General features: G+C 57.1%; 41 protein-coding genes and 1 pseudogene (2 of these 42 running past the window's edge). 31 read left to right on the top strand and 11 right to left on the bottom strand.

The window, feature by feature from the left end; genetic code table 11:
* The 3 genes from Q0D41_RS04035 to Q0D41_RS04025 form a co-directional block, all read left to right on the top strand.
* Positions 1-2184 carry the 3' portion of a molybdopterin-dependent oxidoreductase gene (locus Q0D41_RS04035; RefSeq protein ID WP_294375568.1) on the top strand. The gene continues 573 nt to the left of window position 1, outside the view, so only the last 2184 of its 2757 coding nucleotides appear in the window; its start codon lies beyond the left edge, outside the window; its stop codon occupies positions 2182-2184.
* Between the two features lie 13 nt (positions 2185-2197).
* The gene (locus Q0D41_RS04030; protein WP_294375565.1) at positions 2198-2809 is read left to right on the top strand and encodes a 4Fe-4S dicluster domain-containing protein; all 612 of its coding nucleotides are present in this window, start codon (positions 2198-2200) and stop codon (positions 2807-2809) included.
* A gap of 64 nt (positions 2810-2873) precedes the next feature.
* Complete coding sequence (locus Q0D41_RS04025; RefSeq protein ID WP_294375562.1) at positions 2874-3650, top strand: formate dehydrogenase accessory sulfurtransferase FdhD; 777 nt, start codon at positions 2874-2876, stop codon at positions 3648-3650.
* Positions 3651-4171: 521 nt separating this feature from the next.
* Here Q0D41_RS04025 and Q0D41_RS04020 read toward each other — a convergent pair.
* A pseudogene (locus Q0D41_RS04020) lies at positions 4172-4279 on the bottom strand (LuxR C-terminal-related transcriptional regulator); the annotation flags it as partial.
* 279 nt (positions 4280-4558) lie between these two features.
* Positions 4559-5224 (bottom strand): molecular chaperone, encoded by a 666-nt coding sequence (locus Q0D41_RS04015; protein WP_294375560.1) that lies wholly within the window; start codon positions 5222-5224, stop codon positions 4559-4561.
* 404 nt (positions 5225-5628) lie between these two features.
* On the opposite strand from Q0D41_RS04015, the gene Q0D41_RS04010 reads away from it, so the two are divergent.
* From Q0D41_RS04010 to Q0D41_RS03995, 4 genes are all read left to right on the top strand, one after another.
* On the top strand, positions 5629-7989 hold the full coding sequence (locus tag Q0D41_RS04010; protein WP_294375554.1) for a molybdopterin-dependent oxidoreductase: 2361 nt from the start codon (positions 5629-5631) through the stop codon (positions 7987-7989).
* Between the two features lie 14 nt (positions 7990-8003).
* The gene (locus tag Q0D41_RS04005) at positions 8004-8579 is read left to right on the top strand and encodes a 4Fe-4S dicluster domain-containing protein (RefSeq protein WP_294375551.1); all 576 of its coding nucleotides are present in this window, start codon (positions 8004-8006) and stop codon (positions 8577-8579) included.
* A 128-nt stretch (positions 8580-8707) separates the two neighbouring features.
* Positions 8708-10462, top strand: a complete 1755-nt coding sequence (locus Q0D41_RS04000) for an ATP-binding protein (RefSeq protein ID WP_294375548.1) — start codon at positions 8708-8710, stop codon at positions 10460-10462.
* Positions 10459-11172 carry a response regulator transcription factor gene (locus Q0D41_RS03995; protein WP_294375546.1) on the top strand — a complete coding sequence of 238 codons (714 nt, stop codon included), beginning with the start codon at positions 10459-10461 and terminating at the stop codon, positions 11170-11172. Before Q0D41_RS04000 ends, Q0D41_RS03995 begins: the two co-directional genes overlap by 4 nt.
* 255 nt (positions 11173-11427) lie before the next feature.
* Here Q0D41_RS03995 and Q0D41_RS03990 read toward each other — a convergent pair whose 3' ends face one another.
* The gene (locus Q0D41_RS03990) at positions 11428-13155 is read right to left on the bottom strand and encodes an FAD-binding protein (protein WP_294375543.1); all 1728 of its coding nucleotides are present in this window, start codon (positions 13153-13155) and stop codon (positions 11428-11430) included.
* Positions 13156-13851: 696 nt separating this feature from the next.
* Between Q0D41_RS03990 and Q0D41_RS03985 the strand changes: the two genes are divergently transcribed.
* Positions 13852-14883: a response regulator transcription factor gene (locus tag Q0D41_RS03985; protein ID WP_294375849.1), complete on the top strand. Its 1032-nt coding sequence runs from the start codon at positions 13852-13854 to the stop codon at positions 14881-14883.
* Positions 14884-14927: 44 nt separating this feature from the next.
* Entirely contained in the window at positions 14928-15143 is a 216-nt protein-coding gene (locus Q0D41_RS03980; protein ID WP_294375540.1) for a hypothetical protein, read from the top strand.
* A gap of 527 nt (positions 15144-15670) precedes the next feature.
* Here Q0D41_RS03980 and Q0D41_RS03975 read toward each other — a convergent pair.
* Positions 15671-17326, bottom strand: a complete 1656-nt coding sequence (locus Q0D41_RS03975; RefSeq protein ID WP_294375538.1) for an FAD-binding protein — start codon at positions 17324-17326, stop codon at positions 15671-15673.
* Positions 17327-17648: 322 nt separating this feature from the next.
* Here Q0D41_RS03975 and Q0D41_RS03970 point away from each other — a divergent pair, with 322 nt between their 5' ends.
* Complete coding sequence (locus tag Q0D41_RS03970; protein WP_294375535.1) at positions 17649-19070, top strand: helix-turn-helix transcriptional regulator; 1422 nt, start codon at positions 17649-17651, stop codon at positions 19068-19070.
* Positions 19071-19480: 410 nt separating this feature from the next.
* Here Q0D41_RS03970 and Q0D41_RS03965 read toward each other — a convergent pair whose 3' ends face one another.
* Positions 19481-21154, bottom strand: coding sequence for an FAD-dependent oxidoreductase (locus Q0D41_RS03965; protein WP_294375534.1), 1674 nt, complete (start codon positions 21152-21154; stop codon positions 19481-19483).
* A 202-nt stretch (positions 21155-21356) separates the two neighbouring features.
* Between Q0D41_RS03965 and Q0D41_RS03960 the strand changes: the two genes are divergently transcribed.
* Complete coding sequence (locus Q0D41_RS03960; protein ID WP_294375531.1) at positions 21357-22832, top strand: helix-turn-helix transcriptional regulator; 1476 nt, start codon at positions 21357-21359, stop codon at positions 22830-22832.
* A gap of 33 nt (positions 22833-22865) precedes the next feature.
* Here Q0D41_RS03960 and Q0D41_RS03955 read toward each other — a convergent pair whose 3' ends face one another.
* Positions 22866-24452 (bottom strand): helix-turn-helix transcriptional regulator, encoded by a 1587-nt coding sequence (locus Q0D41_RS03955; RefSeq protein ID WP_294375528.1) that lies wholly within the window; start codon positions 24450-24452, stop codon positions 22866-22868.
* A gap of 286 nt (positions 24453-24738) precedes the next feature.
* On the opposite strand from Q0D41_RS03955, the gene Q0D41_RS03950 reads away from it, so the two are divergent.
* Together Q0D41_RS03950 and Q0D41_RS03945 are read left to right on the top strand one after the other, a co-directional pair.
* Positions 24739-25368 carry a cytochrome c3 family protein gene (locus Q0D41_RS03950; protein ID WP_294375526.1) on the top strand — a complete coding sequence of 210 codons (630 nt, stop codon included), beginning with the start codon at positions 24739-24741 and terminating at the stop codon, positions 25366-25368.
* 85 nt (positions 25369-25453) lie between these two features.
* A complete protein-coding gene (locus tag Q0D41_RS03945) occupies positions 25454-27139 on the top strand; it encodes an FAD-binding protein (protein WP_294375523.1) in 1686 nt (561 codons plus the stop codon).
* Between the two features lie 396 nt (positions 27140-27535).
* Here the strand turns inward: Q0D41_RS03945 and Q0D41_RS03940 are convergent, their stop codons facing one another.
* From Q0D41_RS03940 to Q0D41_RS03930, 3 genes are all read right to left on the bottom strand, one after another.
* Positions 27536-28786, bottom strand: coding sequence for an ATP-binding protein (locus tag Q0D41_RS03940; RefSeq protein WP_294375520.1), 1251 nt, complete (start codon positions 28784-28786; stop codon positions 27536-27538).
* Between the two features lie 173 nt (positions 28787-28959).
* Positions 28960-30786: a hypothetical protein gene (locus Q0D41_RS03935; RefSeq protein WP_294375518.1), complete on the bottom strand. Its 1827-nt coding sequence runs from the start codon at positions 30784-30786 to the stop codon at positions 28960-28962.
* 514 nt (positions 30787-31300) lie between these two features.
* A complete protein-coding gene (locus Q0D41_RS03930) occupies positions 31301-32029 on the bottom strand; it encodes an HAD family hydrolase (protein WP_294375515.1) in 729 nt (242 codons plus the stop codon).
* Positions 32030-32177: 148 nt separating this feature from the next.
* On the opposite strand from Q0D41_RS03930, the gene Q0D41_RS03925 reads away from it, so the two are divergent.
* The 5 genes from Q0D41_RS03925 (at position 32178) to Q0D41_RS03905 (ending at position 39039) form a co-directional block, all read left to right on the top strand.
* Complete coding sequence (locus Q0D41_RS03925) at positions 32178-32936, top strand: epoxyqueuosine reductase QueH (RefSeq protein ID WP_294375512.1); 759 nt, start codon at positions 32178-32180, stop codon at positions 32934-32936.
* Between the two features lie 259 nt (positions 32937-33195).
* Positions 33196-34320, top strand: a complete 1125-nt coding sequence (gene queA, locus Q0D41_RS03920) for a tRNA preQ1(34) S-adenosylmethionine ribosyltransferase-isomerase QueA (RefSeq protein ID WP_294375507.1) — start codon at positions 33196-33198, stop codon at positions 34318-34320.
* A gap of 192 nt (positions 34321-34512) precedes the next feature.
* A complete protein-coding gene (tgt, locus tag Q0D41_RS03915; RefSeq protein ID WP_294375504.1) occupies positions 34513-35661 on the top strand; it encodes a tRNA guanosine(34) transglycosylase Tgt in 1149 nt (382 codons plus the stop codon).
* 778 nt (positions 35662-36439) lie between these two features.
* On the top strand, positions 36440-37297 hold the full coding sequence (gene modD, locus Q0D41_RS03910; protein WP_294375501.1) for a ModD protein: 858 nt from the start codon (positions 36440-36442) through the stop codon (positions 37295-37297).
* A gap of 335 nt (positions 37298-37632) precedes the next feature.
* Complete coding sequence (locus Q0D41_RS03905) at positions 37633-39039, top strand: ammonia-forming cytochrome c nitrite reductase subunit c552 (RefSeq protein WP_294375498.1); 1407 nt, start codon at positions 37633-37635, stop codon at positions 39037-39039.
* 570 nt (positions 39040-39609) lie between these two features.
* Here Q0D41_RS03905 and Q0D41_RS03900 read toward each other — a convergent pair.
* Positions 39610-41181: a PLP-dependent aminotransferase family protein gene (locus Q0D41_RS03900; RefSeq protein ID WP_294375496.1), complete on the bottom strand. Its 1572-nt coding sequence runs from the start codon at positions 41179-41181 to the stop codon at positions 39610-39612.
* A gap of 162 nt (positions 41182-41343) precedes the next feature.
* On the opposite strand from Q0D41_RS03900, the gene Q0D41_RS03895 reads away from it, so the two are divergent.
* The 5 genes from Q0D41_RS03895 to Q0D41_RS03875 all read left to right on the top strand — a co-directional run bounded on the left by Q0D41_RS03895 (position 41344) and on the right by Q0D41_RS03875 (position 46452).
* Positions 41344-41991: a 4Fe-4S dicluster domain-containing protein gene (locus Q0D41_RS03895; RefSeq protein ID WP_294375494.1), complete on the top strand. Its 648-nt coding sequence runs from the start codon at positions 41344-41346 to the stop codon at positions 41989-41991.
* A gap of 235 nt (positions 41992-42226) precedes the next feature.
* Positions 42227-44761 carry a molybdopterin-dependent oxidoreductase gene (locus Q0D41_RS03890; RefSeq protein WP_294375491.1) on the top strand — a complete coding sequence of 845 codons (2535 nt, stop codon included), beginning with the start codon at positions 42227-42229 and terminating at the stop codon, positions 44759-44761.
* 13 nt (positions 44762-44774) lie between these two features.
* Positions 44775-45188, top strand: a complete 414-nt coding sequence (locus tag Q0D41_RS03885; protein WP_294375478.1) for a nitrate reductase cytochrome c-type subunit — start codon at positions 44775-44777, stop codon at positions 45186-45188.
* A 135-nt stretch (positions 45189-45323) separates the two neighbouring features.
* On the top strand, positions 45324-45572 hold the full coding sequence (locus Q0D41_RS03880; RefSeq protein ID WP_294375475.1) for a chaperone NapD: 249 nt from the start codon (positions 45324-45326) through the stop codon (positions 45570-45572).
* A gap of 7 nt (positions 45573-45579) precedes the next feature.
* Complete coding sequence (locus Q0D41_RS03875) at positions 45580-46452, top strand: 4Fe-4S binding protein (protein ID WP_294375472.1); 873 nt, start codon at positions 45580-45582, stop codon at positions 46450-46452.
* A 457-nt stretch (positions 46453-46909) separates the two neighbouring features.
* On the opposite strand, the gene Q0D41_RS03870 is transcribed toward Q0D41_RS03875, so the two are convergent.
* On the bottom strand, positions 46910-48433 hold the full coding sequence (locus tag Q0D41_RS03870) for a helix-turn-helix transcriptional regulator (RefSeq protein ID WP_294375470.1): 1524 nt from the start codon (positions 48431-48433) through the stop codon (positions 46910-46912).
* A 201-nt stretch (positions 48434-48634) separates the two neighbouring features.
* On the opposite strand from Q0D41_RS03870, the gene Q0D41_RS03865 reads away from it, so the two are divergent.
* From Q0D41_RS03865 to ccsA, 8 genes are all read left to right on the top strand, one after another.
* Complete coding sequence (locus tag Q0D41_RS03865; protein ID WP_294375467.1) at positions 48635-50269, top strand: FAD-dependent oxidoreductase; 1635 nt, start codon at positions 48635-48637, stop codon at positions 50267-50269.
* A 540-nt stretch (positions 50270-50809) separates the two neighbouring features.
* On the top strand, positions 50810-51310 hold the full coding sequence (locus tag Q0D41_RS03860) for a hypothetical protein (protein WP_294375465.1): 501 nt from the start codon (positions 50810-50812) through the stop codon (positions 51308-51310).
* A 312-nt stretch (positions 51311-51622) separates the two neighbouring features.
* Positions 51623-52342, top strand: a complete 720-nt coding sequence (locus tag Q0D41_RS03855) for a cytochrome c3 family protein (protein ID WP_294375462.1) — start codon at positions 51623-51625, stop codon at positions 52340-52342.
* A 250-nt stretch (positions 52343-52592) separates the two neighbouring features.
* The gene (locus Q0D41_RS03850; RefSeq protein WP_294375461.1) at positions 52593-53279 is read left to right on the top strand and encodes a cytochrome c maturation protein CcmE; all 687 of its coding nucleotides are present in this window, start codon (positions 52593-52595) and stop codon (positions 53277-53279) included.
* Positions 53280-53282: 3 nt separating this feature from the next.
* The gene (locus Q0D41_RS03845) at positions 53283-55601 is read left to right on the top strand and encodes a heme lyase CcmF/NrfE family subunit (protein ID WP_294375459.1); all 2319 of its coding nucleotides are present in this window, start codon (positions 53283-53285) and stop codon (positions 55599-55601) included.
* Positions 55602-55611: 10 nt separating this feature from the next.
* Positions 55612-56325, top strand: a complete 714-nt coding sequence (locus tag Q0D41_RS03840) for an ABC transporter ATP-binding protein (protein WP_294375454.1) — start codon at positions 55612-55614, stop codon at positions 56323-56325.
* Positions 56326-57042: a heme exporter protein CcmB gene (locus Q0D41_RS03835; protein WP_294375451.1), complete on the top strand. Its 717-nt coding sequence runs from the start codon at positions 56326-56328 to the stop codon at positions 57040-57042.
* Between the two features lie 403 nt (positions 57043-57445).
* Positions 57446-57671, top strand: partial view of a cytochrome c biogenesis protein gene (gene ccsA, locus Q0D41_RS03830; protein WP_294375446.1) — the beginning only. It continues 539 nt past the right edge of the window; only the first 226 of its 765 coding nucleotides appear in the window; it begins with the start codon at positions 57446-57448; its stop codon lies beyond the right edge, outside the window.

Here is a 57671-nt window from a genome sequence, read left to right as displayed (position 1 = left end):
ATCCCGTTACCGCTGAAGGCGGACATCTGCGGTGCGCCCACGCATCCGATTACTTCGATCATGACGGGCTGTGGCAACGCACTTCCTGACTACGCGCACATCAAATATCTTATGCAGTTCGGTACGCAGGCCGGCGTGGCAACGCGTCACGGCACGAGCATCGACGCAAAGTTCTTCGCGGAATCGCGCGTGAACGGCTGCAAGCTCGTCGACTTCGATCCGCATATGTCCGCCTCGGCCGAACAGGCAGATGAATGGGTGCCCATTCGCCCTGGCACCGACGCCGCCGTGGCGTTGGCCATGGCGAACCTGCTCGTGAACGAATACGGAATCTACGACGAGGAGTTCCTGACCAATCGCACGAACGGCCCCGCTCTCGTGAACCCTGAGACCAAGCGCATCGTTCGCGATGCGTCGAGCAACAAGTCACTGTATTGGGACACTGTCGACAATACGGCAAAGCCTTACGACAAATGCGACAAGCCCGCGCTCGAAGGCGACTTTGAGGTGGACGGGGTCAAAGTACGCACGGCGTTCACCCTGTTCAAGGAGCACGTTGCGAAATATACGCCCGAATACGCCGAGGAAATCACCACGGTGCCGGCCGACACAACTCGTCGCATCGCGAAAGAATTCGGTGAGGCGGCATGCATCGGCCAGACCGAGGTCGTTGACGGCATCGAGGTGCCTTATCGTCCTGTCGCGGTCGACACATTCTCGGGCATCGCGCGCCATAAACATGGTTTCATCACGCATTGGGCCATTCTGCAACTGAACAACATTGTTGGTTCGACGTTCGCGCGTGGCGGCTACCTGGGCTACTACACCGCTAACAACTACGGCTTCTACGAGGACGATCCTGGCCACAAGTGGGAATGGAGCATTTGGGACGAGGACGGTCTGATTGAGTATCAGGCCATGGCCCACGGCTGGCCCGAGCAGGAATCGTACTATGACCGTATCCGCAACGGCAGCTACGAGCCCACGAGCGAAGCCATGGAGGAGTTGCAGCCCTTCACGATGGACCAACACTTCGCTTATATCTCGCAGCTCTATCCGGACTTGTACAACACTGAGCCGTCCGAGATGGCGTTCTGCATGGCGTCGAACCCCATTAAGAACTGGTGTGACAACGACTATCAGGCGCGTCTGCTCGAATCATTCAATTATATCTTCGGCATGGACATTTACCTGAACGAATCGTCGTACTACTACGACCTCATCATCCCCGAGCCGTGCTATCTCGAGCGCTACGACCCCCTGCCGCTGTCGTTTAACAACCATCGCGTGCCGGGCATCCCTGAGGTACCGTTTATCGTGGGCTCGCGTATCCCCATTGTGCCTGCGAAAGACGATTGCCCGTCGGCATTGGATACCTTCGGTGCGCTGGCCGAAAAGGCCGGCAAAACTGCCGAATATGCCGAGGCGTTGAACGGCTACTACCACATCGACAAGGAGCATGCGCTGCCGACCGATCAGCAAATCACCGCGAAGGCCGTTGTCGATGCCGCGATGAAGTCGCTCGCGGGCCACGAGCGCGGCATCGATTGGTTCAAGGAGAACGGCGTATGGACTCGCGAGCGCAAGGCGGACGAGGTCTACGCGTTCGCCGCGGGCAAAGAGGGCCGCATTCCCATCTACTTCGACTTCATGCTTGAGGCGAAGGAGAAGATTGAAGCCGAAGTCGCAAAGCTTGGCATCGAGTGGGAAACTGGCGACTATATCCCCCTGCCCGATTGGATGCCTTGCTGCGACTATGAAGTCGAGGAAGAGGGCTACGACCTATATCCGGTGTATTGGACCAACGCCATCAATACCGATACGTGGCAAGTTGAAAACGCGTGGATCAATGAAATCAACGAGGCCGACGATATCTCGTACTTCTTGGAAATCAACGAGGAGACTGGCGCTGCTCGCGGCATCAAGACGGGCGATAAAGTACGTCTGAGCAATCGTGACGGAAACGTGGTCGAGGGCATCGCCGTGCTGTCGAGTGGAGTGCATCCTGAGGTCGTGGCGTCCATGGGTGGACATTTGGGCTCACGTAGCGCGTTCCAGCCCGTCAGCGAAAACAAGGGTTATGCCGTGAACCATCTCGTGCCCTGCGGAGACCCGAAGCGCATGGAGTATGTCGGATCGGGCGTCGACCAGTGCGTGCGCTGCAAACTCGAGAAGATCTCTTAAGGAAGGTGCGGCAATGGCTGAATATGGATTCATCATCGACTTGGAGAAATGCGTCGGCTGCCACGGCTGCTCCGTTGCCTGCAAGCAGGCAAACGGCACGCCTCCAGGTGATACGCGCTCGAAAGTGCTGCGCTCCTACGAGGGGCAATACCCGAATTCAACTCGTACGATTCGCCCTATGCTGTGCATGATGTGCGAAAACCCCAAGTGCGTGGCGGCATGCCCGACAGGGGCTTCGTCGGTCAACGACGATGGCATTGTGGTCATCGATAAAGAGACGTGCATCGGATGCGAGAAGTGCATGGACGCCTGTCCCTACGGAGCGCGTTACCACATCCCCAACGAAGACGGTTATTTCGGGAGCGACCTCAACGAATACGAGCAAGTCACCTATGCGAGCAAGGGCATGCTTCCCGATACGGTGGACAAGTGCGACTTCTGCATGGGGCATAGCGAGGACGGCAATCCCGATCCGGTATGCGTGCGCGCGTGCATGACCGAGGCTCGCTACTTCGGGCCGCTCGACGAAGTGAAGAAGCGCGTCAAGGAGCGCGGCGGCGAGGTATATTTGCCCGAAGAGGGCACGTCTCCGCGCGTGTACTACCTGCCAGTAATCAATTCCTAGCAGCTCAGCGCGGGGCGAAATTCATCGTCGCCCCGCGCATTCCGTCGCTCAAAGGAAGCTTGCCATGCTTGCCGACAACGAACTCACGCCAATCCCCCTCATCCTTCGCAGAGGCGTCCTAGTTCACCGAGATGGCTCGATCGAGAGCAAGCACCAGCTGCTCCAATCGGAGTTCGCGTTTACCGCGGTGCTGAACGAAAAGGAAACCAGGACTTTCGTTTGCTCCCCATGCAACATCAAAGAGCTCGTTGTCGGCTGGCTCAAAACGCAGGGGTTCATTGACTCGTTCGATGACATTCGCTCCGTCGAGGTCGACTCCTCGATACCGACGGTCGAGGTCGACTTTTCGCCCTCGGCGCAAATCGGCTCTATGCAGGCGGTAAACCCCATCGAATGGAGCCCACGGGCCATTTTCGGAATGTGCGACGATTTTTCCCTTGACTCACCTGCGCATCGCGCCACGTATGGCGTACACAGCTGCTATCTCTACGGCCCCGACGGGAAACTCGCATGCCGGTATGAAGATCTTGGTAGGCATAACGCCTTCGACAAAGTGATTGGCGACGGGCTTATCAATGGAATTGATTTATTGCAATCGACGATTTTCTCATCGGGCCGTATGCCAACAGACATGGCGCTTAAAGCGATTCGCGCTGGTGTTCCCATTCTTGTCACGAAAGCCGTTCCCACAAACGAAACCATCGAACTTGCTCAGAGATACAATCTGACGCTTATCTGTTCTGCGCACAAAGATTCGATGGTCGTGTACAACGACCCGCTGGGAATGGGGTGGGGGTTCAGGTGCTTTAAGGGCAAAAGCGGGTGTGGCTCCCTGGGATGATTGGTGCGCTTCGGCTTGAGGGTTTCCAGTTCACGAAGAGGCGTATTTCAAGATGCTCGATTCGATTAAGCACGCGATTCTCAATTCGCGTGCGCGTGCCGCGCTCGCCGCAAACAGCGAGCTTGCTTGCATGTGCTGACGCATAGCCACAGCATCTATTTTTGTAGTGAACGGGGATTCAAATACATGCTCAAACTTTCTCGGGAATATGAATGCGAAAAAGTGCAACAGTTTGTTGCACAAATTCCTTGGGGTCGCGCACAGGCTTCGCCTTCATGGGAAGGTGGCATCATCTCGTAGTCGGCGATACGGGCTTCTATGCCGATTTACTCTTTATGTCTTCGTTGAGCTGAAGAAGGAAGAATTTAAGCCCAATTCGCTTAGGATTCTGCGAATAGCTCTCCTCGATTCGGCCAGCTGCAAGCTTGCAAGATTCGTTGGAATCGTACGAAATAGCGTTTCCGAGTGGTTGCGCTGCGTTGCGATGGGCCCGGGATGACCGCTGATTCAGGCAACCGGGTCTAAATTCGTATCTTTGGGAGCTCTTGCTTGCTGTGCACGCCGAGCTTCCGATAGATATTGCGCCGGTGGGTGATGGCCGTTCCTTCCGATATCACCAATTCTTCCTGAACGCGCGCATTCGGCGGCGCGCTGTTGACGAGATCGAATGGTTACGCAGGACCTTGCCGTGAAGTTTCTCGAAGCTGCCGAAGTACGCTCCCATTCCCCAAAACTGTAAAAATGCTCGTTTTGGGGAATTATGCTTCTGCTTTTGCTGTTTGGCATGCAAGTTATCGGTTGCGTGAGTATTGCACTTGAGAACGGGCGCCATCTGGGGAAAGAGACATTAGCCTGCGGGAGCTTGTTTTGCTCTATAAGTTGCAAGCGCGATGGCTAACAAGCTAGTACTAGGCGATTTCTTCGAGCAATTGCGAATCGAAGTCAATCGTGGCTGCGGCAAATGCGCATAGCTGGGGGTAGAAAAAATGCGTTGAATGGTCAGAGGCTCGTTGAGCCATTTTTGGAAGCCAATTAAGCATGTGGTCCGATTCGAAATCGAACGAAACTCTTGCAAGGCGCGATAGTTCGTCGAGTGCTTCAGCGTCCAATGCTTCGCTCATTTTCCAGGCCAGAGAAGCAAGGAAGTCAAACTGATAGTGAACGGCGTCTTCCGCCTGTTTTTCTTTTCCTGCAATCATGAACCCTTCTGCTGCATATCGCATGCGTACGTCGGAAGTGCTGGGGAGAAATAGAAGCTCACGCTCGTCGAGGTAAACCGATTCCCAGAATGGGGCGGCGGGTTTTCCTGGGCCGACAAACAGCATGTTGTACTCGCGACGAGCCTCATCGCAGAATGTATCGGAATCGGACGCGGCCACTTCGTCTAGCCTGTCGAGAAATATGCCCATATTGGGGTTTTCGGTACTGAACAACTCAACGCATGCTCTGGTTTCCGGCGCTTTTAGAAGCGCAATGATTTCATGTGACATGGGTTGCTGAAACAATATCTGAATAATCCTCAACAGAGAATAACGTTCGTTCAGCAGTAGCGTTAGACCTTCGTTTTTCTGCATGTTAACCTCCGATTATGACTAGATGGTAAGATTTCTTTCTTAAAAAAAATCGTTCTGAACAGGGTTTATGGTTGTCTTATGGATTGGTTGTCGGTAAATTATAACAAGTCGATTCCGACATTCAAGGCCTTTCTTGCTAATCCGAAGAAGCAGGAAAGAGAAAAGGGGGAATAATGGGAAGGATAATCGACTCGGTTGCGGGCAATGCGTTCACTCGTAGGAATTTCTTAGCGGGAAGCGCTGCGTTTGCGGCGGCTCTCGGCGGTGCGTCGATGCTGAGCGCATGTTCGACTGGAGAGAAAGAAGAAACGGTTGGCCCCGATTCTGGTTCTGCCGATGAGGGGACCTGGATTTCTGCCGCATGTTGGGACAATTGCGGTGGCCGCTGCGTCAATAGGGTGCTCATGAAAGATGGCGCCGTTGTTCGTCAGGGAGGGGAAACTTCCCATGAGGATAGCTATGATTGGATTCAGCAGCGCGGATGTCCTCGTGGTCGAGCGCGCCAGCAGTTTTGTTTTGGTGCGGACCGTCTTAAATACCCAATGAAACGCAAGAGCTGGCAGCCTGGTGGCGGAGAGAACTCCCATGGAGAACTTCGTGGTAAAGACGAATGGGAGCGCATTTCGTGGGATGAAGCGATTGGCTATCTTGCTGACGAAATCAATCGAATCTACGATAGCTATGGTCCTCGTGCTGTTATCGGAGCAGGCGGTCCGGCCATCGATAAACTTCTTCTCAAGAAGGGTGGTTACATCGGAATTACCGACACGAGCTCCTGCGGCGTATACTCCTTCAACGTGGCAGCGCTTGGCCTGCCGGGTACGGATCTTGGCGAGACGAACGATCGATATGATCTGAAGAATGCAGAGACGATTGTTCTTCTGGGCGGCAATTCCGTATGGTCGTCAGGTGGTTCGACCATGTACAACTTCAAGGAGGCAATTGAAGCGGGCGTTCAATTCGTTATGGTCGGTCCGTCCTATAACGCCACCGCAGCTTTGTTCGATGCTCGCTGGATTCCCGTGTACCCTGGAACTGATACGGCGTTTCTTATCGGTGTTGCCTACGAGATGATTCAGCAGGATATTGTCGATTACGAATTCCTGAATAAGTACTGTGTCGGTTTCGATGCGGAGCATATGCCTTCGGATGCTACTACGACCGAGAATTTTAAAGGGTATCTTCTGGGCGAGTATGATGGTATTGAAAAGACTGCAGATTGGGCAAGCGCAATATGCGGAACGCCCGTAGAGGACATCAAGTGGCTCGCTGGGCAGATCGGCAAAGACAAGAAGGCAATGTTGCTGCATAACTATGCACTCGCTCGCTGCGCCAGTGCCGATAATGTGCCTCAGATAATTATGACGGTGGGCGCAATGGGTGGACATATGGGCAAGTCGGGCCATGCTGTTGGTGGTGCATACAAGACCTTTGCGGGAAATTGTGGCGCCACACTTGCTTTCCCAGGCGAAGATGGATTGCCTAAAATTAAAAATCCCATCTCGGAATACATTTCCGCTCCGCTTTTGTGGCAGAGCATCCTTGACGGCGAATTCAATACCACAGGTGCTGCGTACTCGAATAAGTTCAACGCTAAAGATATCAAACAGGCAGATATCAAGATGATTACGTTCGAGGCGAATTCTAAATTCCAAACGACCCCCAATATGCTTACGGGGATCGATGCGCTTCGCAAACTCGACTTGGTAGTACGCTCCTCCCATTTCTTTGATGCGAATGCCCAATATGCTGACATTGTTTTGCCGGTGACGAGTGAATGGGAGCGTGTGGGAGGCTTCCCGGGGCATCAACGTTCTCGTGAGACCGTAATCGTATACACGCAGGTTACGGAGCCCCTATATGAGGCAAAAACCGACCAGGAGATAGGCTGTCTTCTTGCTGATAAGCTCGGGATTGATGCTGGTGAAATCTGGCCCGTTTCTGAGAAGCAGCAATTCATGAACCAAATTCTTGGTGCACGAGTGCTGGACGAAAAGGGCGAAGAGCAAATCTTGGTGACCGTGACAGACGATGACCTTAAGCAGTGGGAATGTGACGGGCAGGCGCAAGAAGGCAAGGTAGACCTTGGAAAATTCCTGAGTGACGGTTGCTATACGGTGCAGCGTTCCGACGGAGACGGATACGGGCACATTGGCTATTCGGACTACATTAGTGATCCCGAGAACAATCCTCGGCCAAGCGCATCCGGCAAATTCGAGATTTATTGCCAATACAAATCCGATATGCTGAACAGCATGGGCTACAGTCCGGAAGGAACGTTCAAGCCGTATCCGACGCATATCGCGGCCCCCGAAGGACGCGAGGGCATGGGAGGCGAATACCCGTTCATCGTGTACAACCCTCACTATCTGCGTCGTGCTCATCAAATTGGCGACAATATGCCTTGGCTTCGCGAGACATGGCCTAATCCCGTGTTCTTGAACACGAGCGACGCTGCCGCGAAAGGTGTCAAGACGGGTGATACCGTTAAGGTGTTTAACGCGCATGGCGCAGTTTTGCGCACTGCGTCTGTTTCGGACATCCTCATGCCCGGTTGTGTCGGACTTCCCCACGGCGCATGGTTGGATTATGACGAAGACAATAAAATCGACCGCGCCGGCGCAGACAACGTGTTGTGCGGTGGAGTAACTAGCGGCATGGGAACCTCTGGATACAACAACTATAACTGCGATTTTGTGCTTTACGATGGCGCTTCGCTTGAGCCCGACTGTGAGCTCCCCCAGCGTATCGTTGATTTGGCTTAGAAGGGGGGACGGCGATGTCTCAGATAGGTTTCTACTACAATCAAAAAATGTGTGCAGGCTGCAAGACTTGCCAGGTTGCATGCAAGGATAAAAATCGACTTGAAGTTGGCCCTATTTTGCGAGAAGTCCATACTTATCAGATTGGAACCTTCCCTTCAGTCAAGATGTACCATTATTCCGCAACTTGCAACCATTGCGATGTCCCGGCTTGTAAAGATGTGTGTCCAGTAGGGGCAATCGAAAAAATGGATGATGGCACGGTGAGGATTGACATGGACAAATGCATAGGGTGCAGTTCTTGCGTCAATGCCTGCCCATATGGTGTTCCTCGTATGGATGAAGAAAAGGGGCATGCGTGCAAATGCGATGCATGTTACGACTTGAGGCAGGCGGGACATGTGCCCTCATGCGTCGAATCGTGCCCCTATCGTGCGCTTGACTTCGGCGATATCGAGGAGCTGGAGAAGAAATACGGTTCTGATCTCGTGCGCGCCATTCCGGCGATGGGTGAAGATAAAACCGGATCGAACACCCTTTTTGACGCCCGAGACATTGCGCTTGAGCAAAAGGGGGACGAGGTGCTTCTTTAGGCAATAGTAGATACCGCCCTCCTAAACGCCACGCCGTGCGGCTTTGCTGCACGGCGTGGTCTTTTGTCGAGGGTAATCTTTGCTGCTCGCCATTCGATGGATACAATTTAATGCGAAGGGCTTGTTGCTTGTTCTGGGGGTGGAATGCAATGGGGCGTTCGTGGCGCGAAAGTATTTTGCAGAAGTCGACGCTTGTGTCGCGTTATGCGGTCGTTGTTGCGTGCATTGGCTTTGTTGCCTTTGCCATTTTTATCGCTTGGTCGTTTTACGAACAAGGAAAGTACGCTGAAGAGCAGATGCTTGCCGAGGCGCGCGTTCTTGATACATCCGTAAATGCAACCTGGCAGTTCATTGACTACGAGCAAAACAACATCAATCGTGATAGAGATGGTGTTTATAACTTCAAGGGAATTTATTGTTCATTAGTCGGGAAATCGGTCGGTGAAATCTTTTCGAGGGATACCGGATACGAATATCAGCTGCGATATGTAAGAGAAAACCCGCGTAGCGCACATGACAATCCCGATGAATTTGAACTTGCTTCTCTCCGCTCGTTTGGTCCTGAAGGGTCGGATTCGAATGAGACCTATTGCATTACGAAAGACGATTCGGGCGAAGAAGTGTTTCGCTATGTTGGTGCAATATATCTAACGGAAAACTGCATGGATTGCCATGGGGGTCCAATTGGTGAGGTGGATGTAACGGGATTTGTGAAAGAGGGCATGAATCAGGGCGATTTGGCTGGCGCCGTGAGCATTACTATGCCTACGGGCGGTTATCGCGCGGCGGCGAATGCGAACATCATTCGAACGGGCATGCTCCTGGCGCTATTCCTTTGCCTCGCTCTTGCGACGAGTGCTGTGTTTTTCCGTCGTAACGTCATACTTCCTATCGAGAGCTTGGCGGATTCTCTTGATGAAATCGGCAAAGGGAATTTATCGGCCCAGCCTGTCTATATTGGTAAAACAAGGGAGCTCGCTGAATTTGCTCAGGGCGTTAGCAATATGTCAGCGGAACTTGATGCCCTTTATAACACCCTCGAGGAAAAGGTAGCTCAGCGGACGGAGCAATACAAAGAAGCAAATAGACAGATTGAACATCAGCGCAAGCAGCTTGCGCGCGCAAATGCGATGCTCGTCGAGACTAACGCGAAACTCAAGGATGAAAATGAGTATCGCACTAGCATTGTCTCGATATTGAGTCACGAACTCCGGACGCCCCTTACTGCGATAATCGCGTATGTGGATGTTTATGAAAGAACGAGGAGTGGCAAAGTTGATGAAGAGGCTGATGAATGTATAGGAAAAATAAAATCTCATAGCCAATTGCTTCTCGAAATGATTAACAACGTGCTCGATTTAGCTCGAATTGAAGCTGGCGATGTTCAGGTTTCTCGCGAACCGATCGACGTCGTTGATCTGATGGATGAGATTGAATCGTTTACCAAATCTCTTGCAATAAAGAAAAAGCTTCGATTTGATTTTGAGATTCAAGGTGAGATTCCAATTTTCGCCGGGGATTGGTATCAACTTGAAAGAATTCTCTTAAATCTAACAAGTAACGCCGTTAAATTCACGGATGAGGGCGGCATGGTGCGTGTTTTGGCGCATTACGAATTTGGCAGTGAGAAAATTATGTTTGAGGTTTCCGATACTGGTATTGGCATCTCTTCGGAAGATATTGCTTCTATTTTTGATAGGTTTACCCAGGTTGATGCCTCGATAACGAGAAAATATGGCGGTAGTGGACTAGGCTTGTCCTTGGTGAAAAAAACGCTCGACCTTCTTGGAGGGTCGGTTGAGGTTGAAAGCGAATTGGGGAAGGGCAGCGTTTTTACGGTGAGCGTTCCGGCTCCAGGTTTTGGAGAGGGTGAAGAAGAATGAAAGTTATGGTCGTCGATGACGAACGGGATATATGTGCCGCTGTTGAAAGATTGGTAAGCGGTGCTGGGTATGAGTGTTGCTCTGCGCTTGATGGCGCGGAGGCTATAGCCCTCTATGAAGAAGAGAAACCAGACGTTGTGATTCTCGACGTAATGATGCCTGGCATGAATGGCTTTGAGGTATGTAAAGAGCTGCGGATGCGAGATGATCGCGTCGGTATCATCATGCTGTCTGCCAAAAGCGATATTGTCGACAAGAGCATGGGATTTTCGGCTGGATGCGACGACTATATATCGAAACCCTTCAATGCCGATGAACTGCTTATGCGCATAGGCGCTGCGCTAAGAAGGGCGAGCGCTTCAAAGGTGGAGGGCGAGAGGCTTTCTGGGGTTCTTCGGGCATGCGGCGGGGATGTTGAAGTATTGCTTGATAAAGGGGAAGCGTTGGTCAAGGGAAAGAATGCCAATCTTACCCCGAAGGAATTTCGCATACTCGCCTTGCTTGCGAGTCGTCCGGGGGAGGTGTTCACCTCGCAAAGCGTGATTGAGCATGTTTGGGGGGATGACTACGCTCCAAGCTCGACGAGCATTGCTGTTTTCGTCCGAAAAATACGGAGCAAGATAGAGGATAATCCATCAAAACCTAGATACCTGCAAACGGTATGGCATGGTGGTTATCGTCTTGGCGATCCCGAACCATTGGATTCATAGGGCAAAACGCAGTCACGAAGGCGGCGGTGCTGTTTCGAAAGCGTAATTGCGCGAATCGTTCGGTATTGCGATTTTCGTATAGCCAGGGAAAGATGCGCAGTATGGTTATACGCCGGTACTGATGCGCTCATTGCGAATTGCGGCATTCTTATTGTGTAATGAATCGTGATGAGACGAGTGGAGGGATTCCCTCCAATCAGAAAAGGCATCCGCGCAATAGCTGCGAATGCCTTTTGATTTCGTATCCTGGTTTTCCTACAGATTAGCGACATGCTTGCCGCACAACATGCCGAACGTTACGCAACGACCGGCGTTGAGGCCTGCGGCGAGGTTTGGGTAAGTGCCGTTGTAATAGTTGCCCGAATCGTTTCCGATGACATAAAGGCCCTCGATTGGATTGGCGTCTGCATCGAGTGCCTGGAAATTAGTGTTAATCCTGATACCATCGAGCGTGCATAGCAACATGCCCGCGAGTTTGCATGCGTAAAACGGCGGCTTGCGTAGCGACGACAGGCGGAACGCTTCCTTTCCGTATTGTGTGTCTTTCTGAGCGTCGTAGAAGCCGTTATATTGTTCAACGGTCGCCTCAAATGTCTCCTTGTCCAGACCGAATGCTTCTGCGATTTCTCCCAGTGTGTCCGCTTTGACAATCTGGCCCGATTCAACAAGTGAGTCGATGATTGCTGCGGTGCCTTCGACGCCCTCAGGGTCCATCTGGTTGGTTCCTTCACGCTTAATCAGCGTTGAGCAACCAATGGTGTGAAAACGGTCGATATCCTCTGGCCAGTTCGAATCCCAGACGTCAATCCATGAGCGTTCTGTGCGGTTCGATAATGCATGGATAAGAAAATCGTATGGCGACGACTCGTTTGTGATGCGTTTGCCGGCCATGTCAACTTTCAGGAACGGTTGGGTGGCCATATGGAAGTACCCGAAATCCATCGCAAAAGGATCGCCAGGACGCTGATCGGGGCGCATGATGCCGCGATCAAAAATCATGGCTGTAGGTTGGGCGTCTTTTGCGGCTCCTGCCCACAGGCACGCTTTGATGCCTTGGCCTTGGGCATTGAAGTTGGGGAAGGGAACGACGCCAATCAGGCTTTTCATCAATTCGGGTTGTAGGGCAGCTAACATTTCGGGGTTGTTTGCGTAGCCGCCGGTTGCGACAATAACACCCTTCGAGGTATTGATGCGAATGTATTTGCCGTCGGTATTGGTGGCGTACGCGCCGACGACTTTTCCGTCTTCTTTGATAAGGCATTCGAGAGCCGTGTTGTAGCGCAGCTCCGCGTTGGGCATGGATTTAAAGTTCTCTTCGATTACCTTATAAGTTACGCCTTCGGCGCTGGCGTCATCTTTGCCGGCTTTGCCGTTGTCGAGCATCGCGCCATGGCCGGTTGGCCAGCACTTGTAGCGCGTTTCCTCGGCTGGCATATTCCATTCCAGGTCGATGCGGCACAAGTCAACGCCATCGACTAAATCGCAGTACCAATCGACGGCTTCTCCAGAGTGGTCGGCCCAAAGGCGATGCAGGTCCATGTTGGAGTTGTTCAGCGAGTAATGGACCAGATCGTTGCAAATCTCAAGTGGGTCAATATCGACGCCAGCCTCTTTCTGCTTGCGTGATCCCACCGCACCGATTGCCGAACCGCGCAGGCCTGTGCCCATGTCGTATTTTTCGATGAGCAGCGTTTTTGCGCCTTCGGCGGCGGAAAAGTTTGCGGCGACTAGGCCGGAGCAACCTGCGCCTACGACCAGTACTTCGGTGTCAATCGTTTCGACAATGTCGCTCTCGTTGATGGCTGGCGCTTCCCCAAGCCAGTCGGCGTTGTTGGATGGCGGCGTCTTCTCCTCGCCGGGGGCATCCTTTTTATCAGGCGAGGTCGATGCTGTGCATCCTGCTAGGCCGAATGCCGCTGCGGCGCCTGCGGCCAGCGATCCAGCGATGAATCCGCGGCGATCCATAGATGTGTCGATAGACATAGTGTCCCCTTTCCCTCTACAAGGGTTTTCTTGCGGCCGCGGTCATTTCGTTTGCGAATCGCGGCTGCTTCCTCCTTGTTCCTTGCAGCCCTTTGGCTTGACTTGATTGTTGCAACTATTAGCTCTTGTCGCCATCGTGCTAAGACGTGATTGTTGTTTTGCCAGCTCAGAGGCATCCCGTGTTTCAGGGGATTTGACACGATTGAGCGTCGCACGTAGCATTTCCGCTGGGAGGGAACTATGATTGGGAAATTAGTCGACAGACTTGACTCGTTTTTTGGACAGCTGCATTTGCGCTATCTTGGGTTGGGCGCGTTGCTTGCTTGGGTGTACTGTACATGGTTTGCGAACGGCATTTTCAACGTAGGCGAAACGAGGTCGGCGATTCTGAGCTTGTGGGCGTCGCTGCTCGCGTCGGCCATCGCGCTTTTCAGCATGGCGTTTCGTCCGAATAAGCGAACGCCACTTTCAGAGCGCACCGTTTCGACAGCAGGCTTCGTTATGGCCGCCTGCACATTTTCTTTGCGTCTTGCCGCGCAGGTGCCTTGCGTTCTTGTGGTGTTGGGCATAATCGGCGGCGTTGCGTCTTCGGCTCTTTGGGTGGCGTGGGGCGAGCTCTTCTGTCAAACGCATCCTGAAAATGCAGAGAGGTCGATACCTGCGTCGCTTGTTGTGTTTGTGGGATGCGCGTTGGCGGTGCACTTTCTGCCTGGTTTTCTCTCTGGCGTAATTACATCGTGTCTCCCCGTTGCCACGTCGCTCATGTTGCTTCTCTGCAAGAAATCAGAGGCGGGCAATTTTACGTTTGCTCAACCGATAAAGCCGTTTTCTCAGGTATTTTTGCTGCTTATAAGTCTGGCGGCTTGTTCGATGGTTTGCAGCATCGCAACGGGATTTGTGAGCGTGAGTATTTATCCAGGTGCGTCGTATTTTGCGCCTGACGAGATTATCCTCGCCTATATTGCAGGAGCTTCAATTGCGTGTATGCTTGTTGTTGTGGCAATTGCGCACACTAGCAAGATGGATTTCTCGTTTCTCTATCAATGGGCGATTCCTCTCATCGTGTTTGCTCTTGCGGCTCGAGTTCTCGGCGGGATGGTTTTTAATACGGCGGCGCTTGTGCTTGCTTGCTCGGCGGCATTCTATGTCGAAGTATTGTTCTATGCGATTTTCTCGCGCATTACCGCCCGAGGGCTGTGTCTCCCGAGTGAAACGTTTGGCATATTTCGTGCTGTTGTTCAGTTGGGCTTTCTCGTCGGCAGTTTCTTCGGCGCGCGTCTTGTCGATGCTGTGGTAGATGTAACGGGTCCGTGCTTGCTGCTGATATGCGCCTGCGTCGTGATGCTTCCACTTTTCATTAATTTGCAGAAGAGGCTTGGCGAGATCGATTCTGGTGTTGCGGTTGAGGGCAGTATTGGGGAAAACACGCGCGCAAAGGCGACTGCGTCTTCGATGGAAGGCGAGGAGGAGCGCGAGCTTGCGATGGGGCAGTTGTCGATGGACGACGTGACAGCAGACTTGGCGAGGGAATATAAGCTTTCTCCGCGCGAGGCTGAGGTGTTCGGATTCTTGGCGAAAGGCCGATCGGTGCCTTACATGAGAGATGTGCTGGTGATTTCGAAAAGCACGATTGAAACCCATATCAAGCATATTTACGCGAAATGCAACGTGCACTCCAAGCAGGAATTGCTTGATTTAGTTGAAGCACATCAGCAGATGCGCGAGTAACCTGAGGCTTGGTGACATCGCCGGCAATGTGGCAAATGTCGATCATGGAAGTTGGAGGGCCTTTTGCAGCTGTGATAGGCGAGCGTATTCGCGTGTTCGATTCGATTGGGCCCCAGGGCGCGCCCAAGGTGGCGCGTGAGTTTTGGATTGAGCAGCAGGAAGCCCCGTTTATGTACGAGGGGCGTTACTATACGGCCGAGCGAATAAAGTCTCTGCTCGTGGCGTCCGTCGAAACGGGAAATTCGATTTATTGGTGCTGAGTTCTGGTGCCTTTTGCCTAAACAATCGCACGAAAAAGCGTCCCCGATTGGCTGCCCGCTCAGAGGCGTTCTAGGTTTGCTCGATGAATTGTGCCATCTTGCTCTGCGTGAGCGGACGACCATTCAAATGGTCTATGCCGGTGTTGTTGTTGAATAGGATTTACGCCCAGTTGTCGATGAGGCTTTATTCGGCGGAGTAGCGAAGACGCTTTCCGCGTCATTTCGTTCGCGCTGCTTCGATACGGTAACAACTGCCTCTTCGAAGGCGAGCACTTTATCGCGGGCCATTGTGAAATGACAATAATCTCAGTGTGTAGCTGTTCGCAATTATTAAAAGCCACGTCTGCGTTTGCTTGGGAATGGGGTAGGGGCTCAGGCGTGCCGCATTGATGGCTTGGCTGTCTTTGACGACGGAGATTCCCGTCAATCATATTCCGAAGCGGCAATTCGGTATGTGAATCCCATATTGAAAAAGGCGGCCCCAGCGATATGCCGAAGCCGCCTTCATCTGCGATTATCTTTGCGTGCTACAGTGACGCGACCAGTTTGCCGGTTACGTAGCCTTCGGTGTAGCAGCGGCCGATTGACAGGCCACCGACGGTCAGCGGGTAATCAACGCCGCCATAGAAGCCGCCCGAGCAGTTGCCTACTGCATACAGACCCTCGATGGGCTCGCCCGCTTCGTCGAGGCATTGGTGCTGCTTATTCACGTCAACGCCCGTGCAGATAGCCGAGACGCGAATCGTGCGGCTGATGCCGTAGTAGGGGGCGGAATCGACGGGGACGAGGTACTGCGCCTCCTTGCCGAAGTCGGTGTCGGCGCCCGCTTCGCAGATCTCGTTGTAATGCTTCACGGTCTCAACGAACGCGTCGATATCGCCCACGCCCATCTTCTTGCCCAGCTCCTCGAGCGTGTCGGCCTTCCAGGTGCTGATGAAGCTCGGCAGCACGCCCTTGCGTTCGACGTCTTCCTCCTGCATGTAAACTTTCAGTCCATCGGGGTCGACAAACTTGCCGCAGCCCTTCCAAGTCGATGCGGTGTCGGCGTACTTGCTGTCAAATACCTGGCAATATCGGCCCGCGTCCTCTTCCGATGTCAGGTAGTTGCATACCACAGCCATGTCGATCTTCTCGTTCATGAAGCGTTCGCCCGTCGCGGTTTTCACGGCAAGGAACGGCATGTTCCACATCGGGCCTGCATCGAAGTCGTGCATCATCTTGGTGTGTACGATGTTGGAGATCTTGCCGCCGGCCCACACGACCATCTTGTGGCCGTCGCCAGTCTTGTTCGATTGCTTTCGGCCGAAGTATTTCAAATCGGGCAGGTAGTAGTTCGACATCGCCTCGTCGTTTTGGTAGTCGCCCGTGGCCACGATGACGCCCTTCTTGGCATTGAACTGAACGTAGCCCTCCTCGCTCTTTGCAATCACGCCGGTGACTTTGTCGCCGTCTTTGACGAGCTGCTCGGCTGGGGTGTTGTAGAAGATTTCAACGCCAGCCTCGGCCGCCACGTCGGCGAGCACCTTCATGCCCTCGCCGTTATTGTAGGGCTTCGGGCCCATGTATGAAGTGACGTAGTTCAAGCTGGAATAGCCGTTGACCTCGTTGGAGGCCTTCGACTGCTGGTTGTTGCCCTGGTCGATAACCGATCCGCCGGCCTCTTTCACATGGTCGAGCACCCACTTCACTGCTTCGCCGCCGTTCTCGATCCACACGTCGATAAGGTCTGCGTCGGCGCGGTAGGCCGATTCCTTAACGAGCAGCTGGCGCAGTGCGGCCGCTGCGGCCGGGTTGGATTGGTCGGTGATGATGCCGCTGGCAGTGTTGCCCTGCGAGATGGCGGTAGCCTCTTTCTGGACGAGTGCCACATGTGCTCCCGCCTCGCAGGCGGCGAGCGCAGCAGGAACGCCCGCGGCGCCTGCGCCAATGACAACCACGTCGAAGTCAAGCGTCTTCTTGATATCGGTGATGGGATCGGGCGCTACGAAAAACGACGGCAGTCCTGCGCGCTCGTGGCCAGCGACCGTCGTGGTCTTTTCGGCTTCGGCCTTGGACGTGCTGTCCTTTGCGCCCTTTGTCGGCGAGCAGCCGGCAAGTGCGATTGCGCCCGCCGCTACGGTCGCCGCGGTGCTCGCGATGCCGAAAAAGCTTCGGCGCGATACATTTTGCGTGATGTTTTCCATGGTTAGACCTTCCTTGTGAACCTTCCCTTTTTCGCAAGCGCGATGAAGGCGCGCCGGCCGATGCAGGGGAGGGGAAGGGCGGCGCGCTGTGGCTAGAATCATGGCGCGGTCGATTTCGAAAAACTATCCGCCAGTTGCGTTTTTTGGAGTGGTATTTCTCTACCACCTTTCTCTACCACCTGTGTGACCTGGTGCTTTGCTTGATCGTTTGGTTCTGCTTCGGAAAAAAGGGGTAACATTCGTCGGGGTCGCTAGCGTCGGGGGAATATAATTGTGCTCGATGAGACGAACGGGCGCATATTGATGATGAGGTTGTTGGACTGTGACCGAGGAACACATTGACAATGGGGGAGAACGGGCCTCGAGGCTGCCGAAGCTCCCGCTCGCATTCATAGGTTTGGCGGCATACCGCGCGTGGATTGAGCTCGCGTTCGTGGGGTCGTATTTCGAGGGGCAGGGTCGGCTTCCCGCCACCCGCGATGTGTTCGACTTGTCGATGATGGTCGTTCTTCTGGTGGGCGTGGTGTTCGCCAAGCGTCTCTCTCCGCTCATCGAGAAACCCTGGGCTCGAATCATGTCGCTATGTTTGCTGCTTTTCTCTACGGCGTGTGTTTTGTTGGGTGCCGCGTTTCCCTCATGTCCGAGTGTCTTGTGCGCGGCTGGAGCAATCGCTGGTGGCGCGGGAATAGCCATTATTCTCATTCTGTGGTCGGAATTGTATGGCTGCCTGAACCCGTTGCGCGTGGCCCTCTACTATTCCGCATCTATCGTTGCTGCGGCGCTCATCGTGTACACGATGAAGGGGTTCATGTTCCCGTGGTTCGCCGTGTATTTGTTTGTGTTGCCCGTCGTGACAATCGTAAGCGTCGGGGCGGCTTTCCGCTCTATTCCGTTGGCCGAGCGAACGCGCATGCCAGTCGCGCGCATAGCTTTTCCCTGGAAGCTTGTGCTGTGGATGGCGATATTCTCATTCGCGTACGGGCTTGTGCAGCAGCAGCTCACCACGTCGGCGTTCGGGCCGCATTCCTCGCCCGGCACGTTGTTTGTGGGCCTGTTCGTGTTTCTCGGCGTAGCCATGCGTAAAGGGAAATTCGACTTTTCTGTTATTTACCGCGTCGCGCTTCCGCTGATGGTCGGTGCATTCCTGATTATCCCCGCTATTGGGAACTTTAACAACTTGGTTACTGCGTTCTTCGTCTCTGGGGCGTACACGGCATGCTCGATACTCGTCATGATCATCATGTCGAACATGTGCTACCGCTACGGCATCGCCGCGCTGTGGCTTTTCGGCATCGAGCGCGCCGTACGCATGGCGTTCAACGGGGCGGGCCGTACGGCCCACGATTTCTTGTTAGGCATGCCTTTCGGCGTGGATGCGTCCTTTGCGCTTCCCGCCGTGGTGATAATTCTTGTGGTCGTGGGAACTATGGTGTTGCTTTCGGAGCGCAGTCTTACGAACACGTGGGGTATGAGCGTTGAAGATGCGGAGCCGCATCGCCTTGAGCAGTTTGCTCGATCCGATATCATCGAGGGGCGCAGCCACGAGCTGGCGCGTGATTTTGGCCTCACGCTGCGCGAGGAGGAGATTCTTGCGCAGCTCGCCCAGCGCAAACGTAACCACGAAATAGCGAGCGAGCTGTTTATCTCGGAGCAAACCGTGAAAACCCACGTGAGAAATCTGTACCGCAAGCTGGGCATTCACTCGCGCGATGAGCTGTACGCGCTGTTCGATGGAATCTGCTAGGAACGCGCCATTGCTCTCTCGGCCTTATTGCGCCTTGCTCTCCCCAATCGGTCCGAGCGGTCCTTTGGACGAAAGAACGTTGGGTCTTGCATAGATACGTTCGGCGGCGATTTGCGCAATCGAAAAGGTTTATCCACGTCAATAACTGGACTAGGTCGATAGGATGGATTTGCTCAAGCCACACATAGCCAACGCAGATGATTTTTGATCTGGCCTACGCAGTGTAGCCTGGAGTGGAGCTGTTCAACCAGAGGCGCTCTAAGTTTGCCCGCATCGTGGGAGGTGCGATGCGGGCTTGTTGGCGAAAATCATCGAAAGCGCTCGCTCAAAACGCGGGCTTCCTTGATGGCGGCTATCATGGGTGGGAGGGGTTAATAACCGCCAATCATTCCCGCCGTTTCCGCTTTGCCTTATTTCGCGGCGAGGGCCTTTCCGATCATGCGGCCGAAGGTGACGGAGCGGCCGCAGCAGTTGCCGGTCGACATATTCGGATACGTGTGGGCATAGTACGAACCCGAGTCGACGCCCGTGACGTACAAGCCCTCAATCGCCTTGCCGTTGTCGTCGACGGCCTGGAAGTTTTCGTTGATCGCAATGCCGTCGAGCGTGCACAGCATGTAGCCCGAAGTGCGAACGCCATAGAACGGCGCCGTGCGAATCGCCGACAAGCGATGCGCGTCTTTTCCGAAATCGGGGTCGACGCCCGCGTCGTAATTCTCGTTCTGGCGCTCGACGGTCTTCTTCAGCGCCTCGGCGGGCAGGCCGAGGCCTTCCGCAAGCTCTTCAATGGTATCTGCCACCACGATATAGCCATTCTCGATCAGGCCTTCGTTGAGGCCCTTGGTGGCTTCGAGCGTCATATTGGTCGGCGCGCCGTTGTCGAAGGGGAAGACGCGCGCGCAGCCATGGATGTCGAATTGCTCGAGGTACTTCTCGTAGTCGGAGTCCCAAATATCCACCACGGTGTGGCCGGGCTGAGTCAGCGTCGAATTCAGAATGTAGTCGTACGGCGCCGCCTCGTTGGTGAAGCGCTCGCCATTCAGGTTGACCTTCAGCCAAGGGTTGGAGCCCATCCAGAACAGGGAACCGGTGGTTTCCGATCCGCCGAGCTCGTCGGGCTTAACCGCGACGCGGTCGAACACCATCGCCGTGTGGACCTCGTCCATGTGCGCGCCGGCCCAGAGGCATGCCTTAATGCCGTCGCCCGTGGTGCCGTCAATCGCGATGGAAAGCGAGTACTTGTTCAGGGTCTGCGGCTGCAGGGTCTCGAGCATCTCTTCGTTGCGCGCGTACCCGCCCGTGCAAACGACCGTGCCCTTGCTCGCGTTGATTTTGATGTAGCCGTCGGAAGATTTTGCAATGGCGCCCGTCACCTTTCCGCTCTCGTCTTGCACGAGGCGGATCATCGGGGTGCTGAAGCGGAAGTCGACGTCCTTCGATTTGGCGTAGTCGCCAAGAACGATTTTGCCGTTCACGACGTCGCTCAGGCCTGCGAATTCGGCATCGGCAGGCCAGCTGGGAATATGGCCCGTCGCCCAATGCTTGTACAGGGAAGGCTTGGCGTTTTTCGCGCCTTCGAAGTAAAGCTCGAAGCCGGCTTCCTCGAGGCGGTCCTGGTACCAGTCGATGGCCTCGCCGGAGTTCTGGGCCCAAATGTGGTACAGCTTGGGATTGCAGTAGTTGTCGGCGTAGCGAATCATGTCATTGACGATTTCGTTCTCGTCGATTTCTTCGCCCGCTTCCTTCTGCAGGCGGCTGTTGAGCGCGCCCAGATTGTCCCTGACGCCGCCGCCAATGGCGCCCTTCTCAAGGCACACGACCTTGGCGCCTTCTTCCGCCGCCGCGCAGGCGGTAAACAAGCCCGACGTGCCGGCGCCGCACACCAAGATTTCGGTCTCGACGGTTTCGATAATTTCGTCGTCGGCGATTTCGGGTGCCGCTCCCAGCCAGTCCGTTGCTGCGCTTGCCGACTCTTCGACGGTTTTGGGCTTGCCTGCGGAGCAGCCGGTGAGTCCCGTTCCGGCAATTGCCGCGGTAACCGCGCCGATTTCAAAGAACCTGCGACGACTCATTGATTGACTCATGATGTCCCTCCTCGTGTTTTCTGCCGTTCGCTTTTTGCTGTTGCGAACTGGCTTTTGACGGCGCTTAGCCTACATTTTGGGACGCGTTATGACCTCATACTGGTCGGGTGATATTTGCCTAGGAGGCCTTTTGAGGAGCGCCCTTCGGCTGCGAAATCGTTTCACCTTGGTAGAATGAGAGCGTCGTAAATGGGGCTGTGACGTGGGAGGGAACGCCGTGTGCGCTGTGGAGCACGAGGGAAATCTTGAAGGTGTTGGCGAGTGTGACGAGCGCGGCGAGCGCCGCTCGATGTCGATGGCGTGCATGGCGGCGCTGATGCTCGTGTTTTCGGAATATTGGCTTTTGAACTACAGCGCATTCCCGCTTTTTGACGCGGTTTTCATTTGGACGCGCGAGCTGAGCGCCTGCGTCGGCGGAGCTTTTCTTGCCGCGGTTGCCTTCGCGGCTTTCTGGCGCCCGCAGCCTTTGAGCGGGCGGCTGTTCGCGTGGGGCGTTTGCCTTGCCATGATTGCTGGCTCGGCTTTTTGCGCCGTGGGTTCCGTGACGCGCTTTGCCGCCTTTGCGGTTCTCGGCGCGTCTTTGGTCACGGTGGGCAGCGGCCTTGCCAATATATGCGTTGGCTTAAGCTGTGTCGGGCTTTCGGCAAGAACGTCGGGAATCATAGTCGCGTGTGCGTACGTCGTCTCTTTTGCGCTGCGCTGGGTGTTCGGGGCCTTGCCCGTTTGGACGAATCTGGCCTTGTTCGTGTGCATTCCCCTTGCGAGCGTGGCGCTTTGCAGGCAGCGGCTTTTCGCGATATGTGGAAAGCTGCAGCATGAATCGCCTGCCGAGATTTCGATCACTTCGCCTTCGTCTTTTGTTCCCTTCGGCCATCAGCTGTTCATCTCGCTCGTGGTTTTCCGCTTCGTCTATGGCTACTCCCTCACGTTTGGCGAGGCTGATCGCGTGCCGGTCGTGGCGTTTTCGGCGCTTGTGCCTTTGTGCCTTGTGGCGCTTGTTGCGGTCGCGCGCCGGCGTGCCCTTTCGCCCGATGGGCTTTTTCGCGTGTCTCTTCTTTTATCGGTGGCGGGTTTTCTGGCCCTTTCCGTGGGAAGCGCCTCGCGCGATGCTGTGGCGAGTGCGCTGCTCTCTGCGGGCACGGGCGCGTTCGAGATTCTTATGTACTACGTCTTGATTCAGCTTGGATCGCGCAACCCCGTTGGCGCGTTGTCTGCGTTTGCCTGGGGAAATGCCATGGCTTCGTGGGGAACGATATTCGGCGCCGTGTTCGGCCGCATGACGAATGCCGCTTGCCAAAACGACGCGGTCTTGCTTTCCGCCATTGCGTCGTGCATCGTGCTTGCTCTTGTGGCGTACATGCTGTTCGTTGTTGGGGAGTTCAGGTTCTCGAAAACGATCGAGGAGGTTTCCCCTGCGCCCGAGGTGCGCGTTGTCGAACGTGAAAGCAGCGAGCAGGCTTTTGAGGACCGGCTGCTTCAGCTTGCGGAAGACGCCCGTTTGACGGAACGCGAGCGCGAGGTTTTCGGCCTTTTGGCCCGCGGGCGCAATGCGAGATACATTCAGGAAACGCTCGTCGTTTCTTACAACACCGTGAAAACGCATGTTTCGCATGTGTACGCGAAGCTCGGCGTCCATTCGCAGCAGGAGCTTATTGATGTTGTCGAAAGCGGGGCATAGGTTGGCGGTGGCTTGCGCGCTAGCTCACTGTTGCTACGAGGCCGCAACGAAATCGATGAGCTCTTGCTTGCTGTGCACGTCGAGTTTCCGATAGATATTGCGCCGGTGGGTGATGGCCGTACCTTCCGATATCACCAGTTCTTCCTGAACGCGCGCGAGTGTGTTGCCCTGCGCAAGAATGATGAGAACCTCAAGTTCGCGTGGGGTCAAGCCGTATTCGAGGGCGATGTTCTTGCATTTCGATACGAAAGAATGGTCGCGCCGCCTTTCGTGCGCAGCGGTTTGCGAATCGGCGTTCTTGCCGGCAGGCATGGTGGCGCCCGCCACTGGCTCTAGCGACGGCTTCGCCTGCTTCTCTTCGCGAATCGCTTCCTCCGGCACATGAAATGCAAGCTTGCCTCGGCCGAAAAGCGCCACTTCATGAAGCATGTTCTTGGTGATAAGCGTGTTGGTTGCCAGGAAAAGCAGCATCACGCACGCCATGCTCATGCTGCAAATGAGCATGGTGCCATCGCTGTTTCGGCCAACAATTCCCGCAAATTGGGGAACGAAGCTTTTCACAAACATGATTACGGCGAGCCCAGCAAGCACCCCAATGCAGAGGAACGAGACGTTTCGCCCAAGGGCAGACTGACCGCATTCCGCATATTTCTGATCGATTTCGCACGATATGAGCAACGTAACTCCGGCGAGCGACACCACCCAAACCATGCTGAAAATCAGAACGAGCCACATGTTGAATTCGCTGCCAGGGGAAATGGGAAAGAAGCTGAGCAGCGCAATTGCGAAAAGCGCTCGGAGCGAGCCGAACGGATTAGGCTCGCGGTTTGGCAGCCAGCCTATTGCGACGATGCCCGCGAAAAATACGAACGCGAGGGGCGCCCATGCGTTAATCATGGCCGCAACCTGGATGGAATCGCCGATGAATGATGCATCGCTCGAGACGAACAGCGAAATGGGCACGGTCGAAGCTGCTCCAAGAAGGAGCATCGCCGCTGCCGTTCGCTTGTTGAACGAACCAATTTTTGCGCGAAGCAGCTTTGAATCGATGGTCGAAGGGTCGACTTGGGGGCGTTCCAAGCGAGGCCTCGCAAGGCAAGACGCCGCAACGAAGACGAGGGATGCAACAAGGCTGATTGGCACCGAAAAAATCGGTAGAACGAAAATGACGGCGCAGGCGACGAAAACTGCTGCGAGCGTTGCGAAGGTCGTCTGCTTTACCTCAAGGCACATAAGGCATCGCTCAAGCTGAAGAACGCCTATTCCGCTCGAGCAACCGATAAGGGCGAACGCGATGCAAGTGATGGGTGCGTTGCCTTCCGTTTGTCCAGTCGCCAAAAGCAAGGCAACGCCGAATGCGTACGTGGCGATCGCTCCTATGTCGAGCACGTGGCCCGAGTCGCTTTTGAGCGTTTCCTGCATGAAATGCATGACGCATGCCACTGCGAAGAGAGCTGCGGCAAAGTAGCACGCAAGCGGAAGCGCGCGTTCGATAGGCAGTCCAGACCATTCGACGCGCTGCGCGTAGCAGACAACCGGAACCCAAGAGACCTGTAGAGCGCAGCTGATGGCGCTTTTGATTGGCGTGCTGCTTGCCGTCTTTTGCGATACGTTGCCCATTTGATTTCCCCCTCCGTGCACGATTCGAAAAGCGCATTGCCCACGCGCTCGTTCGCGCTCCCTTTCGCGAGCAATTCTTTCTCGCGCGTGAACATTCGAATCGCGGTTTCCCCGATGACAAAATAGCAGGTTTTCGGTCGAGTGTTTTCATCCATGGGACAAATACTCTGTAACAGATGATTTATGAGCTGGGCAAACGTAATTCATTTGCTTGAGGGGATTTGCTACGGCCGATTGTGGCGTACGTTTCTCGACGTATTCGACGAAGCCAGCGAAAGGGGGAGAAATGAATACTTCGATTCGAAACGAACGTAAAACGAGGGTGCGCGCGGCATGTGCCGTAATGGGTGCGATGTCGATTTTGGTGCTGGCCTTGTATGGTTGCCAACCCGCCCAGACGAGCGACACCGCGAGCAAGTCCGACGCGGCTGCGACGGAGAGCATCACGCTGACCGACTGGTCGCCGAGCACCGATTGCGCGACGTGCCATTCCAACGAGGTCTCGTCTGAGGCCGATACGGCATGCACGGCGTCGAAGCACGCATCGCTTTCTTGTGCCGATTGCCATTCCGACACCGAAAAGCTTGCCAAGCTCCACAACGGCACGAGCTCCGACGATCGTCAGCCGACCCGCCTGAAGCAGACCGAGGTGTCGAGCGAGGTGTGCCTTGGCTGTCACGATCAAAGTGAGCTTGCCCAGAAAACGGCGTCGGTTACGGCGCTCACCGATTCGAACGGCAAGACGGTTAATCCGCACGATTTGCCGGCGACTGAAACCCATCAGGCCATCACCTGCACGAATTGCCACACCATGCATTCCGAGCAGACCGATCTTGATGGCGATGCGAAGTCGTACTGCACGAGTTGCCACCACGCCGACGTGTTCGAGTGCTATACGTGCCACCAGCACAGCTAGTTAGAAACTCGCCCCGGCGAAAGGGGATTTCACGGGGCGATAGCAAGTGCGCTTCATGCGCAAAAGCTCAAGAAAGGGGAACGAAATGGAAGGGAATGAAATGGGATTTTCTCGTCGTAATTTCCTGAAGGGCGCTGGTCTTGCCGCTATCGGCGCAGCCGCCGCAACGAGCCTGGGAGGCTGCGCCTCTTCCGACTCTTCGGCAGATTGGATGCCTTCGAAGTGGGATTTTGAAACGGACGTGCTCGTTATTGGCTACGGCGGCGCTGGCTTGTGGGCCGCGGTCACCGCAAAAGACGAAGGCAATAGCGAGGTGCTCGTGCTCGAGAAGGCGCCGTCGCGCGGTGGCGGAAACAGCTCTATCAACATGGGCGAGTATACCTGGATTGATGACGTGGATGGAGCCGTGAAGTACATTACCGGCTTCACCAAGGGCCATACGCCCGAGGAAATCGCGCGCGCATGGGCCGAAGAGTGCTACAACAACATGGACTATTGCGATCGTTGGGGCGTAAAGACCGAAAAGAAGAAGGGCACCAACGCTTCCGGCGGAACGTCAAGCTGCGAGTATCCGTGGATTGATGGCGCAGAGGCCATGCATGTGTGCTCGTTCGGCGATGCGACGAAGGGCGGCAACGAAGGCTGGCACACGCTTGACCAGGCTCGCGCCGACTTGGGCATCGAGGTTAAATTCAGCTGCCATGACGAAACCTTGATTCAGAACCCCGAAACCAAGGAAATCGTTGGTGCGTACACCTACATCGGCGACGACGGCACGCAGTATGCCATCAAGGCTCGTAAGGGCGTCATCATGACCACTGGCGGCTTCGAGTTCAACGACGAGTTGAAGAATACCTACTGCAAGTGCTACCCGATGAACGGTTTCTACGGCTGGCCTTTCAACACGGGCGACGGCATTAAGATGGTGCAGGATGTTGGCGCGCAGCTGTGGCACATGAATAATGTCATCGGCTCGTACAACGCATGGTTCAAAGATTTCGAGTGGAAATACGCATTCACCCTTACCCCTCAAGCGAACAACTTTGTGATGCTTGATCGCCTGGGTAACCGCTGGATCGCCGAATCGACGTTCCTGAGCCCGCATGTCGGTTGGCACGAGTTCGAGAAGTTCAACGACGAGAAGCTGTGCGACTTCGAGCGCATTCCGACCTGGGTCATTCTTGATCAGAACGTTATCGATGCAGGACCGCTCGGCGCTACCGCAGGCGGCGCTCTGAACACGCCTGGTGGCTCGACCACCATCGGCATGACGCTGAGCGACATTCCCGAGGAATGCGGCCAGTATCCTGGTTGGAGCGAGGACAATTCGACCGAGATCCAGAAGGGTTGGATTCTGAAGGCCGACACGATTGACGAACTCATTGAGAAGATGGCCGAGGTCGACGATGCTCCCGATGCGGAGGCCGTGAAGGCCACCATCGAGAAGTACAACGGCTACTGCACTGCTGGCAGCGACCCCGATTTCCAGCGCACGGAGGCTACGCTTGCGCCGGTCGCGACCCCGCCGTATTACGCGTACCCCCTCTATCCTGGCGGCTGCTCGACGCTCGGCGGCCCCAAGAAGGACGTGAATGCACAGGTGCTCGATGTCGACGACAAGCCCATTGGTCGTTTGTATGCGGCCGGCTGCTTCGGCAACATGGCGAGCCACACCTATGGCATTTCCGGCGGCAATAACGCCGAGAACATGGTTTGGGGCCGTATTGCCGCTCGTTCGGCGTCGGCAAACAAGCCTTGGGACGAAAAATAATCTAAGCGGCGGAGTCTCCCTTCCCTCCCTCTAAACTCCGCATGGCTTTCCCTTCTGTTGGTGGGCATCGCGTATGTGGTGCCCACCATTCGTTTGCGGTGGGGTTGTTTGCTAGGGACCGCTCCGGCGGTTCCCTAATCGTCGATCCCGTTTGGCTCTCCCTATGGGCTGTGAGTGCTTCGATTCGTGAGTTTCGCGGGGATTTCTATTCCGCGCATCGCAACGAAAAATGAAAACGCGAAGTAAGTGGCCGCTTCTATTTCGCAAAATCGCAAAAAATTGAAAAACGCGAAATAGATAGGGGGTTGTAGTTCGCGTTTTCGAATGCGGCGTATGCGATTGAAGGCGGATGGGTGCGAGGGCCGCCTTCTTCCGACCGTCTCTTCACCGGCGTTCTTATGCGCGATACCTCGTTCCGCGGCCGGTGCCCGTTTTCTCGACATAGCGCTTCTCGACAAGCGATCGCAGAAGCTTCACGGCCTTGTCTTTGCCGAACTCGAAGTTCGCGACAATTTGCCCGCTTGCCGCCGAGCCTTCTTCCTTGACGAATCGATACACCAGCTCCTCATCGCTGGTCAAAGCGGGCCTCGCGTCGGTCACGGGAAGCGTGACTCGCACGGCGTTTTCGCTTACATCGAATTCGGGTTTCTGCTCATATTCGGCATATGAGCTGCGAATACGCATAATTCCTGTGCCGAACATTTCGATGATGTTGAGCCTGAACAGCACGTTGGCAAGAATTGGGTTGCGCAGCTGCGAAATGAAACCCTTCAGATATTCGTCGCGCCCAAGGCCTGCGGGCAGCCCGCCAGGCGAGGAAATTTCGATGCGGTCGGGGTGCATCGCGATCCTGATTTTCGCGTTAACGTCCCACGTGCGATGCGCAACGGCGTTCGCGACGGCTTCGCGGAATGCCTCGTAGGGAATCGAATAATGCCTGGTGCGACGGGCGCCTTCGATTGTTTCGACGCTGTAGTATCGCTCGAACATCGTGCAGGCGCCATCGATTTGCTCGATCACCGACATTTCCTCGAATGTTGCACGGTCGGCAATGGTGTTGATATTTTCTCCGAACTTCGCGACGTCGATTCCGGGGAAGGTGTTTTGGTCGGAAACTATGAGCGCGGCGTTGTTGAAGCCCGCTTCGAAATTGAACAGGTTGAACGTTCTCAAAACGTCCCCGTTGAGCGCCTTCACGACGTGCTCGGCCTCGAGTTTTTCTTCAAGTGCGTGAAACGTCAAATCTTGTTTGGGGCAGGGCAGTTCTTCGAAATGCATGTTTTGGCCAGCGAGCACGAGCCTGCGCAGCTCGACGCTATCGACCTCTACGGTTGCCGTGTCTGACCTGCGGTAAGCTTTTCCTTTGTACAGGTAGGGCTTGCTCGGCCCCTCCTCAACGGCAAGGGTGACGGTTTTCTTGCGCGTGTTTTCGGTGAGCGAGAAGAATGGCATGGGGTCGATGGAGTCGTTGATTTTGTTTTCGATGTCCAGGCACGCCGCCCTTGTATCGGCGAGGCCTTTGACGGAGCCATCGTCGGCGATGCCGAAAACAATGCTGCCGGATCCGTAATTGGCGAAGGCGCTCACCGTTTTAAGAAACGAATTCGAGACGGACTCTTTCCATTCGATGGTTCTGCTTTCTTTCATGCCGGCCTGCTCCTTCCGCACAATCGTCGGTCTGTTTTATGTGGAATTATACGAAAAAACCGACGCAAAACGGACGTAAAAATTTGCGTCGGTTTTGCGTCGGAATCGGTCGACGAAAAAGGGGGATGGCGCTCGTGCGTCGTCCCCCTTTGCGGTTGCGGTTGCGCCCTTGGCTAACAGGATGGAATCGGCTTGTAGCCTGCGAGCTGGTCGGCATCGATGACGCCTTGGGCATAAAGCGCATAAAGCATCGTTTGGGCATCGAGCTTTTCGACATTCACCTCAGACACGGCTTCGATATCGCCCAGAATCGCCGAACATCTGCTTTGCGATGGGCATTGGCCAACCATTTCCGACACGCGCGGGGTCTTGGGCTCCTGGAAATCAGGTTCGATTTCCGTGAATACGTCGGGGAAGGTATTCGCGCTCTCCTCCGGGGCAACGATACGGGTCCGCCTTACGCCCATTTGCTTGCTCTTCACCTCGATAAATTCGACCCCTCTAGGCAAAAAGCCGTTTTCCGCGGTCGCTATTTCCGGCAAGCCAGCGCACTTCCATGCCTTGATGAGTCTCGTGGCGGGCAGGGTTCGAGCTGAGGTTTTCGAGAGCTTGGCGGCGGCCTTCTTTTGCGCTGCTGCCGTTTTCGGCCAAGCGGGTGCAAGGGAAGTGTCGTAGGGCCCTATCTCGAGAGGCTGCGGAGGCATTACCGTTTTTCTGGGGGCATGCCGGCTTTCTTTGAAATAGCTCAGTGCATCACGAATCGCCTCGTCGATTTCGGCATCGGCAAGTTCGAAGGCAATTTGGCACGAGTAACTCGCGTCGCCGCGATCGTCTGAGTACACAGGTTTGTTTTTGAGCACCGAAGCATGCAGATGGGGGATTAGCGCTGCCAGAAGGTAAAGCCCCGCCCACGTTGTCGCGCCCAAGAGCGAATGCTTATCGACAACGTATTTCGCTAATTTGGGATTTGGGGTTACGGTCGGGCGCTCTTTCCCCGGAATCGTGGCAATGATTTGGCAGGGCGCATCAAGGAACTCGTAATACCTGCTTGTTCCAGAGAGAAAGCTTGGGATTGCTTTCTGGAAATCGGCGGTGTCGAGCGCCTGGACTTCAATGCTTTGTCCAGGGATGAGCAATTTCGACTCTCGGCTATCGGTGAGGAATTCGAGCGGGATGACTACGGGCAGGCTTATTAAGGCCGAGCGGCAGGCCTTCAGGAAAGCATCTTGTTTCTGCTCGTCATTCGAATAGTATTCTTCCGATAGCGCCGATTCGGCGTGGAGCGTAATGGGGACTCGCGTTTCTCGAAAGGAGTATCGCTCGTAGTTGCGGTGCCACTCGATTGCGTCTGCTACAAGTTCATCGGTAATTGCCAGGGCGCATGCTGTGCTTGCGAAATCGATGCATTCGCCCGTGTCTACGCAACAACACAGGTCGAAAAGAGCATCTAGTGAGATGTTTACGAGTTTGTTGGAATCGCGGTCGAGCGACGCTTTTAACAAATCGGGCGTAATGAAAAGCGGCGTAGCGGGTTCGAGGGTTTTCCCATTCGATTTGAGACATTGAATAAGATTCGTTCTGTCAGATCCGCTGTATTGCCACCCTAGAATGCATGCTCCAAACGTTAAACCAAGCGCTGTAGCTTCCGCAAAAAAGTCAAGCTGGCTTATGTCGTCGACCTCCGCCCTCAAGCAAAAAAGAAGAGAGCAAGCCGTTTGCGACGCGTACATGCGCCCATCGTAGCTAACGTCGTGCGGCATGCGCCACTCTGCGGTATGGGAATAAGAAACCAGCTCGCAGCCGATTCCGTCTGGCAACTCGACGTCGTGCTCGTTTATCCAGCGAGCCACGGATTGCAGGTCTGCGCGCTCGCCCATGCTTTTTACCGCCGCAGCGACCTCGGGATGGCGACGCGCGACGCGCTCAATCATGAGCTCCTCGATTGCTGTTCGCGTACTTTCGTCTGAGGTAATTCCGATTCGCGTTAGAACGTCGGCCATGATTCCCCCTAAGCAACGCTTTTGTGGCGACGGTATGTCATACGCAATAGTAGGCGAAGCAGTGCGGTTGGTGTGGCCATCGTCGATTTTCTTAGTTGCTGCGGGCTCGCTTTATCGGCCGACGAAAAAGGGGATGGCGGGCGGGTGTCTTCCGTTATGAAACTCGCAATGCCTGAATAGCGTACATATGTTTGGTATAATGCTGATTGGCAGTGCTCCGCCGTTCCTGCGGGTGATGCTTCCTTCGAGAGACAAGGAGCTACCACCATGGAAATAGTGATGTGCCTGGCAGCTTGCTGCACTATCACAACAACCGTTTTGGCCATATACGACCGAACCCAACGCAGGATTGAAAAGAGAAAGAAAGATGATGCCCGGAAACGAGAATGACCAGGCGGGTACCTGGCCATTCTAAAACCGACTAGCATCACCCGTAGCTAAGGTCCCAAAAGCTTTAGTCACGGCGGGCGCTGCCGTCTCTTGCATTATAACATGCGAAGCGCGCAGTTGCTCTCTATTTCAAGCTCGGCAGCGCCTCGCACCAATAGGCGAACTCGGCCATGATGCCGTGCTTGCATTCGGAAACGTTCAGGCCTTCTTCCGACTCAATCAGGTGATCGGTTACGAAATAAATGTCGCAACCCACTTTAGTCGCCAGGCCGTCTTCGCGGTTGTGGTTGCCCACCATGAGCACCTCGTCGGCCGCCACGCCCGCGCGCGCCAGGCAATCTTCGTAGTAGCGGGGCATAGGCTTCACGGCATAGCAGGTTTCGTAATCGGTGGCGAACTCGAAATCGTCGGGGTCAAGGCCTGCCCAGCGAATGCGCTCGTGCACGGCCGCCAGCGGGAACATGGGCATGGTGGTCACCGCCACGCGATAGCCCTTCTTCTTCAGAATCGCCACGGCGCGCGCGGCCTCGGGGTTTGCCTGCACGCCTTCTCCCACCTGGGAAAACGGGCCCTCGTAGAAGCGCGCGAACAGCGTTTTCATCTCTTCGGCGTCAAAACCGGTCGCCTTCGTGAACGCCTCCCAAAACACGTTGTGGTTGGTGGCGCTTCCGTCCGATTTCGCCATGGCCTTCACGCCCGCCATCACCGCGCCCAGGCACATGTCGGAGTCGAGTCCGTTTTCCGCGGCGAACGCGCCGAGCGCCTTGAAATAGCGCTTCATGAACACGTCGGTGTCCATGGGCAAAAGCGTGCCGTCGAGGTCGAAAAATACGGTGGTGTATGAGCGAGCCATGGAAAATCCTCGAATCTCTTTGAAATGGGCCGTTCCGCGCGCGGTAGCGCATGCGGCGGCGAATGCAAAATGGTAGTATAAACAAGTTTTGGTAAAGGGGCGCGGGTGCGCTCGAATTCGTTGACCAGCTGTGATGGAGGTGCCGTCTTTGAAGTTGCTTTTGCACGCGTGTTGTTGCCCGTGCACGCTCGAGCCTTTGCGGCTCTTGCTTGAAGAAGGCCACGACATTGCGATTGCTTACATGAATTCGAACATCCACCCGGCCGAGGAATATGAGCACCGGCGCGACGTGCTGCTCGATTTCGCGCGTGAACAGGGCATCGAGGTAATCGAGGGTGTCTACGACCCGCAGGCGTGGTCGCGCGCTGCCGGCGTGTTCGGCACCGATCCCGACCAGCGTTCCGACCGCTGCCGCGCGTGCTATCGCCTTCGCCTGGAAGAGGCGTGCGCGTATGCCGCGGCCAACGGTTACGAAGGCGTGGCCACTACGCTCACGGTGAGCCCCTATCAATATACGGAAACCATCCGCGAGGAGCTCGAGCGCGCGTGCGAGCCCCACGGCCTGGCGCCGGTGTTCCGCGATTATCGCGACCAATACCCCGAGGCCACGCGGCGCAGCAAGGCCATGGGCATGTATCGCCAGAACTACTGTGGTTGCGTGTTTTCCAAGATAGAAGCCGCTGAAGAACGCGAGGCTCGCAAGGCCGAGCGCGCTGCCGCGAAGGCCGCCAAGGAAGCCGCCGAGGCTCCCGCGCGTGCGGCTGCCGAAGCTGCCCGCCAAAAGAAGCGCGCCGAAAAGCAGGCATACGCCAACAAGCGCGCCGCCCAGCGAGCGGCGCTCAAGGCATACAAGCAAGCGCATCACGACGACGCGGCTTGCGATGGGAAAGGAAACGAGGCGGAATAGCCCAAAGTCAGCGAGCGAGGTGCCTGGTGCTCCTGGCTAGCTCGAAAAGGAGCGAAACGCCTAAAGCGATAGAAGAGGAAACGGCGAAGCGGCTCGAGTCGCACGAACGATAGCGAGCGCGACTCTGACGAGTGCAGTTCGGGCGAAGCCGAGGCGAAGCGTACTTCGGTACGCGAGCAGAAGGCTGAACCCGAAATGCGCCGTCAGGGGCGCGCGCAGCGGCGAGTCGTTTCGCCGTTCGGATAGAACGGCGAAACTTATGAAAACTGACGATTTCGATTACGACCTTCCTGAGCGCTGCATCGCCCAGGAGCCTGCGGCGGTGCGCGATGCGTGCAAGATGCTCGTGATGAATCGCGAAACGGGCGAACTGGAAGACCGCATCTTCCGCGACATCATCGAATACCTCGAGCCGGGCGACGTGCTCGTGGCCAACGAGACGCGCGTCATGCCTGCGCGCCTTCTGGGTGCCAAGCGCGGCACGGGTGGCCAGGCCGAAGTGTTCCTGCTTCGCCAGCGCATGGGTACCGCGGCCGACGCCTATGTGGCGACCGAGGGTCCCGACGGCGCGCTCGGCAGCAACCAGCAGGCCGTTTGGGAAGTGCTCGTTCGTCCGGGCAAGCGCTTGAAGCCGGGCAGTGGCGCCATCGTCGACTTCTGCGACGCCGAGGGCAACGTGGCCCTTTCCGCCGAAATCGTCGACTGGGGAGCCGACTCGGGCCGTGGCGAGCGCATCGCGCGCCTGACCACTACGCGCCCCTCGCTCGACGAAGCCCTGCATGCCGTGGGCCACACGCCGCTTCCGCCCTACATTAAGCATTACGCGGGCGACGAAGAGCTCTACCAAACGGTGTATTCGCGCCACGAAAGCTCGGCGGCGGCACCCACCGCGGGCCTGCATTTCACGCCAGAGCTCATCGAGCGCCTGCGCGCCAAGGGCATCGAGTGGCACACCGTGGAGCTTGAAGTTGGCCTGGACACCTTCCGCATCGTCGATGAAGACGACCCCGAGAAGCACACCATCCACACCGAGTTCTACACGGTTCCGCAGGAAACCGTCGACGCGTGCGACGCCGCCCATGCGCGCGGCAACCGCGTGATCGCCGTGGGCACGACGAGCGTGCGCAGCCTCGAGAGCGCCTACGATCGCGAGCTGGGCCGCCTGCGTGCTCGCAACCGCGAGGCCACGAGCCTCTACATTCTGCCGGGCTACACGTTCGGCGTGGTGGACGCGCTGGTCACGAACTTCCACGTGCCGCGTTCCACGCTCATGATGCTCGTGAGCGCGTTTTCGACTCGCGAGAATATCATGGCCGCCTACAAGCACGCGATTGAAAGCGACTACCGCCTGCTGTCGTTTGGCGACGCAATGTTTATCTGTTAGCGCTTTTGCCTGCCGGCAAAAGCGCTATGCCGACGCTGCGCGCGGGCCGGGCACGTCATCTTGCCCCTTGTGCATGGCGCGGCGCGTACCAAAGTACGCTTGGCCATGCGGCGGGGCAACCTGGCGCACCGGCCCCGCGCTCGCTGACTTTTTTGCGAAAGGTTCCCTTCCGTTATTCGAGAAAGAAATCCAATGCCCCTTTTCGATGTAAACATAGACGCCACCTGCGGAAACGCGCGCGCTCTTACGTTTGAGACCGCGCATGGCACGGTGCATACCCCCATGTTCATGCCCGTTGGCACGCACGCCACGGTGAAGGGCGTCACCACGCCGCAGCTGCGCGAGCTCAACAGCCAGGTGGTGCTCGCGAACACGTATCATCTGTACATGCGCCCGGGCGTCGACATTATTGAGAAGGCCGGCGGCGTGCAGAAGTTCATGAACTACGACGGCCCCATGCTCACCGATTCGGGCGGATTCCAGCTGTTTAGTCTCGATCATATGATGAAAACCGACCCCGACGGCGTCACGTTCCACGCGCGAGATTACGACGGCAGCAAGCATCGCTGGACTCCCGAGAGCAACATGGACATTCAGCAGCGCATCGGCGCCGACATCGTGATGCAGCTCGACCAGTGTATCGGCTATCCGTCGCCGAAAGAAGCCGTGGCCGCGTCCACGAAGCTGTCGTGGGAATGGGCCGAGCGTTGCTGCGCCGCGCATACCCGCGAGGATCAGGCGCTGTTTGCCATCGTGCAGGGCGGTATGCACCGCGACCTGCGCCTCGAGAGCGCAAGGCGCCTGGTCGAGATTGACGCCGCGAGCCGTGCGGCAGGCCACAAGGGCTTCCAAGGCTTCGGCATTGGCGGCTATTCGGTGGGCGAGCCGCACGACGTGATGTTCGAGACGCTCGGCGATGTGTGCCAGGCGCTGCCCGACAACCGTCCGCGCTATCTGATGGGCGTCGGCAATCCCACGACGCTCGTGCGCGCGGTGCGCGAGGGTGTGGACATGTTCGACTGCGTGCTGCCTACGCGCACGGCACGCATGGGCACGGCGTTTTCGCACACGGGTCGCATGAACATGCGCAACGCGAAATATAAGGATGATTTCACGCCGCTCGATCCCGAGTGCAGCTGCCCCACGTGCACGAATTACACGCGCGCATACCTTCGCCACCTGGTGAAACAGGGCGAAATGCTCGGCGGCATCCTGCTGTCGATTCACAACCTGCATTTCCTGATCGACCTTATGGGTAAGGCGCGCGAAGCCGTGCTCGCCGGCGAATACGAGGCGTTCTACCAGGATTGGATGAACAGCCCCGCCGCGAACGACTACTAAGGGGCGCTAGGCTGGCGCGTCGGACTGGCACGGCCGTGTGTGCGTGTCGGACTGCGGCTGGGCCGCCAGGATTCGAACCCGGACTAAGGTACGGCCGTGTGTGCGTGTCGGGATGGTTCGGCTGCGTGTCAGAAAAGGCGAGAATGGGGTCTCATTGCAGGCGGAGATCCGAGGCCTTTCGCCTTTCTCGAATTCAGCACACCTCTCTCACCTGGGGTTTGCGAAAACACCGCTTGTGAGTCGCATTATTGTTCTTGCATTGGAGCCCTGAACTCCGTCATTTTGGGCCCCATCGTGGCGTTTTCTGCCAATTCAGGCTCGACAATCTGCAATGAGGCCCCATTGTGACGTTTTCTGCCGACCTCTTTTGCCGGGCGCTTTCGTTGGGATTTCCGATTGGGTTTCAGCCGAGCGCTTCTGTGAAGGGCTCTGGCCAGGCTTTGGCTCGGGGCGTGCCTGCGAAGGATTGTTGCAAGGGATTCTATGGAGTCTTTCGCACAATCTTCTGCGACGGTTAGCGGTCAACGTTCTGCAACGAAAACTTCGCGTTTGCGTCTGGGGCGGGCATCGTCCCGCAACGACCCCCGTGTTTGCGGCAGTGCCGATAGCCATCCAGTGCCCAACGACGGTGTTTCGCGCTCACGCCCAAGAAGATCGGCGGTCTCGGGCGTGGAATGACCGGCGGCCACCATCTCGCATCGAAGCTTGCGCCCGCGGCGAGAACGGCTATTCTAGAGCAAGAATAGTTGTCGCGCCGAAGCCGCATTAAGGGGAAAATATGCTGCGCATATCCGATTCTCGAATTGACCAGCTCATTGCCGAAGATATTCCGTATATCGACCTCACGAGCGAGGTTTTGGGCATTGGTGCCGAGCAGGGTGAAATGGAGTTCTTCACGCGCGAGGCGTGCGTGCTCGCGGGTGTGCCTGTGGCGCGCCGTATCGCAGAAAAGTGCGGATGCGAAATCGTGAGCGCACGGCCCGACGGCAACGAGCTTTCGGCGGGCGAGACGTTCTTTGCCGTGCGCGGCGCGTCGGCCGATTTGCACGCGGCGTGGAAGGTGTGCCTGAACACGTTCGACCACCTGTCGGCCGTGGCCACGAAAACGCGCGCGATGGTGAACGCTGCGCACGCGGTGAATCCGCGTTGCGAGGTTCTCACGACGCGCAAAAGCATGCCGGGCGCAAAAGACCTGCTCACGAGCGCGGTCATGGCGGGCGGGGCGTTCCCCCACCGACTGGGCCTCTCCGAAACCGTGCTTGTGTTCGACCATCATTTGGAATTCATGGGCGGCTTCGACGCGTTCGTCGAACAGCTGCCGAGCATCAAGGCGAAGTGCATCGAGAAGAAGCTGTTCGTGGAAGCGAACGTCGAACGGGCGCGCACGCTTGCGCGCGTAAGCGCAGGTGGGGAAGGCGTCGACGGCATTCAGCTCGACAAGGTGCCTGTCGAGCAGCTGGCGGAGTTCGTGGCTGAACTGCGTGAGATCGACCCGCGCCTCACGCTTATTGCCGCTGGCGGCATTAACCCGAGTAACGCTGCCGCCTACGCCGCCACGGGCGTCGATGGCCTGGCGACCACGGCGCCGTTTTCCGCGAAGCCTTGCGACATGAGCGTGCGTATGCGCGCGCTATAGGCTGAATAAGCGCTGGAGTTTTAGGCGGGCGAGACGTGGGTGCGCTTCGCTCACCGCGTGCGTTTGTTGGCGCCTCCTATAGTTGAGCGTGTTTTGCGGGCAATCGTGTTTTCTCGCACCAACTGGGCGTAAGGCGCGTTTGCGTCTGCGGGTTTTTCCTCAGGCAATCGTACGAACTCTGCAGTGGCACATACTTCCAGGTCAATTTGAATCGTCCCCATTAAAATGCGAGAAAGCGTCCCTTCTGAAGGTACGCTTTCCAACGTATATTGCTCCTAGGGAATGAACAGGGAGGGCCTGCATTCCCGCAAATGGTAAGGGGAAGGGGGAATCCCATGAAGAACGACAAGTTTGAAAGCAAAGGCAAATTTGAAGCCGCGAATGGCATGAATGGTGCGTGCAATCTCGGTGTTGCGGGCCGCGGCGAATCGGTGGCCGACGCTACAGCTGCGTCGCCTAAAGCGTTCGCGCGCGGTAGCAAGACGAAAGTCGCCATGTGGGGTGTTGGAGTTGCATCGTTTGCGCTGGTTGTGGGCCTAGTCGCCTGTGCGCCTTCTGCGACTACGGGCAAAATCGAGGCCGCACCGTCGCCAAACGCCGCTGCCAAGCACGCCACGCCTGAGGCCGACGAGTTCGGCGTGGTGACCGCCGAATCGTGGAAAGACATCTATCCGAACGAGTACGAAAGCTACATGGATAACGCGGCGAACTCGCCCGATTCCGGTAAGAAAAACTACCTGGAAACGTATCCGGCGCTCAATACCATGTACAAAGGATACGCGTTCGCGCTGGGCTACGACCAGGCGTCCAGCCATCTATATACGCTTGACAGCATAAAAGACACGCCGCGCACGCAGAAAAAAGAGCAGCTCGCGAACTGCATCACGTGCAAAACGCCCCAGTTCACCGCGCTGGTGAACTCCGAGGGCGATAGCGTGTACGCCGAAAAGTTCAACGACATGGTTGGCCAGTTCGACGAGCCCATTAGCTGCTACAACTGCCACGAGAACGATCCGAAGTCCAACACCGTAACGAACAAGTTTTTCTTCGAGTCGCTTGGCCCCGATGCCGACAGCATTCCGAAAGAGGCCCAGGTGTGCGGCCAGTGCCACAACGAGTACTACTTCAACGGTCAAACCAAGGTGCCCGCGAACCCGTATTCGGGCCGCGAGCAAATGACGCCCGATGCGATTCTCGCGTACTACGACAGCATGGGCTTTGCCGACTGGAAGTATCCCGGCACCGACACGCCTATGATCAAGGTGCAGCATCCAGAGTTTGAGACGAATTACGGCGGCGATGGTTCGTACATGACCAATCTCGGCTACACTTGCGCCGATTGCCATATGGGCAAGGCGACCGCGGAAGACGGCACGGTATATGTGAGCCATAAATGGACGAGCCCGCTTGAAAACGAAGACCTGCTGGCCAACGATTGCTCGAACTGCCATAGCGATTTGAAGTCGGAAGTTGCCCAGATTCAGACGCATCAGGAAGAGCGCGTGCAGGCAATTTCGAAGAAGATCGAACAGCTCGCGAACACCATGACCGATCAGGTTGCGGCCGGTACGTTGACGGGTGATAAGCTCGCGCAATGCCAGAAACTGCATCGCAATGCGCAGTTCTACTGGGATTTCGTGATGGTCGAAAACGGTGACGGTGCGCATAACTCGAAGCTCTCCGACACGACGCTCGACAAATCTGAGAAAGCCGTCGACGAAGCGCTTGCGCTGCTCGCATAGCTCGCCTGGATCGCTCGGCTAAGCATTTGTTTCAGTTGCGCCCATCGTGGTGCCAGCCAACCGAGTCGACGAAGCCCGATGGATCGAGGCGAACCAGTCTATCGGTTGTGAGAACCGAAAAAACGCCCTCCCTTGAAGGGCCGCGAAGCGATTCGCGGCCTTTTCGCATTTAAAACTTTAGTCTGGCGCGTGTAACTGTGCCTAGAAAACCGCCTGCTATGCGGGCGGACGACAATCCGCTTTACAAAGCCGCCCTTTCGCTCGATATTGACGATTGTTCAGGCTGCCAAAATATCGAGACGTGAGGGCATGAGGGCCATGGCGCAAAAAACGTGCAGCCTGGCGCATGCGAAGTGGATGTGCAAGTACCGCACCTCGCACGAAAACGCACGAAGTGCGTACCCTATCTCGAAACGCGATCCTAAAGGGTGTCGATGAGTTATCGCGAACTGGGGTTTTGCGGGGGCATGCATGCCTTTTGACTGCATTGTGAGCCAAGGGTACGCACTTCGTGCGTTTTCGTGCAAAGCGCATCTGTTTTCGCCGCTGTTCCCGTTGGCGGTGGCGGCGCTATTTTTCAGGGAACCATGCCTGAGCGAGGCGGTGCACGCCTTCTGGAATCAGCTCGGGTTCGATGCTCGAAAAACCTACGAGCACGCATCTTCCGCACGGATCGGTTTGGTGCCGCGGCATCCAATAGCCGCTGGTGGGGTACACGCGCACGCCCGCCGCTTCCGCGGCGGCGAGCAGCTCGCACTCACAGCGACCATCGCGGGTCGCCACGAGCAAATGCAAGCCGGCCGTGCCGCCGAAAATTTCAATTTTGTCACCCATCTCATGCTGCAGGCATTCCATAAGCAGATTGCGGCGTTTGTGATATGCCGTCATGGTCGCGCGGGTGTACCTGTCCCAATAACCTTCGGTCATAAATAAGTAAAGCACCTTTTGGGAAAGCCAAGGAACAGGGCAATAATGACGAGCGAATTTCTCGCGCCAGCGATCGAGCAGCTGTGGTGGCAGCACTAAGTAGCTCATGCGCAGCGCTGGAGAGAGCACCTTGGAGAAAGTGCCCATATATATCACGCGATTTCGCGTGTCGAGCGACTGCAGGCTTGGTATGGGCCGCTCGGTATATCGGAATTCGCGGCAGTAGTCGTCTTCCAGAATGTATCCATCGCGCTCTGCGGCCCACTTGATGAGGCGAACGCGCATTGAAAGCGGCATGGTCATGCCGAGCGGAAATTGGCTTGATGGTGTGCAGAAGGCGAGCTTCGCGCCGCTTGCGTAAAGTCTTGAGGCGAAGACATCCTGTTGAGCTTCGGTTATGTCGGGGCAAACGGGCAGCGGCGCAATGCGGAATCCTCGATTGCGAAACACCGCCATAGCCCCGTCGTATCCCGGGTTTTCGATGGCGACGCCGTCGCGCATGGGGTCGAACAAATCGAGCAGATTGCCGAGAGCTGCCTGTGTGCCCGTTTGCAAAACGACCTGTTCGGGCTCGCAATTCACGCCGCGCGTTGAATGGATGCGTCGCGCGATTTCGGCGCGCAGCCCAATTTCGCCCAGTCCATCGCCGTATGCGTTCGCCTTGCTATCAACCGAAAACAGCGCATCGCTTGTGAGCTTGCGCCACGCGACTTCGGGGAAGCTTCCGCGTGGGCGATCGCCGTAGGCGAAGTCGAACTCGATGGCGGGCGCGTGCGGAGTGCGACCTTCGGAAGGCGATGAGCTTGTGAACTTCGTGCTGTGCGTGGTTGCATGCTCGGTGGCGCTTCTGCCACCGAGCCCTTGATCGCTGAGCGACGGGCTCACTCGCCCGACGGCTGCGGGTGAAGCGACGCGTTTGGCCTCTCGAGCTGCGGCGGCGCGGTCCTTTTCGATGCTCGCTTCCGAAAGAGGCGAAAAATCCACGTTGCACACCACGTAGCCCGATCCGCTGCGGCTTGTGACATACCCTTCAGCCAGAAGCTGCGCGTAGGCGTTTTCCACGGTGTTGCGCGATACATCCAGGCTTTCGGCGAGCTTGCGAATGGGCATGAGCTTCTCGCCCGGTTTAAGCGCGTTCTCGGTGATGTCGCGCCGAATGGAATCGTAAATTTGCAAGTAAAGCGGGTCTCGCGAGTTTTGGTCAAGCGAAATCATCGCCGTCACCCCTTGGCTGATTAAGCGTCCCCATCAAGCGCTTCCCTATCGCTTGAATTAAAGAAATCGTCCCCATAAATATAGCGTGAACCATCCCTTTTAGCAGGCAATTTTGTGTCAAATAATGCAATTTGCAGGCTTTGAGCCATATGGGGGTGGGAAATGGAAACGACAACGCTTGGTGCAATCGTCGCGGCCGGGGTGGCCGCCGGTGGCATTGCAACCTGCTTCGCCGGCAATGGCGAAGGGCTTCTTCGTCCGCCAGGGGCGAAGGACGAGACCGATTTCCGCGCACGTTGCATCAAGTGCGGGCGTTGCTTGGAGGCGTGCCCTTATCAGGCGATTCGCATGGTGAAAGGGCCAACGGGCGCCGAAACCGGGACTCCCGCGATTGACGCGCGCGTCCAGGCGTGCCGTTTGTGCGCCGATTTTCCTTGTATCGCCGCGTGTCCTACTGAGGCGTTGCACCCTGTGCGTGAGCGCGGTGGGGTGTGTATGGGATGCGCGGTTATCAATCGCGATTTGTGCATTGCCGTGCAGGGGATGCGCTGCGAGGTGTGCTATCGCGCGTGCCCCTTTATCGATTCTGCTATCACCATCGGCGCCTCCGTGCGCGAGGGCGATGCAATTCACGCGGTGTTTGAGCCGCTGGTCAATCCTGAAAAATGCGTTGGGTGCGGCTTGTGCGTGCAGCGTTGCGTTGTGGGTGATCCGCAGGTCGCTATCGAAATTGTGCGCGACTACGGCGAGGCGCGCCGGCGTATCGACGAGGAGCAGGCAAAACACGTATCGAATCCTTGGACAGGATAAAAGCCGATTTGCCTTCGCCGGCCAACACCGTCGTTTCGGTTGCTTTGGCGGCGCGAAGGCCGCGCGGTAATCGTAGCTTTCTTCAGGGCCCGAGGGGTGCGTTGCCGAAATCGAAGCGGCTATGACGGCCGAACGCCGATCGGCGCCCAATAACCGAGTGGGGCACCAGAGCGCCTCCGAAGGACGCTCTCTAAAAGGATACAGGGAAGAACCGTTACTAAGGAAGGTGGACATCATGGATGTTACGCGACGCGATTTCGTGAAGTCTTCGGCGATCGCTGCTGCAATGGCGGCAGCGGGCGGCAGCCTGGCGGCATGCGCCAGCAAGCCCGATGCGGGGCAAGCGGGCGCGGGCGATACGCAAACGTATACCGCGGTATGCCGTTTCTGCGGGTGCGGATGCGGCGTGCTGATCGAGACGAAAGACGGCAAGGTCACGGCGGTCACCGGCGACCCTGACAACCAATCGAATCGCGGTCTGAACTGCGTGAAGGGCTATTACCTGGGCAAGATCCTGTATGGAAAAGACCGTCTGACCACGCCCCTTATTCGCGATGATACAGGCACCAAGGGCACCGAAAGCGGTTTGCGCGAAGCCACCTGGGAAGAAGCGCTCGAGCTTGTATCGAGCAAGTTGCGTGAAACGTGGAAGAACGACAAGAGCCGTCTTGCGTTCTGGGGCAGCGGCCAGCAGCCTATTACGGAAGGCTACCTTACCGCGAAGTTCTGGAAGGCGGGCCTTCTTTCCAACAATATCGACCCGAACGCGCGCATGTGCATGGCGAGCGCCGTCGTCGGCTTCATGAACGTGTTCCAAACCGACGAGCCCGCCGGTTGTTACGAGGACCTCGACAACGCCGACGTTTTCATCACCTGGGGCGCCAACATGGCCGAGGCGCATCCGATGCTCTATTCGCGACTCACTGCGCATAAGCTTCAAAATGAAAGCGTTCGCCATATCGACATCACCACGATGAAAACACGAACCTCGGCAAGCGCCGATAAGGTTTTGCTGTTCCGCCCGGGCACCGATTTGGCTATCGCGAACTGCGTTGCGAACTACCTCATTCAGAATAAGAAATACGACGCCGATTTCGTGCGCGATCACCTGCAATTCAAAATGGGCACCGAAAACATCGGCAATGCGGTGGAAGACGGCTACGATAAAAGCGACCTGGGCAAATTGGTCGACAAAACCACCGCATGCACGTTTGAGGAATACGCCGCGCGCCTGGCGGACTACACGCTCGAGTACACGAGCGAGCTTTCGGGCGTTTCCGTCGAGGGCCTCACCGATTTGTGCGAAGTGTTCGCCGACCCTGATTTGCGCGTGATGAGCCTGTGGACCATGGGCGTGAACCAGCATAATCGCGGCACATGGATGAACCACAACCTGCATAACATTCATCTGCTTTCCGGTAAGTACGGCAAGCCGGGTTCAACGGCGTTTTCGCTCACCGGTCAGCCGAGCGCATGCGGAACGGCGCGCGAGGTGGGCACGTTCTGCCACCGCTTGCCGGCCGACCTCGTGGTGTCCAACGAGGCGCATCGTCGCTACACCGAAGCCGTTTGGAATCTGCCTGAGGGCTACCTCGACGAAATTAAAACGCCTGGTTATCACACGATTAAACTCTTCCGCGAGATGTCGAAAGGCAACATCGATTTCCTGTGGAGCGCGCACAACAACTGGGCGCAGTCTTTGCCGAATCTGACGCGTTTCTTGGGCGAAGATGGTGAGCATACGGGCATTTTCGACACGTTCATTGCGGTAAATGAGGTATATCCGACGCTTACGACGCGGTATGCCGACGTCGTGTTTCCCGTGGCGATGTGGGTGGAGCGCGAGGGCCAGTTCGGCAATGCGGAGCGCCGCACCTCAGTGTTTGAAAAGGCCGTGGAGCCCGTGGGCGATGCCAAGTGGGACGTGTGGGTGCTGCTCGAAGTCGCGCGCCGCGTGCTTGAAGGCGAAACAATTGACGGCGAAGATGCGTTCACTCGTTTGTTTGGCTTCATTTGGGATGCTGGTAAAGACGACTTCAATGGCGATTCGCGCGAAGTCAATCGCGCGATTTGGGAGGAGTACCGCACGTTCTCGAATCCCGATTTGAACGAACGCGCGGCTGCAATCAACGCCGAAAAGAAGCTCAAGATGGAAGCTAAGCAGCTTGCTCCTTACGACGAGTATTTAGCGCATCATGGCCTTACGTGGCCCGTGCGTGAAGTTGATGGGCAGTGGCTTCCCACTAAGTGGCGTTTTTCTGATGGCAAGCAGGCCGATGGCTACGACGAGGTCGGCATCGAGATGTATGGCGAAAAGGGGCTTGCTGGCGGTATGAGCTGGTACAAGAGCGCTGACCACAAGCCTTCGGTAGTATTTCGCCCCTATGAGCCGCCGGCGCAGGAACCTTCTGCGGAATTTCCGTTCTGGTTCTGCACGGGTCGTTTGCTCGAGCATTGGCACACCGGCACCATGACGCGTCGCGTTGAGGAGCTCGACCGTGCGTTGCCTGAGGCCCTGCTTTCCATGAATGCCGACGATGCCGCCGCGTTTGGCATTAACGACGGCGATATGGTGCAGCTCACGAGCCCCCATGGAACGATGCAGATCAAGGCATCGCTCGCCGGCCGCGTGGAGCCTCCATCGGGCATGGTGTTCGCGCCGTTCTTCGCGGCAGAAACGCTCATCAACCGCGTTGTGCAGGACTACTATTGTCCGCTTTCGAAAGAAACCGACTACAAAAAGACGTGCGTCAGCATCAAGAAGGCCTAGGGAGGGTATGACGATGAAGATTTTCAAAACGCGCGTGGGCATTGCGGTTGCGACTGTCGTGTTGGCCGTTGGTTGCGTTGCGGGCGCTGGTTGTGCGGCCCAGCAGCCCGAGCCGTCAAATGCGGTCGCTGGCACCGAAACCACGCCGAAGCTCATGCCTGCGCAGCACCAGAAATACGTCGATCGCACGGCATATAAGTGCTATCGATGCCATGGCGCCAGCGTGCAGGGCAACCCTACGGCAAAAAATGCGGTTGCCATGCCGAATGGCCACTACGTGAATAACGATCCGTCGACATTCGAGCTCGACCCCATTCGCAACGAATGTCGCAGTTGCCATTCGGTTGACCCGAACAAGAAGCTTGGCGACGACGCGACTTACGAAGAGGCCGAAGTCGAAACCGGGCAAGAGGGCCTGGACGACTAACGTTCGCTTGGCGATCGGAGGGGCCGAAGGGGACGGCGGCGCGAGCGAGGGTGCGCGAGTGGAAGACGCGGGTGGAAGATGCGGGAGCGCTTCGTCGCCGAGCTGTTGACGGGCCATGTTTGAGAGGGAATTTTGATGACGATTTCGAGCTTGATTGTTGAATGTGCCCCCGATGCTTGCGACGCTGTTGCCGCCAATCTTGCGGCGCGCGATGGCGTGGAAGTGCATGGCATCGACGCTGGTCAGGGAAAAGTAGTAGTAACTGTGGAAGCCGACGGCATCGATGAAAGCCATCGTATCGCGAGCGATTTCGTGAGTATCGATACGGTCCGCGGCGTCGATCTGGTCTATGCCAATTTCGAAGATGACAACTTGGGGAAGTAGGTCTGCCGTGGCGAAGAAACGTAAGGGGCGTTGGACGGCTGCGCGCCGTGCGGTTCAAATTGCTGTAGCGGTTCTCTTCTTCATTCCGCTTTTCGCTTCGGGTTGGGGCGCTGCGGGGTTGGGCTTTTCTTCCCCCGAAGAACCGCTTGCGACGCCGGACGGATTTGCTTGGTGGGGAAGCCTCTCGTCGTCGCGTTTGTTTGGGCTCGATTTGCTAGATCCATTCGCTGCGCTCCAGGTGGCGGTTGCGGCGAAAAGCGTCGCTTTTGCCGGACTCGCCTGGGCGCTTCCTGTTTTGGTGGTTTACGGCATAATTCGCGGGCGTGTTTTTTGCGGCTGGGCGTGCCCGGTGAACCTGCTGTGCGAGTTTGTTGACTGGCTTCGTGGCAAGTCGGGCATTGCGGTGCGTGAGCGCTCGGTGCCGCGGCGCGCGAAGGTCGGAATTGCGGCGGCGGTGCTCGCGCTTTCCGCAGTATGCAGCGTGCCCGTGTTCGAATTGGTGAATCCCATAAGCGCCGTGAACAAAGCCGTGCTGTTCGGCTCGTTCGCCGGCGTGTTTACGCTTGCGGCAATTGTCGTGGCCGAGCTGTTCTGGTCGCGCCGCGTGTGGTGTCGTGCGCTGTGCCCGCTCGGCGGCATGTACGAAGCTCTGGGGTGCGTGGGGCTTGTGAGCGTGAAAATCGACCACGGCGCGTGCGTGCATTGCGGCGCATGCCAGGCGGCGTGCTTGTGCGATCCTAGGATTCTCGACGATGCCCTCGCGGGCAAGACCGACCGCGTTGCCTCAGGCGATTGCATGCTGTGCGGGAAATGCGTCGACGCCTGCCCGCATTCGGCTCTTGAAATTGGGTTCGTGCTGCCGAGGCATCCTGAGTTGTAGGAAACATTTCGCGGTTTGTGCCGCGCGCCGCAAACCAACGTCTAAAGCAAAAAGCCGCGAATTACTTCGCGGCTTTTCTTGAAGCTTCAGTCTGGCGCGCGTGGCCGCACCAAGAAAACCGCCCGCTATGCATGGGTGTATTCAGCCTTCGCATAAAAACGCACGAAGTGCGTACCCTATTTCGAGGCGCGATGCCAAAAGCCGTTGATGAGCTATCGCGACCTGGTGTTTTGCTTGAGCACGCGCGTTCTTTGGCTGGCATCGTTGACTAAGGTACGCACTTCGTGCATTTTTGTGCAAGGGCATCTGTTTTGGCCGTCGTTGTCGTTGGCGTTAGCGGTCGGCGGTCTGCGCGGTATGTGCGTTGCGCAAAAATGCGTGCCGTGTGGAGTGGACGCGAGGATGCATGTTGTGCGAAGTGAGTTCGTCGTGCCTTCAGCAGCTTGCCTTTTCAGCCTTACTCTCGTGCGCTTTCGACCACGTCGTAGAGGCTGCGGCGATCGCCGACGCCAAGTTTGCGGTAAATATTGCTCACGTGGTGCTTGGCGGTGCCTTTCGCAATGGTGAGCTCGTCGCATATGTCTTGCACAGTGCGTCCACGAACGAGTAGCTCGAGCACTTCGGCCTCACGCGCGGTAAGCCCGGCCCGATTGACCACGATGTCGCACTGCGCCTCGATGGTGAGCGGCATCGCGAGAACGGTTGCGCTTGAGCTGTTCCCATCTTCGCCAGCGCTGGTTGCGACCGGCGTTTTGCCGCGACCCGGAGCGGGGCCGGTGGAATATCCTCCTGGGGTAGGGGCATTGCGCGTGTCTCTGGCTTCGTAAATCTTCATAAGGTCGGCTTTCGAGAACAGCAGTGTCGATGCTGCCACAATCACGCCGAGCGAAATTACCGCAAGCGTGAGTTTCGCTACATCATCGAGCTCATTGCCAAGTACGAAACTAGCGAAGAATGTTCCGACGGTGGTCCCGATGCGCGAGGCCACTACCGTGCCGCCGAAAATCAGCGCCGCCGAAATTCCCGTTCGAAAAGCCAAGTCGGTCGCCGTGAGCATGAGGAACATATCCAGGCAGTACACGCCCATGGTAAGAAGGCCGTTGCCAATTGGCGCCCATTGCTCGGGCAAAATGGCGAGTGCGACAATGCCCAGCGCCATTGCTGGCGCGATGGGCTCATAAAGCGCGATTGATTCCGATTCTGGCGAGGTGAGCGCCAGGTTCGCCGCAAGTGCCACGATGGCGATTCCTGCCACGAACATGCTTTCCGTCAGGAAAAAAGTCGCGTCGGGAAGCGCGACGAATTGAGGTGCGATTTTCTGGCTTACGCCCCAAAGCGTGCTCAACAGCACGATGAAGACGATGAGTTGCTTGAAAGGCACATCCTCAAGGCGAAGCGGCGCCGAAGAGGGGCGGCGTCGTGGCTCGTTCGCGCATGATTTCAGGATGAAGCACGAGGCGAGCGGAAACAGGCATGCGACGAGGCCGTCGATTGGGTGGGGGAGCGCATTCGCGGTGAAGAACAGCACGAATGCGAATGCGTATGACAGGTAGAGGTGCTGGCCGACGCGGCCGGTTGCCAGCGTCTCCCATAATTCTCCCCACATAATAAGCAGCGCAGCATTGCCCCATGACATAAGGGCGAGGGCAAAAGCGAGCGCAACGAATTTCAATCCGACGTCGCTGATGAAAGCGACGAAGAGCATGAGAAACGTTCCTGCGGCCATAGCGGCGCCGGCGCCGAGAAGCGCTCTTGGCGATGAGGATAAGCTGGGCCTTATTTTGTATGCGGCAATAACGACCAGATAGCCGGCGGTTGTCGCGAACAGCGCGATTGATTTCAGGCGCGTGCCTTCTCCGCCGTCGGGAATTATGGCGCTTGTGCAAAGCATGACCATTTGCCATGCCTGCCAAAAGCCGAGCCCGATGAAATGATGCGTGCTGCGCTTTGCGCAGGCGCGAATGCCCTTTTTGAATCCCATTAGTTCCTCCCCGCACGGCATTATAGCCTGACCTGGGAAATTGCCCTATGGGCCGAAACGGCCCATATGCGAAAACTCGAAAAATGGGCCCGAGCGGATGTTGCGGATGGTCGTTTTCGGGCGGCATAGTGGGCATATCGCGGCAGGGAGGCCGCGGCGGGGCGCGGGGGCGCCTCGTGAAAAACCAAGGAGGGAGAAACCATGACTAAGGGAATTTCGCGTCGTAATTTCCTCACGGGCGCCGCGCTTGCGAGCGTCGCTGCGGGTGCGGGCCTCGCGGGCTGCGCGCCGTCGGCCGAGAAAAAGACCGAAGCGGCAGGCGCAGCCGATACGGCTACTCAGCATGAATGGGAAAAGGCGCCCGAACCCATTACCGACATCGCTGAAACGGTCGATACCGACATTTTGGTTATTGGCGCCGGTCTTTCGGGCTGCGCGTGCGCATGTTCTGCGGCCGAGAACGGCGGCAAGGTGACGGTTGTCGAGAAAACCGAAAGCTGGCAGGGTCGCGGCGGCGGTTTTGGCGCCATCAATTCGCGCTACATGGACCAGCTCGGTATCAAGGTTGACAAGGTCAACGCCAAGCAGCATTGGATTTCCCAGTGCGCGAGCCGCGCGAACGAAGACCTTATCGTGAAGTTCTTCAATAACTCCGAGGAAGCTTCCAATTGGCTGCTCGATAAGGCCGAAGCGGCTGGCTGCGCCGTGATGGTCGGCGCTTTCTATAGCCACGACGATGTCTACGCCGAGCAACCTGGCTACCATATGTGCATGAAGCCCGAGGGCAGCGATTTGAAGTCCACGGGTTTTGTGGGTGCTGAGGTGCTGTACAACGATGCCGTGAAGGCCGGCGCCGAGTTCGTGTTCAATTCGCCTGCCGTGCAGCTCGTCAAAGACGGCGACAAGGTCGTTGGCTGCATCTGCGAAGCCGACGGCAAGTACGTGCAGTACAACGCCGCAAAGGGCGTCGTGCTGTGCACGGGCGACATCGGTGGCAATTTGGACATGTGCAAGGCTTACGCGCCGATTTGCGTGGAATACGGCCAGCCCCGCAGCCAGTACACTCCCGTTGGCGCGAACACGGGCGATGGCCACAAGATGGGTATGTGGGCTGGCGCGCAGCTGCAAGACCTGCCGCTTCCCACGATGATGCATCCCCAGGCATTCTGCTGGTTCCATGGTCCCTTCCTGTTCGTGAACGACAACGGCGAGCGCTTCATGTGCGAAGACACGTGGGTCCAGGGCAAGTCCCTCGCGATCAACCGCCAGCCCAACGGCGAGGCGTGGTCGGTCTTCGACGCAAATTGGCCGGAAGATCTGGTGGCGGGCCTTCCTTATGGCGGCGGCATGTTCTGGGATAGCTTCCGTCCCTACGGCAGCGATTTGAGCCTTGCGCCTGAGTACTTCAAGACGCAGATTCCGGCTTACATTGAGCAGGGCATTGCCTACGAGGCCGACACCATCGAAGAGCTCGCGAAGAAGATTGGCTGCGACGCGAGCACGCTTTCCAAAACCGTCGAACGCTACAACGGCATGTGCGAGGCTGGCGAAGACACCGACTACTACAAGAAGCCGGTGTTCCTGACCCCGGTCAAGGAAGGTCCCTTCTACGCGCTGAAGGTTGGTCCGGCGCTGCTTACTGTGACTGGCGGCTTGAAGACCGACATTAACTTTGAGTGCCTCGACGCTGACGGCAAGCCGATCGAGGGCCTGTATGCGCTCGGAAATTGCATGGGCGACATCACCGCCGTCGACTACCCGATCAACGTTGCGGGCAATAGCCACGGCCGTTGCATCACCTACGGTTACTTGCTCGGCAAGGATTTGGCGAAATAGCGCCAACGCTAACCGAATAATCCCTCCCAAAAAGAGAGCCCGTATGGGCTCTCTTTTTCTTAAGGCTCATGAGCCTGTGGGCGCGCGCAGCCGCGCCAAGAAAACCGCCCGCTATGCGTGGGGGAGCGCTTGGACTTCGCATGAAAACGCACGAAGTGCGTACCCTATTTCGAAACACGATGTTACAAGCTGTTTATGAGCTATCGCGACCTGGGATTATGTTTGTGCGTGCGTGCCTTTTGACTGCATCGTTAACCAAGGGTACGCACTTCGTGCATTTTTGTGCGAAGGCATCTGTTTTGGCTGGCGGGTTGGCTGTCGGTGGCGTTGCGTCTTGCTTTGCCGGCAATGCTGAGGGGCTTTTACGTCCGCCGAGGGTGAATGGGGAAGTCGATTTGCGCACGCTTTCCCGACCCCGCGCAGGTCCACCCACGTTTACCAAAACGCTAGCCCGACCCCGCGGCGCCTTCTGTCGCCCGCATCGTTCTTCGCACTATGGTAATGTTTGCAAAAATGCTGTTCCCGACTTTAGGGGGAGCCATGGTGCTGAATCCTACTCAGGGCATTCGTTTTTTTCAATTGCTCGATTCCATGGTCGATTTCGCTAATGCGCGTTTGGGGTTGAATCTTCGCGTCGGCCGCGATCGCGCGCGGCGTGACCCAGAAAAGCAAAGTGAAGTCATGCGGGCATTGTGCGCGCACCCCGAGGTTCTGCAGGAATACGACCTGAACCCGCCGACCGAATTCTCCGGCGTACATCGCCGCCCTTTGGCAGACATACCGTTCGAAGAACGCGACGCACGCATAGAAGAAGAGGCGTGGCGCATACTGGAAAACTTCGAAGGCGGCGCGCTGACCATCGAGAAAGCGCTGCGGAAGAATTGCGTGAAAGGGGAGCGCCAAATAGTTCGGCGCCATCGTCCGCCTTGCGCTGCGGACGTTTCACAGGCGCGAGTTTTCCGCCCGATTTGCATGGTCGCGCCGATGCGAACTCACTCAAAACACGCTTTTCATCCCCATGGAAAAGTGTTCAAAAGATGATACTTCACCAATGCAGCAAAAAAGTTACTCTAAGCAAATGAACACCGCCGTTGGAGCACTTCATACGTCAAAATACTTAACGAATAGGTATTTCACACTCTGCAGACGAGGGAAAATGCGCCCCATATACGTAATTTGTTGTAATTTCCCCCCAAATGGGTGAGGGCTTTTTCGGCGGTTTTTCGGTCAACTGTGCTAAAGTTTTCCGAAGTATTTCGTGTACAGATTTACCAAGATGCTTTGGGCATCCCCTCCAACTTGTACACGGAATACGGGGAAGTGAAGGAAAGAAGAAAAAGAAAGGGGGTATCCATGGCTGAAGAAGAGAAGGTTGAAACGACCGAAGCTGCGGATACCAAAGCCGCCAAAAAGGGCAAGAAGAAGTGGCCCGTTGTTGTCGGCGTTATCGCTGTCGTGATCGTGGCCGCTGGTGCGGGCTTCTGGGTTTGGCATGAGCAGCCGAGCTTCTGCGCCGCCATCTGCCACACCCCGATGGACGCGTACCTCGAGACCTACGATTCCGGCAACTACGATAAGTATGGTAACGAGCTCACTTCTGAGGATCAGAAGAACGCTATGATGGCTTACCTGCACAAGACCGAAGCCGGCGCCACCTGCCTCGGCTGCCATCAGCCTGTCATCACCGAGCAGGTCACCGAGGGCATGAACTGGATCTCTGGCAACTATGAGGTTGCTGGCGAGAACAAGCAGGGCGACACCGTCCTCGAGACCCGCGACATCAGCGAGCTTGTTGCTGCTCGTGGCGCTGAAGACGACGAGTTCTGCCTGAACTCCGGTTGCCACACCAACGCTGACGGTTCCGTCATGACCCGCGACGACCTCGTGGCTCTGACCGCCGACCTGTCCAGCACCCGCAACCCGCATGTCTCCCAGCACGGCGAGTACGCTTGCACGCAGTGCCACAAGGGCCATGCTCAGTCTGTGAACTACTGCTCCAGCTGCCACAGCGACGCTCCTATCCCGGAGGGCTGGCTTACCGCGAGCGAGGCCAAGAAGGCTCAGACTCTCTAGTCTGACGCTCTCATCGGTCACAACGCCTTGGGTACTACAATTTGCGTAGTTTCCCGAAGCGCCATGGAACAAAAGGACCCGCCAGTTTTTGGCGGGTCCTTTTTTGTATGCTACAGAGTAGGAATGCCCTGCTCTTTTTTGATGCGGGGCCGCAATGCCCGATGGGGCTTTATTGAGTTACGGGCGCGCGCGTGCGCGTGCGCGCAAGGGGAGCGGCGAGGAAGCGCCGCATGGAAAAGGAGCGAAGCGAATGAACTCCAAAATGAAGCGCAGGCTCATTGTGGTCACGGGCGTCATCGTTGTGGTGCTCGCGATTGTTCTGGCCATTGTCGGCTCGAGCGGCGCAGCGAAAACCATCTCGGTGAAAGACGCCCTGGAATCCGATCTCGCCGGCGAGCGCGTGCAGGTTTCCGGCAACGTGGTCGACAACTCGTTTGCCACGGTCGACGGCGTGCTCACGTTCGACATTTACGATCCCGATGGGGGCGACCCGGCCCAGAAACTCCACGTGAGCTATGACGGCGCGGCTTCTTCGACGTTTGGCAACGGCGTGACCGCTATTTGCACGGGCAAAATCGTCGAGGGCGAAGGTGGCCTCGAGCTCGTGTGCAGCGAGCTCGTGACGAAGTGCCCCTCGAAGTACGAAAGCGCCACCGATGCGCTGAGCGTGATGAACCTTCTCGACTACGGTGACTCCATCATTAACACCACCGTGAAGCTCAAGGGCACCGTGAAGGCCGGCACGCTCACCTCGGCCGCCGAAAGCGGCGAGCCGCGCTTCGTGGTCGTCGACGCCAACGACGCCTCACGCGAAATCGCGGTCGATTACGACGGCGCGCTTGCCGACGGCATCGCCGATGGCACTTCGGTCGTTGTCACCGGCTCGCTGGAAGCCTCTGGCGCATTCAAGGCTACCGACGTCGCGCAGGAGGGTTAAAGCGTGTCTACTTTTGGTTTGTTTGGCCTGGTCATCGCCTTCGCGGGCGTGACCATTGGCTCTGCGTGCCTGCTTGTTTCGCAGGCGCTTCGCGGCAGCCGCCGCGCCTCTTCCGCCGACACGTTCGCGTGGGCGGGCGCTGTGGCGCACATTCTTGCGTTCGTCGCGCTCACGTTCTGCTGCGGCCTGCTCGTTTTCTGCTTCATGACGGGCGACTTCTCCATCGAATACGTGCTGCTCGAGCATTCTGAAGCGGAAGGCGCGCTCGGCGTGCTCTATCGCTTCGCGGGCCTGTGGGCCGGCCGTGAGGGCTCGCTGCTGCTGTGGGCATGGCTCATTTCGGCCTTCAACGTGGCTGTCGCCGTGCGCGTGATGAAGCACGACGAGCCCATCGACTGTATGGCGCTGCTCGTGTCGGGCCTCGTGCTCGTTGCGTTTGTGGCTGTCATGCTCTTCTCGGAAAGCAACATGCCTTTCATCGCGACCGCCGCGCCCTACATCGATTCTTCGGGCCGCCTCACGAACACGGGTTCCATGCAGGGCATGAACCCGCTGCTTGAGCACTGGGCGCAGGCCATTCATCCGCCTACGCTGTTCATTGGCTACGCGGGCCTCACCATTCCGTTCGCGTACGCCATCGCGGCGCTCATCGTGAACGATCCTTCGAAGAAATGGGTCGAGCGTTCGAGCCGCTTCGCCATGATTTCGTGGCTGTTCCTGGGCATCGGCATTGGCCTTGGCTGCGTGTGGGCCTACGTCGTGCTCGGCTGGGGCGGCTACTGGGGCTGGGACGCCGTGGAAAACGCCAGCCTACTTTCGTGGTGCGTGGCGCTCGCGCTCGTGCATAGCTTCACCGTGTACCGCAAGCGCGGCGCGTTTAAGCGCTGGTCGATTATGTGCGCGTGCATCACGTTTGCGTTCGTCATTACCGGCACGTTCATCACGCGCTCGGGCATCGTGCAATCGGTGCACGCCTTCGAGGGCGACCCCGTTTCGCTCGTGCTTTTCGGCGGCCTTATCGCGGTTTCGATGCTCGCGGGCGTTATTGGCCTGTTCGTTCGCTGGAAGAGCTTCTGCCCCGGCGAGAACGACGTTATGGAATCGTTCGCCTCGCGCGACGCCGCGTATTACTTCAACAACGTGATCATGATCGTGTTCACGGTGATCCTGTGCTACCTCACGGTGGCAAGCGCGCTGCCTTCGTGGTTGCCGTTCGGCGGCCAGAGCCTGTCTGCCGGCACGTACAACGCCATCGCGCGCCCGCTCGGCGTGGTGTACTGCGCGATTATCGCTGTGTGTCCGCTGCTTTCTTGGGTGAAAACCGACCCCAAGACGTTCTGGAAGAAGGCGCGCATCCCCGCACTGTGCGCGGTCGTGCTGTTCGTCGGCCTTATGTCGTATTTCGCGACCACGCTCTACCCGGCGTATGACGCCATCATTCAGGCGGGCGGCACCGAGGCCGAAGAACTCGCGTCGGAAGGCCCCATGTGGTACTACAACGGCATCGCCGTGGTGGGCTTCGCGGTGGCGAGTTTGCTGTTCTTCAACACGCTGTTCCTTATTGGCCGCACGGTCGGCGCGCGCGCGAAGGCCATGGGCAAAAACCCGGTGGCGGCGTTTTTCGCGAGCCTCGCAGCCGACGCGCCACGTTTCGGCGGCTACATCACGCACCTCGCGATGTCCATCATTTTGGTGGGCCTCATTGGTTCGTCGATGTACGTGACCGAGAAGGTCGGCTATGTCGACTTCGACCAGGATGCCAACACGGGCGGCACGTTCGTAATTGAAAACTACGAGCTTCGCTACTTGAACAACGAGGTGAACCAGACCGCGAACGGCAAGCAGATCGATTACTGCACTCAGTTCGAGGTGTACGACACGAATTCTGGCAACTATATTGACACCGTGTCGCCTTCGGTGACGCTGCAATCGGCCACGCAGCAGACCAAGCTCAACGCGAGCGTGATCAGCTTCCCCATGGAAGACTTGTTCGTGGTGTACCGCGGCGTGAACGATGCCGGCCAGCTGTCGATGGATGTGCGCGTGAACCCGCTCATCAGCTGGGTGTGGGTTGGCTTTGCGATGCTCGTTGTTGGTACCGGCCTTGGCGCGTTCGGCCGTCGAAAGCCTTCCACTAAGGTGAAGGCTGCGGCCCGGGCGGAAGCCGGTAAGGGCGATGCTCGTGCGGAAGCGTCCACGGGCGAGACGTGTGCGGAACAGGCCGCGAATAAGGCTGAAGGCGCTGCCGAGGCCGCGACCGAAACTGCGGCCGTGACCGATGCTGCGACGGCGACTAAGCCCGTGGCAACGGCGGAAGCGTAGGGCAGCAGCTATGGCAAACGCCATTGAAACGAAAAAGCTCACGAAGGTGTTCGGCGATCGCAAGGCGCTCGACAAGGTGTCGATCGAGGTGCCCGAAGGCGCGTTCCTCTCGATTTTCGGGCCGAACGGCGCCGGCAAAACTACGCTCGTGCGCACGCTTGCCACGCTTTCTCGCGCCACATCGGGCACGGCGTTCGTGGCGGGGTTCGACGCGAAGGAAGAGCCCGACAAGGTGCGCGAGCACATCGGGCTCATCTCGCATAACCCCATGCTGTACCCCGATCTTACGGCTATGGAAAACCTCATGTTCACCGCGCAGCTCTACGGCGTGGTGAACGCCGAGGAACGCGTGCGCGAGCTTTTGCGCGCGGTTGAGCTCGACCATCGCCGCTTTGACGTGGTGCGCACCTTCTCGCGCGGCATGACGCAGCGCCTTTCCATCGCGCGCGCCCTGATGAACGATCCCGACGTGGTGTTTCTCGACGAGCCTTACGCCGGCCTTGACCCCCATGCGGTCGAGATATTCGACGGTCTCATCGAGCAGCTGCGCGACGGGCGAACCTTCGTCATGGTGAGCCACGATTTGCAGAAGGGCTTCGACGTGTGCACGCACGCGCTTGTGCTCGCGCGCGGCCGCGTGGTGAGCTACGCGCCGAAGGAAGACATCGATTTCGAGCAGTTCCGCCAGCTCTATCGCGAGACCGTGGGAATGGGGGTGGCGTAAGTGGCCGTGAAAATGAAAAAGCCCTCCACCTGGGCTCATTACAAGGCGCTCTTGCGCAAAGACCTCGCCCAGGAGCTGCACACCAAGGAAATGATCACGTCCATGGGCCTGTATGCCCTGCTCGTGCTCGTGGTGTACGGCGCGTCGCTTGCCCAGGCGGGAAGCGAGCTCGATATTCAGCAAATGGCGGGCGGCCTTCTGTGGGTCGTGGTGCTGTTCACGAGCTTGCTGGGACTGAACCGCTCGTTTTCGCACGAGAAGGAAAACGGCTGTTTGGAAAGCATTTTGCTCGTGCCCATGGATCGCTCGGTGATTTTCTTGGCGAAGGCGACGGCGAACCTCGTGTTCCTGCTGATTGTCGAGATTATTTGCGTGCCGCTGTTCTTCTTCTTTTTCCTGGGAACGGTGGGCGCTGCCGAGACGTGGCCGCTTATGTTCGCGCCGCTTTTGGTGGGTACCATTGGCATTGCGGGCATTGGCACGCTGCTTTCGACCATCACCATCAACACGCGTGGCAAAGACGTGATGCTCGCGGTGCTGTTCATTCCGCTGATGTTCCCGCTTCTATGGGCGTGCGTTTCGGCGACCACGGGCGTGTTGGTTGGCGGCGAGGAAGTGATGGAGACGTTTACCACGTCAATGGCTTTGGCGGGTGGCTACGACGTCATCATGATTTTGGTGTCGTGGGTGCTTTACGACTTCGTCGTGAGTGCTTAGATCGTCTGGCGGTCGCGTGCGGCCCCGCGCGGGCTTTTCTGAAACCACAGCGGGCTACCGCTCGCTTTTGGCTCGCTATGCGCCCGCTTGACGGAGTTTCATTCTGGAGCGAAAAGCAGGAATGAACACCGACGGTTTCTAAAAAGCCCGCGCGGGGTCGCACGCGACCGTGATGCAATGTTCGCTCGCTGCGCGAAGCCAGGCCAGAGGGCCTATCCGGGTCGTCTGCGCTCAAGCTTGCTTTTATTCACTGCATTAAGCGCAGCCAGGTGAGCGCATAGTGAGCGAAGCGAACGGTAGCGAACCGTGGCCCCGGATAGGCCCTCTGGCCTGGCTTCGCGCAGCGGTACGATACGAATAGATGGTATACGTTGCTTAAAGCATACGAGGAAGGGTTGGTGACATGACCGACAAACCGTTTAAGGAACCCAAGGTTGGTGGCAAGCTTGACGCTGCCGTACCTTGGATGATGGCGGTGGGCACGCTGCTCGCCGTTGCGGGCTTCGTGCTCACGTTCACGTTGGCGCCGCTCGTCAACGGTGCGGCCGTGAGCGAGCCGCAGGTTATCGCGGGAACCGTGGTGGCCAATAAGCTGCTCATCTCGCAGAAGATCTTCTACTGGCATGTGC

Source organism: uncultured Slackia sp. (assembly GCF_934630525.1).
Classification (GTDB): domain Bacteria; phylum Actinomycetota; class Coriobacteriia; order Coriobacteriales; family Eggerthellaceae; genus Slackia.
The sequence above is the reverse complement of the archived record's forward strand: the minus strand, read 5'-3'. Positions and strand labels throughout refer to the sequence as shown.

Coding starts and splice junctions, on each gene's coding strand:
- Q0D41_RS03955 (WP_294375528.1), bottom strand. CDS start 24,452: ATGGGCAACGTATCGCAAAAGACGGCAAGCAGCACGCCAATCAAAAGC.
- Q0D41_RS03865 (WP_294375467.1), top strand. CDS start 48,635: ATGACTAAGGGAATTTCGCGTCGTAATTTCCTCACGGGCGCCGCGCTT.
- Q0D41_RS03895 (WP_294375494.1), top strand. CDS start 41,344: ATGGAAACGACAACGCTTGGTGCAATCGTCGCGGCCGGGGTGGCCGCC.
- Q0D41_RS03890 (WP_294375491.1), top strand. CDS start 42,227: ATGGATGTTACGCGACGCGATTTCGTGAAGTCTTCGGCGATCGCTGCT.
- Q0D41_RS03885 (WP_294375478.1), top strand. CDS start 44,775: ATGAAGATTTTCAAAACGCGCGTGGGCATTGCGGTTGCGACTGTCGTG.
- Q0D41_RS03850 (WP_294375461.1), top strand. CDS start 52,593: ATGAACTCCAAAATGAAGCGCAGGCTCATTGTGGTCACGGGCGTCATC.
- Q0D41_RS03880 (WP_294375475.1), top strand. CDS start 45,324: ATGACGATTTCGAGCTTGATTGTTGAATGTGCCCCCGATGCTTGCGAC.
- Q0D41_RS03900 (WP_294375496.1), bottom strand. CDS start 41,181: ATGATTTCGCTTGACCAAAACTCGCGAGACCCGCTTTACTTGCAAATT.
- Q0D41_RS03965 (WP_294375534.1), bottom strand. CDS start 21,154: ATGAGTCAATCAATGAGTCGTCGCAGGTTCTTTGAAATCGGCGCGGTT.
- modD (WP_294375501.1), top strand. CDS start 36,440: ATGCTGCGCATATCCGATTCTCGAATTGACCAGCTCATTGCCGAAGAT.
- tgt (WP_294375504.1), top strand. CDS start 34,513: ATGCCCCTTTTCGATGTAAACATAGACGCCACCTGCGGAAACGCGCGC.
- Q0D41_RS04025 (WP_294375562.1), top strand. CDS start 2,874: ATGCTTGCCGACAACGAACTCACGCCAATCCCCCTCATCCTTCGCAGA.
- Q0D41_RS03860 (WP_294375465.1), top strand. CDS start 50,810: ATGGTGCTGAATCCTACTCAGGGCATTCGTTTTTTTCAATTGCTCGAT.
- Q0D41_RS04015 (WP_294375560.1), bottom strand. CDS start 5,224: ATGCAGAAAAACGAAGGTCTAACGCTACTGCTGAACGAACGTTATTCT.
- Q0D41_RS03975 (WP_294375538.1), bottom strand. CDS start 17,326: ATGGAAAACATCACGCAAAATGTATCGCGCCGAAGCTTTTTCGGCATC.
- Q0D41_RS03930 (WP_294375515.1), bottom strand. CDS start 32,029: ATGGCTCGCTCATACACCACCGTATTTTTCGACCTCGACGGCACGCTT.
- Q0D41_RS03995 (WP_294375546.1), top strand. CDS start 10,459: ATGAAAGTTATGGTCGTCGATGACGAACGGGATATATGTGCCGCTGTT.
- Q0D41_RS03945 (WP_294375523.1), top strand. CDS start 25,454: ATGGAAGGGAATGAAATGGGATTTTCTCGTCGTAATTTCCTGAAGGGC.
- Q0D41_RS03840 (WP_294375454.1), top strand. CDS start 55,612: ATGGCAAACGCCATTGAAACGAAAAAGCTCACGAAGGTGTTCGGCGAT.
- Q0D41_RS04010 (WP_294375554.1), top strand. CDS start 5,629: ATGAAAGATGGCGCCGTTGTTCGTCAGGGAGGGGAAACTTCCCATGAG.
- Q0D41_RS03940 (WP_294375520.1), bottom strand. CDS start 28,786: ATGAAAGAAAGCAGAACCATCGAATGGAAAGAGTCCGTCTCGAATTCG.
- Q0D41_RS03905 (WP_294375498.1), top strand. CDS start 37,633: ATGAAGAACGACAAGTTTGAAAGCAAAGGCAAATTTGAAGCCGCGAAT.
- Q0D41_RS04030 (WP_294375565.1), top strand. CDS start 2,198: ATGGCTGAATATGGATTCATCATCGACTTGGAGAAATGCGTCGGCTGC.
- Q0D41_RS03990 (WP_294375543.1), bottom strand. CDS start 13,155: ATGTCTATCGACACATCTATGGATCGCCGCGGATTCATCGCTGGATCG.
- queA (WP_294375507.1), top strand. CDS start 33,196: ATGAAAACTGACGATTTCGATTACGACCTTCCTGAGCGCTGCATCGCC.
- Q0D41_RS03935 (WP_294375518.1), bottom strand. CDS start 30,786: ATGGCCGACGTTCTAACGCGAATCGGAATTACCTCAGACGAAAGTACG.
- Q0D41_RS03855 (WP_294375462.1), top strand. CDS start 51,623: ATGGCTGAAGAAGAGAAGGTTGAAACGACCGAAGCTGCGGATACCAAA.
- Q0D41_RS03950 (WP_294375526.1), top strand. CDS start 24,739: ATGAATACTTCGATTCGAAACGAACGTAAAACGAGGGTGCGCGCGGCA.
- Q0D41_RS04005 (WP_294375551.1), top strand. CDS start 8,004: ATGTCTCAGATAGGTTTCTACTACAATCAAAAAATGTGTGCAGGCTGC.
- Q0D41_RS03870 (WP_294375470.1), bottom strand. CDS start 48,433: ATGGGATTCAAAAAGGGCATTCGCGCCTGCGCAAAGCGCAGCACGCAT.
- Q0D41_RS03980 (WP_294375540.1), top strand. CDS start 14,928: ATGGAAGTTGGAGGGCCTTTTGCAGCTGTGATAGGCGAGCGTATTCGC.